The organism is Luteococcus sediminum (assembly GCF_054783495.1).
This window is the reverse complement of the sequence record NZ_BAAGQL010000004.1, coordinates 112046-167865: the sequence shown is the minus strand read 5'-3', so window position 1 is coordinate 167865 and position 55820 is coordinate 112046. Positions and strand designations below refer to the sequence as shown.

At 69.4% G+C, this 55820-nt stretch carries 52 protein-coding genes (2 of these 52 running past the window's edge); 31 read left to right on the top strand and 21 right to left on the bottom strand.

Annotated elements, in window-relative coordinates; all coding sequences use genetic code 11:
- The 6 genes from ACYVKA_RS02035 to pabB all read left to right on the top strand — a co-directional run.
- A protein-coding gene (locus ACYVKA_RS02035) for a DEAD/DEAH box helicase (RefSeq protein ID WP_460702588.1) crosses the window boundary here: on the top strand, positions 1–1872 show its 3' portion. The gene continues 501 nt to the left of window position 1, outside the view; only the last 1872 of its 2373 coding nucleotides appear in the window; its start codon lies off the left edge, out of view; it ends in the stop codon at positions 1870–1872.
- A gap of 119 nt (positions 1873–1991) precedes the next feature.
- Positions 1992–2876 carry a tRNA (adenosine(37)-N6)-threonylcarbamoyltransferase complex ATPase subunit type 1 TsaE gene (gene tsaE / locus ACYVKA_RS02030; RefSeq protein WP_460702718.1) on the top strand — a complete coding sequence of 295 codons (885 nt, stop codon included), beginning with the start codon at positions 1992–1994 and terminating at the stop codon, positions 2874–2876.
- A complete protein-coding gene (tsaB, locus tag ACYVKA_RS02025; RefSeq protein ID WP_460702586.1) occupies positions 2873–3580 on the top strand; it encodes a tRNA (adenosine(37)-N6)-threonylcarbamoyltransferase complex dimerization subunit type 1 TsaB in 708 nt (235 codons plus the stop codon). The genes tsaE and tsaB overlap by 4 nt, the downstream gene beginning before the upstream one ends.
- Positions 3577–4062, top strand: a complete 486-nt coding sequence (locus tag ACYVKA_RS02020; protein ID WP_460702584.1) for a GNAT family N-acetyltransferase — start codon at positions 3577–3579, stop codon at positions 4060–4062. The genes tsaB and ACYVKA_RS02020 overlap by 4 nt, the downstream gene beginning before the upstream one ends.
- Positions 4055–5098: a tRNA (adenosine(37)-N6)-threonylcarbamoyltransferase complex transferase subunit TsaD gene (gene tsaD / locus ACYVKA_RS02015; RefSeq protein ID WP_460702582.1), complete on the top strand. Its 1044-nt coding sequence runs from the start codon at positions 4055–4057 to the stop codon at positions 5096–5098. The genes ACYVKA_RS02020 and tsaD overlap by 8 nt, the downstream gene beginning before the upstream one ends.
- Entirely contained in the window at positions 5095–6840 is a 1746-nt protein-coding gene (gene pabB, locus ACYVKA_RS02010) for an aminodeoxychorismate synthase component I (RefSeq protein ID WP_460702580.1), read from the top strand. Before tsaD ends, pabB begins: the two co-directional genes overlap by 4 nt.
- Positions 6841–6999: 159 nt before the next feature.
- Here pabB and ACYVKA_RS02005 read toward each other — a convergent pair whose 3' ends face one another.
- The 5 genes from ACYVKA_RS02005 to ACYVKA_RS01985 are packed head-to-tail and all read right to left on the bottom strand — an operon-like array spanning position 7000 to position 10095.
- Positions 7000–7680 carry a hypothetical protein gene (locus ACYVKA_RS02005; protein WP_460702578.1) on the bottom strand — a complete coding sequence of 227 codons (681 nt, stop codon included), beginning with the start codon at positions 7678–7680 and terminating at the stop codon, positions 7000–7002.
- A 57-nt stretch (positions 7681–7737) separates the two neighbouring features.
- On the bottom strand, positions 7738–8424 hold the full coding sequence (locus ACYVKA_RS02000; RefSeq protein ID WP_460702576.1) for a hypothetical protein: 687 nt from the start codon (positions 8422–8424) through the stop codon (positions 7738–7740).
- Positions 8425–8426: 2 nt separating this feature from the next.
- Positions 8427–9116: a hypothetical protein gene (locus ACYVKA_RS01995; protein WP_460702574.1), complete on the bottom strand. Its 690-nt coding sequence runs from the start codon at positions 9114–9116 to the stop codon at positions 8427–8429.
- On the bottom strand, positions 9113–9748 hold the full coding sequence (locus ACYVKA_RS01990; RefSeq protein ID WP_460702572.1) for a hypothetical protein: 636 nt from the start codon (positions 9746–9748) through the stop codon (positions 9113–9115). The genes ACYVKA_RS01995 and ACYVKA_RS01990 overlap by 4 nt, the downstream gene beginning before the upstream one ends.
- A complete protein-coding gene (locus ACYVKA_RS01985) occupies positions 9745–10095 on the bottom strand; it encodes a PadR family transcriptional regulator (protein WP_394276636.1) in 351 nt (116 codons plus the stop codon). The genes ACYVKA_RS01990 and ACYVKA_RS01985 overlap by 4 nt, the downstream gene beginning before the upstream one ends.
- A gap of 116 nt (positions 10096–10211) precedes the next feature.
- On the opposite strand from ACYVKA_RS01985, the gene ACYVKA_RS01980 reads away from it, so the two are divergent.
- The 3 genes from ACYVKA_RS01980 (at position 10212) to ACYVKA_RS01970 (ending at position 13473) form a co-directional block, all read left to right on the top strand.
- Entirely contained in the window at positions 10212–11468 is a 1257-nt protein-coding gene (locus tag ACYVKA_RS01980) for a sensor histidine kinase (RefSeq protein ID WP_460702570.1), read from the top strand.
- Positions 11465–12103 (top strand): response regulator, encoded by a 639-nt coding sequence (locus ACYVKA_RS01975; RefSeq protein WP_394276634.1) that lies wholly within the window; start codon positions 11465–11467, stop codon positions 12101–12103. The genes ACYVKA_RS01980 and ACYVKA_RS01975 overlap by 4 nt, the downstream gene beginning before the upstream one ends.
- Positions 12104–12303: 200 nt before the next feature.
- Positions 12304–13473 carry a cobalamin-independent methionine synthase II family protein gene (locus ACYVKA_RS01970; protein WP_460702568.1) on the top strand — a complete coding sequence of 390 codons (1170 nt, stop codon included), beginning with the start codon at positions 12304–12306 and terminating at the stop codon, positions 13471–13473.
- A gap of 69 nt (positions 13474–13542) precedes the next feature.
- Here the strand turns inward: ACYVKA_RS01970 and ACYVKA_RS01965 are convergent, their stop codons facing one another.
- Both ACYVKA_RS01965 and ACYVKA_RS01960 read right to left on the bottom strand, forming a co-directional pair.
- A complete protein-coding gene (locus ACYVKA_RS01965; RefSeq protein WP_460702567.1) occupies positions 13543–14073 on the bottom strand; it encodes a hypothetical protein in 531 nt (176 codons plus the stop codon).
- A 150-nt stretch (positions 14074–14223) separates the two neighbouring features.
- A complete protein-coding gene (locus ACYVKA_RS01960) occupies positions 14224–15006 on the bottom strand; it encodes a CAMP factor family pore-forming toxin (RefSeq protein WP_460702565.1) in 783 nt (260 codons plus the stop codon).
- Positions 15007–15371: 365 nt separating this feature from the next.
- On the opposite strand from ACYVKA_RS01960, the gene ACYVKA_RS01955 reads away from it, so the two are divergent.
- The 6 genes from ACYVKA_RS01955 to ACYVKA_RS01930 all read left to right on the top strand — a co-directional run bounded on the left by ACYVKA_RS01955 (position 15372) and on the right by ACYVKA_RS01930 (position 22679).
- Positions 15372–15860: an NUDIX hydrolase gene (locus ACYVKA_RS01955; protein ID WP_460702563.1), complete on the top strand. Its 489-nt coding sequence runs from the start codon at positions 15372–15374 to the stop codon at positions 15858–15860.
- Positions 15857–17017 carry a class I SAM-dependent methyltransferase gene (locus ACYVKA_RS01950; RefSeq protein WP_460702561.1) on the top strand — a complete coding sequence of 387 codons (1161 nt, stop codon included), beginning with the start codon at positions 15857–15859 and terminating at the stop codon, positions 17015–17017. Before ACYVKA_RS01955 ends, ACYVKA_RS01950 begins: the two co-directional genes overlap by 4 nt.
- A 172-nt stretch (positions 17018–17189) precedes the next feature.
- A complete protein-coding gene (gene groES / locus ACYVKA_RS01945; RefSeq protein ID WP_460702559.1) occupies positions 17190–17486 on the top strand; it encodes a co-chaperone GroES in 297 nt (98 codons plus the stop codon).
- 186 nt (positions 17487–17672) lie between these two features.
- Entirely contained in the window at positions 17673–19277 is a 1605-nt protein-coding gene (groL, locus tag ACYVKA_RS01940; protein ID WP_460702557.1) for a chaperonin GroEL, read from the top strand.
- 235 nt (positions 19278–19512) lie between these two features.
- Positions 19513–21501, top strand: coding sequence for a PTS mannitol transporter subunit IICBA (locus ACYVKA_RS01935; RefSeq protein WP_460702555.1), 1989 nt, complete (start codon positions 19513–19515; stop codon positions 21499–21501).
- Positions 21498–22679, top strand: a complete 1182-nt coding sequence (locus ACYVKA_RS01930; RefSeq protein ID WP_460702553.1) for a mannitol-1-phosphate 5-dehydrogenase — start codon at positions 21498–21500, stop codon at positions 22677–22679. Before ACYVKA_RS01935 ends, ACYVKA_RS01930 begins: the two co-directional genes overlap by 4 nt.
- Before the next feature lie 88 nt (positions 22680–22767).
- Here the strand turns inward: ACYVKA_RS01930 and ACYVKA_RS01925 are convergent, their stop codons facing one another.
- Positions 22768–22959: a hypothetical protein gene (locus ACYVKA_RS01925; protein ID WP_394275716.1), complete on the bottom strand. Its 192-nt coding sequence runs from the start codon at positions 22957–22959 to the stop codon at positions 22768–22770.
- A gap of 112 nt (positions 22960–23071) precedes the next feature.
- On the opposite strand from ACYVKA_RS01925, the gene guaB reads away from it, so the two are divergent.
- The 3 genes from guaB (at position 23072) to ACYVKA_RS01910 (ending at position 26117) form a co-directional block, all read left to right on the top strand.
- Positions 23072–24604 (top strand): IMP dehydrogenase, encoded by a 1533-nt coding sequence (gene guaB / locus ACYVKA_RS01920; protein WP_394275717.1) that lies wholly within the window; start codon positions 23072–23074, stop codon positions 24602–24604.
- A 27-nt stretch (positions 24605–24631) separates the two neighbouring features.
- Positions 24632–25735: a GuaB3 family IMP dehydrogenase-related protein gene (locus tag ACYVKA_RS01915; RefSeq protein WP_460702551.1), complete on the top strand. Its 1104-nt coding sequence runs from the start codon at positions 24632–24634 to the stop codon at positions 25733–25735.
- A 70-nt stretch (positions 25736–25805) separates the two neighbouring features.
- Positions 25806–26117, top strand: a complete 312-nt coding sequence (locus ACYVKA_RS01910; protein WP_394275719.1) for a chorismate mutase — start codon at positions 25806–25808, stop codon at positions 26115–26117.
- A 104-nt stretch (positions 26118–26221) separates the two neighbouring features.
- Here ACYVKA_RS01910 and ACYVKA_RS01905 read toward each other — a convergent pair whose 3' ends face one another.
- Both ACYVKA_RS01905 and cysK read right to left on the bottom strand, forming a co-directional pair.
- Positions 26222–28471, bottom strand: coding sequence for a glycoside hydrolase family 3 N-terminal domain-containing protein (locus ACYVKA_RS01905; RefSeq protein ID WP_460702549.1), 2250 nt, complete (start codon positions 28469–28471; stop codon positions 26222–26224).
- Between the two features lie 173 nt (positions 28472–28644).
- A complete protein-coding gene (cysK, locus tag ACYVKA_RS01900) occupies positions 28645–29571 on the bottom strand; it encodes a cysteine synthase A (RefSeq protein ID WP_460702547.1) in 927 nt (308 codons plus the stop codon).
- A gap of 122 nt (positions 29572–29693) precedes the next feature.
- Between cysK and guaA the strand changes: the two genes are divergently transcribed.
- Complete coding sequence (guaA, locus tag ACYVKA_RS01895; protein ID WP_460702545.1) at positions 29694–31259, top strand: glutamine-hydrolyzing GMP synthase; 1566 nt, start codon at positions 29694–29696, stop codon at positions 31257–31259.
- Positions 31260–31360: 101 nt separating this feature from the next.
- Here the strand turns inward: guaA and ACYVKA_RS01890 are convergent, their stop codons facing one another.
- Complete coding sequence (locus tag ACYVKA_RS01890) at positions 31361–31699, bottom strand: PspC domain-containing protein (protein ID WP_394275723.1); 339 nt, start codon at positions 31697–31699, stop codon at positions 31361–31363.
- Between the two features lie 170 nt (positions 31700–31869).
- Here ACYVKA_RS01890 and ACYVKA_RS01885 point away from each other — a divergent pair, with 170 nt between their 5' ends.
- Together ACYVKA_RS01885 and ACYVKA_RS01880 are read left to right on the top strand one after the other, a co-directional pair.
- Complete coding sequence (locus ACYVKA_RS01885) at positions 31870–33114, top strand: PspC domain-containing protein (RefSeq protein ID WP_460702543.1); 1245 nt, start codon at positions 31870–31872, stop codon at positions 33112–33114.
- A 10-nt stretch (positions 33115–33124) separates the two neighbouring features.
- Positions 33125–33817, top strand: a complete 693-nt coding sequence (locus ACYVKA_RS01880; protein WP_460702541.1) for a response regulator — start codon at positions 33125–33127, stop codon at positions 33815–33817.
- A gap of 3 nt (positions 33818–33820) precedes the next feature.
- Here the strand turns inward: ACYVKA_RS01880 and ACYVKA_RS01875 are convergent, their stop codons facing one another.
- From ACYVKA_RS01875 to ACYVKA_RS01860, 4 genes are all read right to left on the bottom strand, one after another.
- Positions 33821–34003 carry a hypothetical protein gene (locus tag ACYVKA_RS01875; RefSeq protein WP_460702539.1) on the bottom strand — a complete coding sequence of 61 codons (183 nt, stop codon included), beginning with the start codon at positions 34001–34003 and terminating at the stop codon, positions 33821–33823.
- Entirely contained in the window at positions 33996–35216 is a 1221-nt protein-coding gene (locus tag ACYVKA_RS01870) for a PspC domain-containing protein (RefSeq protein WP_460702537.1), read from the bottom strand. The genes ACYVKA_RS01875 and ACYVKA_RS01870 overlap by 8 nt, the downstream gene beginning before the upstream one ends.
- Positions 35217–35373: 157 nt before the next feature.
- Positions 35374–35637, bottom strand: a complete 264-nt coding sequence (locus tag ACYVKA_RS01865) for a GlsB/YeaQ/YmgE family stress response membrane protein (protein WP_394275728.1) — start codon at positions 35635–35637, stop codon at positions 35374–35376.
- A 129-nt stretch (positions 35638–35766) separates the two neighbouring features.
- On the bottom strand, positions 35767–37014 hold the full coding sequence (locus ACYVKA_RS01860; protein WP_460702535.1) for a phospholipase D-like domain-containing protein: 1248 nt from the start codon (positions 37012–37014) through the stop codon (positions 35767–35769).
- A 73-nt stretch (positions 37015–37087) separates the two neighbouring features.
- On the opposite strand from ACYVKA_RS01860, the gene pcrA reads away from it, so the two are divergent.
- A complete protein-coding gene (gene pcrA, locus ACYVKA_RS01855; RefSeq protein ID WP_460702533.1) occupies positions 37088–39598 on the top strand; it encodes a DNA helicase PcrA in 2511 nt (836 codons plus the stop codon).
- Between the two features lie 83 nt (positions 39599–39681).
- Here the strand turns inward: pcrA and ACYVKA_RS01850 are convergent, their stop codons facing one another.
- Together ACYVKA_RS01850 and ACYVKA_RS01845 are read right to left on the bottom strand one after the other, a co-directional pair.
- Positions 39682–40857 (bottom strand): M23 family metallopeptidase, encoded by a 1176-nt coding sequence (locus ACYVKA_RS01850; protein WP_460702531.1) that lies wholly within the window; start codon positions 40855–40857, stop codon positions 39682–39684.
- A 139-nt stretch (positions 40858–40996) separates the two neighbouring features.
- Positions 40997–42673, bottom strand: coding sequence for a hypothetical protein (locus ACYVKA_RS01845; protein WP_460702529.1), 1677 nt, complete (start codon positions 42671–42673; stop codon positions 40997–40999).
- 126 nt (positions 42674–42799) lie between these two features.
- On the opposite strand from ACYVKA_RS01845, the gene ACYVKA_RS01840 reads away from it, so the two are divergent.
- From ACYVKA_RS01840 to ACYVKA_RS01810, 7 genes are all read left to right on the top strand, one after another.
- A complete protein-coding gene (locus ACYVKA_RS01840) occupies positions 42800–44119 on the top strand; it encodes a cell division protein PerM (protein ID WP_460702527.1) in 1320 nt (439 codons plus the stop codon).
- Between the two features lie 41 nt (positions 44120–44160).
- On the top strand, positions 44161–44508 hold the full coding sequence (locus ACYVKA_RS01835; RefSeq protein ID WP_394275734.1) for a PadR family transcriptional regulator: 348 nt from the start codon (positions 44161–44163) through the stop codon (positions 44506–44508).
- Positions 44505–45548 carry a hypothetical protein gene (locus tag ACYVKA_RS01830; protein WP_394275735.1) on the top strand — a complete coding sequence of 348 codons (1044 nt, stop codon included), beginning with the start codon at positions 44505–44507 and terminating at the stop codon, positions 45546–45548. Before ACYVKA_RS01835 ends, ACYVKA_RS01830 begins: the two co-directional genes overlap by 4 nt.
- Positions 45549–45599: 51 nt before the next feature.
- Entirely contained in the window at positions 45600–46223 is a 624-nt protein-coding gene (gene purN / locus ACYVKA_RS01825) for a phosphoribosylglycinamide formyltransferase (protein WP_394275736.1), read from the top strand.
- Positions 46220–47782, top strand: a complete 1563-nt coding sequence (gene purH / locus ACYVKA_RS01820) for a bifunctional phosphoribosylaminoimidazolecarboxamide formyltransferase/IMP cyclohydrolase (protein WP_460702525.1) — start codon at positions 46220–46222, stop codon at positions 47780–47782. The genes purN and purH overlap by 4 nt, the downstream gene beginning before the upstream one ends.
- Positions 47783–47933: 151 nt before the next feature.
- On the top strand, positions 47934–48806 hold the full coding sequence (locus ACYVKA_RS01815; protein WP_460702523.1) for a bifunctional methylenetetrahydrofolate dehydrogenase/methenyltetrahydrofolate cyclohydrolase: 873 nt from the start codon (positions 47934–47936) through the stop codon (positions 48804–48806).
- A 2-nt stretch (positions 48807–48808) separates the two neighbouring features.
- On the top strand, positions 48809–49141 hold the full coding sequence (locus tag ACYVKA_RS01810; protein WP_460702521.1) for a DUF3017 domain-containing protein: 333 nt from the start codon (positions 48809–48811) through the stop codon (positions 49139–49141).
- Between the two features lie 86 nt (positions 49142–49227).
- On the opposite strand, the gene ACYVKA_RS01805 is transcribed toward ACYVKA_RS01810, so the two are convergent.
- From ACYVKA_RS01805 to purU, 4 genes are all read right to left on the bottom strand, one after another.
- On the bottom strand, positions 49228–50214 hold the full coding sequence (locus ACYVKA_RS01805) for a malate dehydrogenase (RefSeq protein ID WP_460702519.1): 987 nt from the start codon (positions 50212–50214) through the stop codon (positions 49228–49230).
- Between the two features lie 156 nt (positions 50215–50370).
- Complete coding sequence (locus tag ACYVKA_RS01800; protein WP_460702517.1) at positions 50371–52038, bottom strand: solute symporter family protein; 1668 nt, start codon at positions 52036–52038, stop codon at positions 50371–50373.
- A complete protein-coding gene (locus tag ACYVKA_RS01795) occupies positions 52035–52454 on the bottom strand; it encodes a DUF485 domain-containing protein (RefSeq protein WP_394276106.1) in 420 nt (139 codons plus the stop codon). The genes ACYVKA_RS01800 and ACYVKA_RS01795 overlap by 4 nt, the downstream gene beginning before the upstream one ends.
- 152 nt (positions 52455–52606) lie before the next feature.
- A complete protein-coding gene (gene purU / locus ACYVKA_RS01790) occupies positions 52607–53464 on the bottom strand; it encodes a formyltetrahydrofolate deformylase (protein WP_394276109.1) in 858 nt (285 codons plus the stop codon).
- Positions 53465–53699: 235 nt separating this feature from the next.
- Here purU and ACYVKA_RS01785 point away from each other — a divergent pair, with 235 nt between their 5' ends.
- Both ACYVKA_RS01785 and ACYVKA_RS01780 read left to right on the top strand, forming a co-directional pair.
- Positions 53700–55100, top strand: coding sequence for a hemolysin family protein (locus ACYVKA_RS01785; RefSeq protein ID WP_460702716.1), 1401 nt, complete (start codon positions 53700–53702; stop codon positions 55098–55100).
- 2 nt (positions 55101–55102) lie between these two features.
- A protein-coding gene (locus ACYVKA_RS01780; protein WP_460702515.1) for an aminoglycoside phosphotransferase/kinase family protein crosses the window boundary here: on the top strand, positions 55103–55820 show its 5' portion. Its footprint extends 509 nt past the window's final position; only the first 718 of its 1227 coding nucleotides appear in the window; its start codon is at positions 55103–55105; its stop codon lies off the right edge, out of view.

Here is a 55820-nt window from a genome sequence, read left to right as displayed (position 1 = left end):
GACCGTGGCCCCCGCAAGCCTTTTGAGGATCGCGCTCCGCGCCGTGACTTCGACGACCGCGGTCCGCGCCGTGAATTCGAGGACCGCGCTCCGCGCCGTGAATTCGAGGACCGCGCTCCGCGCAGGGAGCACAAGGCCTCGCGCCCGGTGCACGACGCCCCCCGCCCCAAGTGGGAGCCCCGCGTCGACCGCAAGTCGTGGGAGAAGGGCGAGCGCCCCTCCACCCGCGCACGCTTCGACGACCGCCCCCGCCGCGACGATGTTCCGGCCGACGAGCGCACCTGGCGTGACGAGCGCCGTGATGACCGCGGCGCCCGCCGCCCGGCCTGGGGCCGTGACGAGAATCGTGGCCGCGAGGAGCGCAGCCACGGCCGCGACGACCGTCGCCGCGACTTCCCGCGCGAGGACCGTCCGATGGCCGAGAACCTGGACCAGATGAGCTGGGAGGCGACCGACCTCGGCGAGATCGACGACTCCGGCGTCGACGTGGCCGAGGGCTTCGCCGCCCTGGGCGTGCCGAAGATGCTGGTGGCTGCCCTCGACAAGCAGGGCATCACCGCCCCCTTCCCGATCCAGGCCGCCACCATCCCCGACGCCATCACCGGACGCGACGTGCTCGGCCGTGGCCAGACCGGTTCGGGCAAGACGCTGGGCTTCGGCCTGCCGATGCTGACCCGCCTCTCCCAGGCCGACCCGGCCGGTGGCGCCCCGCGCGCCCTGGTGCTGGTGCCGACCCGCGAGCTGGCCCTGCAGTGCGCCGACGTGCTGGCCCCGCTGGCCAAGACCCTGCGCCTCGACCTCACCCTGATCGCCGGCGGCATGGGCTACGGCCCGCAGCTGCGCGCCTTCGAGCGCGGCGTCGACATCGTCGTGGCCACCCCCGGCCGCCTGATCGACCTGCTCGAGCAGGGTGCCGTCGACCTCTCCCAGGTGATGGTCACCGTCCTCGACGAGGCCGACCACATGGCCGACCTGGGTTTCATGCCCGCCGTCACCACCCTGATGGACTCGGTCCCGGCCGACGGCCAGCGCCTGCTCTTCTCGGCCACCCTCGACCACGCCGTCGACCGCATCGTGAAAAAGTACCTGCACGACCCGGTCACGCATGAGGTCGACTCCGGCCAGGCCTCGGTCACCACCATGGAGCACGTGCTGCTCCAGGTGCTGCCGCACGACAAGAACGGCGTCACCGCCGCCGTCGCCAATCGTGAGGGCCGCTCGGTGCTGTTCTGCCGCACCCAGATGGGCACCAACCGCGTCGCCGAGCAGCTGCGCCAGGCCGGCGTGATGGCCGGTGCGCTGCACGGTGGCCTCACCCAGGGTGCGCGCACCCGCATCCTGGCCGCCTTCAAGGACGGCACCGTCCCGGTCCTGGTGGCCACCGACGTCGCCGCCCGCGGCATCCACGTCGACGACGTCACCCTGGTGCTCGAGATCGACCCGCCGATGAGCTCCAAGGACTACCTGCACCGTGCGGGCCGCACCGCGCGCGCCGGCCAGAAGGGCGTCGTCGCCTCCATCGTGCTGCCGCACCAGCGCAAGTCGATGGCTCGCCTCACCGGCCAGGCCGGCGTCAAGGTGCAGCCCGTGCAGGTGCGCCCCGGTGATGATCTGCTCTCCGAGCTGACCGGCGCCCGCACGCCCGACAGTGCCCCCATCGAGGAGGCCGAGTACGAGCGCCTGATCGCCCCCCGCCGACAGGCCAAGGGGCCGCGCCAGGGCGGCGGTGGCCGTGGTGGCTACCGCGGCCAGGGTGGCGGCGGACGTCGCTTCGGCGGCGACCGCGGCCAGGGCGGTGGTGGACGTCGCTTCGGCGGCGGTGACCGTGACCGTGGCGGTCGCGGTGGCGAGGGATGGCGCCGCGAGCGCTGAGCCCTGTCCGGCGGGCGCTCAAGCCCGCCGAATGACCAGCACGATGACTACAGTGGGACGACGTGAACGAATCTGAGAAGGTCGAACTGCGCGTGGCCGAGGCGTCCGACGCCCCGGCGATGCTGCAGGTCATCCACGAGGCCTTCGGTGCCCGGCCGGCGGTGGACCCGCCGGCCGCGGCATTGTCGGACACGGTCGCGGACATCGAACAGCGCCTGCGCCAGGCACCCGGCATCCTCGCCCTGCGCGACGGCCAGGTGATCGGCTGCCTGCTGACCAGCATCGACGGCCCGGTGGGGCGGCTGCACCGGGTGAGCGTGCGGCCCTCGGCCCGCACCCGCGGGGTGGCCGCGCAGATGGTGCGCGGCGCCGGGGATGTCTTCGGTGAGCTGGGCGTGCGGTGCGTCGAATTGCTGTGTCGCAAGGAATTTCCCGAGACCCGCCGCTGGTGGGTCGAGCACGGCTTCAGCCAGGTCGGCCTGACCGACCAGGGCTGGGTGATGGGCATCGAACTGCCCGCGATCATCGAGGTCTCCACCGGCGAGGCCATGCAGGACCTGGGACGACGTCTCGCGCTGCTGCTGCGCGCCGGTGACGTGGTCGTCGCCTCCGGAGACCTGGGGGCCGGCAAGACCACGCTGACCCAGGGCATCGGTGCCGGGCTGGGGGTGGAGGGGCCGGTGATCTCGCCGACCTTCGTGCTCAGCCGGGTGCACCACAACCTGGGCGAGGGCCCCGACCTGGTGCACGTCGACGCCTACCGGCTGGGATCGGAGACCGAGCTCTTCGACCTCGACCTGGACCAGACCCTGCCCGAGGCCGTCACCCTGGTGGAATGGGGCGCCGGCCTGGCCGAAGGACTGTCCAGTTCCGTGCTGCAGATCGACATCAGACGAAGCCTCGACCCCGACGACGAGACCCGGCAGGTCTTCTTGCAGGGCATGGGGGAGCGCTGGCAGGGCATCGACCTGCACCAGCTGGCCGAGCAGGAGGACGAAGGATGAGCTGGACCCTTGCGGTGGACACCTCCACCGACATCTGCATCGCCCTGGCCCACGACGGCCAAGTGGCGGCCACCGACCTGGTCGCCGACCGCCGCGGGCACGCCGAGAAGCTGATGCCGGCCATCAGCGCACTGTGTGCCGCCCAGGGCATCGCCGTCAGCGACATCACCGAGGTGGCCGTCGGACTCGGCCCGGGGCCCTTCACGGGGCTGCGCGTCGGGATCGTCACCGGCCACACCATCGCCTCGCTCGCGGGCTCGACGATGCACGGCCTGTGCAGCCTCGACGTCGTCGCCCGCCAGTGGGTCGATTCCGAGCATGCCCCCGAGGGTGAGTTCGTGATCGCCTCCGACGCCCGTCGCAAGGAGCTCTACTGGGCCCGCTACGACGCCGCTGGCACACGCCTGGACGGCCCGAACGTCGGCGGACCCGAGAGCCTCCCGGCCGGCCTTCCCGTCGCCGGGCCCGGCAGCAATGCCTTCCCCGAACTCTTCGAGGCCACCGGACCCACCACGCTGGACGCCGGCGTGATGGCCGCCCACTGGGCCGAACTGCCCGACGCCGGCAGCGACGCGATGTACCTGCGCAAGCCCGACGCGGTGGCGCCCACCACCCGAAAGTCGACCCTGATCGGCTCCCACGAGCGGCGCCTCACCCTCAAGCCGCTCGGCTCCACCCCGCACGCAGGCGAGGGCCGACCATGATCTTCGGCGCGGCCCGGGAGGCCGACGTCGACGCCCTGCTGGAACTGGAGGCCGGCGCCTTCAGCCCGTGGGAGCGTTGGGGGCGCCAGGCCTGGCTGGACGAGATCGCCGCCGACGACCGCCTGGTCATCACCGCGCGCGATGCCGACGACCGGGTGATGGCCGCCGCCACCTTCCAGTGCGTCCTCGACACCGCAGACCTGCACCGCATCATGGTGGCCAGGGAACGTCGCGGCGAGGGCACCGCCGGGCAGATGATGCGCGCCGGCATGGAATGGGCCCAGGCCGTCGGCGCCCAGCGCATGCTGCTCGAGGTGCGCGAGGACAACGAGGCCGCGCTGGCGCTCTACGAGGCCAACGGTTTCGAGCTGATCGCGCGGCGTGAGGACTACTACGGGCCCTCCGTGCACGCCCTGGTGATGGAGGCGTCACTGGGCCACGAGGACGGCACCCGGCAAGAGGACAGGTGGAGTGATGAGTGAACCGTTGATCCTGGGCATCGAGAGCTCCTGCGACGAGACCGGTGTCGGCATCGTGCGGGGCCACGAGCTGCTGGCCAATGAGGTGGCCAGCTCGGTGGAGCAGCACGTGCGCTTCGGCGGCGTGGTGCCCGAGGTGGCCTCCCGCGCCCACCTGGAGGCGATGGTGCCGGCGCTGGAACGCGCCCTGGCCACCGCCGACGTCGACCTGTCCGAGATCGACGGGATCGCCGTCACCGCCGGGCCCGGCCTGATGGGCGCCCTGGTGGTGGGTCTGGCCTCGGCCAAGGCGCTTGCCGCCTATGCCAACAAGCCGCTCTACGGCGTCAACCACCTGGCCGGCCACGTCGCCGTCGACCTGCTCGACCACGGATCGCTGCCCACCCCGGCCGGGGCGCTGCTCGTCTCGGGCGGCCACACCGAACTGCTGGTGGTCAACGACATCGCCACCGACATCGTGCAGGTGGGTGGCACCATCGACGACGCCGCCGGCGAGGCCTATGACAAGGTTGCCCGCGTGCTGGGCCTGCCCTACCCGGGCGGGCCGGTCATCGACAAGGCTGCCCAGCAGGGCGACCCGAAGGCGATCCGCTTCCCGCGCGGCCTCACCACCAGGAAGGACCTCGAGAAGCACCGCTTCGACTACTCCTTCAGCGGCCTCAAGACGGCCGTCAGCCGGTGGGTGGAGACCCGCGAACGCGACGCCCTCGACGTGCCGCTCAACGACGTGGCCGCCAGCTTCCAGGAGGCGGTGTGCGACGTGCTCACCGCCAAGGCCGTCGACCTGTGCGAGCACCACGGCCTGGAGCACTTCCTGATCGGCGGTGGCGTGGCCGCCAACTCGCGGCTGCGCACCCTGCTGGAGGAGCGGATGGCCGCAGCAGGGGTGGAGCTTCGTCGCCCCCGCCCGGCCCTGTGCACCGACAACGGCGCCATGATCGCCGTGCTGGGCGCCGAGCTGGTCACCAAGGGCGCCAAGCCGTCCAGCATGGAGATCGGCGCCAACTCCGGGCTGCCGATCTCCACGATCCTGGTGTGAGCCAGCACATTCGCCTACGCTTCGACGACCTCGTCGCAGGCACCAGCCGATCCTTCGCCGGGCAGGCCGAGGTGCTGAGGGCCGACACCCCTGACGAGGTGGAAGCCCTGCTCCAGACGGTGCGCTCCCGGCTCGCAGGCGGCAACACCCTGGCCGGCTTCCTGTCCTACGAGGCCGGACAGGTGCTCGTCGCCCAGCCCGACGGCACCCGCTGGCGCCAACGCGACGAGTCGGTGCAGCTCGGCTGGTTCGCGGTACTGCCCGACGGTCTGGTGAACCAGCCCCTCGACTGGCCGGAGCCCGCCGAGGTGATGTACCACGTCGGCGCCCCCTGGGAAGCCGCCGCGGACCAGGCGCGCCACGAGGCCGATGTCGAAGCGGTCCGCCAGCGCATCGCGGCCGGCGACTTCTACCAGGCCAACCTCACCACGCAGCTCCACAACAACTTCGCCGGTGCGCCGCTTGGCCTGTACCGAGACCTCGCCGAGGCACAGCAGTCGGCCTGGTGCTGCTTCATCGAGACCGACGAGTTCGCCGTCGCCAGCGCCAGCCCCGAGCTGATGGTGCGCCTGCAGGACGGGCGCCTGGCCTGCGAACCCATGAAGGGAACCGCGCCCACATCCGCCGATGCCACCACAGACCGCGAGGCCCGCTCGGCCCTGCTCGGCAGCGCCAAGGACGTCGCCGAGAACGTGATGATCGTCGACCTGCTGCGCAATGACCTCGCCAAGGTCTGCACCACCGGCAGCGTGGCGGTGACGGACCTGTGCCGCGCCGAGCGCTACCCGAGCGTGTGGCAGCTGGTCAGCCGGATCGAGGGAGAGCTCGGGCAGGGGCTCGGCCCGGTCGACGTGCTGACCGCACTGTTCCCGTGCGGCTCCATCACCGGCGCCCCGAAACTGGCCGCGATGCAGGCGATCGACGAGTTGGAGGCCGGCCCCAGGGGTATCTACTGCGGCAGCATCGGCATCCTCGATGCGGACTCCGCCACCCTCAATGTCGCGATCCGTACCGCCGCCATCGACAAGCGCCGGGGCACGGTGCGCTATGGGGCCGGTGGCGGCATCACGTGGAGTTCCGAGCCGTCGTCGGAGTGGCAGGAGCTGCTCGTCAAGAGCCGGGTGCTGGACTCGGTGCCCGTCGAACCTGTGCGGGTGTTGGAGACGCTCGGCCGGGTGGATGGCGACTACCCGCTGATCGACGAGCACCTGGCCCGCGGGGCCCGCACCTGCGCGGAGCTGGGCCTGCCGTGGACCGAGGATGACCTGCGGGAGGCGCTGTTGGGGGCCAGCCCGGATTCGGGGCATGGCGCGGTGCGGCTCTCCGTCGGTGCCGACGGCATCGAGGTGACCTCGCGGGCCGTTCCCGAGCTGGGGTTGGTGAGGCTGGCACTGGCTGACCGTCGGGTGCGCAGCAGCGATCCGTGGCGCCGGTGGAAGACGACCCATCGACGGGTGCTCGACCAGGCACGGCTGCGCCGTCCGGACGTGGACGATGTGGTCTTCCTCAATGAGCGTGGGCAGGTGACCGAGACGTCGATCTTCACCGTGGCGGTGCTGGTCGACGGACGGTGGCTCACCCCGCCGGTCAAGGACGGGTGCCTGCCCGGGGTGCTGCGCGCCGGGCTCCTGCGCCAGGGGAAGCTGACCGAGCACAGTCTGACCTGGGCCGATCTGTGTGGCGCCGACGGGCTCGCGGTGCTCAATTCCGTGCGCGGCTGGCTGGCCGCGAGGCTCGTCTGAGCCCTGCTCTGGGATCCCTGGGGCGGCTGTAGCCGAAGGCCCATCCAGAAACCACATCGTGGGCAGGTCTTGGTGCAGATGCTGCACCAACGCCCGCTCACAGTGTGGTTTGTGGACGCCTGCAGCGGTCGTCGGGAAGGCCGTGCCGGTCAGGGGCTGTTACAGCATCCGTGCCAGGGCCACCAGCAGCCGCAGGGCCACCAGGGTCGGTAGCAGGAGGTCCACCAGCGTGACCGACTCGTGACCGTCGACCACCTCGGCGGTGATCGGGTCACGGGGGCGATCGCGGTGCTCGGCGAGGCGGGCCAGTGATCCCGCCGCCAGCAGGAAGGCCGCAGCGCCCCAGATGGTGCCTGCGGTCACGTGGGTGATGGGTTGCTGGAGCGCGGTCATCAGCCAGTAGAGCACGGCGCCGACGGCCACTATCGCAAGCACCCACAGCCACAGGCGGCTGGTGGCTGATTCGCGACGGTCCAGCACCAGTACCGTCCCGAGGAGCAGGGCGAGCACGCTCAGACCCACCACGATCCCACCCAGAGTCACGGTGACCGGCGACGTCCATGCCACGTCCGGGCCCAGGGCATTCAGCAGCGCCAGGGCACTGACGGCACCACACCCCAGGAGCAGCCGGCCCACCCGGCGGGCACGCAGCGGCCCGGGCCGCAGCTGCCGCGCATAGGCCACGGACGAGCCGAAGGCAGTGTCGGGATGCACCCTGGCGTCGCGGCAGTGGGACCGCACCGTTTCCAGTGCCTCGCCGACTTCGCGTCCGGGGGCTCCGCGCAGGCTCAGCTCACGGGCGAACCGCGCCTCCCAGGTCTCCAGCTCTGACATCTTCATCGCCGGTCCAACTCGGTCATGGTCAGTTCCTCTCCTTGCGGCGCAGGGCCGCCGGGATCAGTGGTCAAAGATCCTCATGGCGATGCCCAGAAGTGCCAGCAGCGAGAAGAGCAGCGGCACCCACGGGGTCATCCAGAAAGTGGTCTGGCGAATCGGCCGGCCGGTCACTGGATCCTTGGGGCGGTCCAGCACCAGGCGGAGCCCGAGCACCAGTCCCAGAATGGTGAGGCTCGTGGCCACCAGCCAGAGGGACCAGGCAGGCACCGTCGCCACCGGAACCAGCCAGGCGGTGGGGGCGAAGATGAGGGCCATGAGCAGCAGGAAGTCGGCCAGGGCGAGTGCCAGCACCCAGCGACGCGGTTCGACTCGTTGCGCCAGGAGGGCGAAGGCGACGAAGACCACGACCATGCCGACCGAGGGCCAGTTGACTGTCACGGGGCTGGTCAGCGGGGATTTTGGCATCAACATGACCATGAAGTAGGCGCCGACCGTAGTCATCGTGGGGAGCAGGAGCCTGACATGCTCGCGAATCGTCAGAGGGTCGGGCCGGAGGTCTTCCGCGTAGCGTGCAGCAGGGCCGAAGGCGCTGTGAGGCAGCGTGTTCGCATCGCGGCAGTGCTCCCGGACTGTGGCGAGCGCCTCGCCGATCTCACGTCCGTTCGCGCCGCGCTGGCGCATCGCCTCGCTGAAGGCGGTCTCCCAGTCCATCGGAGTGGAGTCGGAGGTGAAGGTTAACTCGGTCATGGTCAGTTCCTCTCCGAGAGGGCGCGCATTGCGAGGACGAAGGCGGGGACGAGTAGGGGGCAGGCCGCCAAGACGCGCCAGACCCAGGTGGGTGTCATGGCCCAGGTGGTGCCGGTGACGGGGTCGATGATGCGGTCACGAATGGCACGCCGGGCGAACAGGACACCCGCTGTGGCCGTCGCAAGGCAGAGCAGCCAGAGGCTCCAGGCGGGGGCGGTGAAGACCGGGGTCAGCCAGTCGTCCAGTGCCTGGTGAATCTGGTTCCAGACCATGAAGACGGCCATCCACAGCAGAAAACCCCACCCGGGTCGTCGGTACTGCAGGCGTTGGGCCGACAGGAGCGCAGCCACGAAGAGCAGCATGCCGAAGGGCACCGCGATACTGCCCGCGCCCACCTGCACCGACTGGCTGCCCCAGCGCCATGGCAGTTCCACACACATCATGCAGGCCAGGACGGCCAGCATGATGGCCAGCATCGGTGGGGCCAGGTGCAGGGGATTGCGCGGCTCCTGCATCAGGGCTGCGGCATAGTCCACCGGGTCACCGAAGGCCTCGGTGGCGCTCTGCCCGGTCTCGGTGCAGTGGACCTCGATCGTCGCCCAGGCCTCACCCACCTCGCGTCCGCTGGCCCCGCGGCGTCGCATCTCGTCGACGAAGAGGTTCTTCCAGGACTCCGCGTAGACGAAGGTCATCGTGGCTCCTTCTGGATGGTCAGTCGTCGGGCTTCGGCGTCCTTGCGTCGTCTGCGCCGCAACCACAGGACGAGCCAGCCGGTCAGGCAGGCGCCTGCCACGGCCCAGCCGGACCAGACGGGCAGGTCAACTCGGGGCGTGTCCACCCCGTCGAGGTAGTGGGCTGCCGACAGCACCACAGCGACGACGGCGAGCGAGGCCGCGCAGCCCAGGCCATTCGCGCTGGTGCGGGGGAACAGGCGCATCAGGAGCGCCTCCGTGATGGGCGTGAGCAGCCAGAGCGCCAGCAGCAGTGGCAGCGTGAACCATGTGGGATGGACCCGGTCGGTCATCGGGCGTCCGAGCAGGTTGATGACGATCAGCCAGCCAGCCACCGAGAGCGCCAGGGGAAGGTTCTCCCGCAGGGCATGGGTGAGGGGAGCGGTGCGTCGCCCCACCAGGTCGGTGGCGGTCTCCACCGGGTCTCCCATGGCGACTTCCGGGGGTTGGCCGCTGTCGCGGCAGTGGGCCTCGGCGGTGGCCAGGGCATCTTTCACGTGCTCGTCCGTCGCTCCGCGGAAGTGCATCTCGGTGGCGAGGTGCCTGCTCCAGTCGAGTTCCTCGAAGTCGGACTGCCAGTTCGGGGTGCTCATCGCTCCTCCTCGTCGGGCTGGGTGCCGCAGATGAAGCCGTGGGTGAGCCGGCTGAAGCGGTCCCACCGGTCTGCCTCGCGGGCCAGGTGGATCTCGCCGGCCATGGTGAGGCGGAAGTACTTGCGGCCGGGTCCGCGAGAACCGACCTTCCACTCGGTCTCGACGCGTCCGGCCTCCTCGAGCCGGGCCAGCAGCGGGTAGAGGGTGCCGCCCTTGACGGTGCCCAGCCCGATCTCCTCCAGGCGGGTCGCGATGGCATAGCCGTAGGTGGGGCCCTCGGACAGGATGCGCAGCACGCAGAGCTCCAGCACTCCGCGCAACCATTCGGTCGGCCATCCCTCGTCCATGGCTAGATGGTACGACTAACTAGGTTGCGTGACAATGCAATTGCAACGAAAGTGGCAAGCCGTCTTCGTGCCCGGGGCGGATGCCAACAGAACCCGTGCAGGGACAGGATTGGCCCATGACCACTCGACGCCCCCTGCGCTCCCTGCTGTCGCCCATCGGCTGGGCCGCGGTCCTGGCCTGGCTGTGGGGGATCGTCTCCGGTCTGGCGCAGATGAGCGCAGGCCCCGACGTCGTCCGCGCGGCATGGCCCGCCCTGCCCGTCGCGGCCGGGCTGCTGGTGCTCTTCCTCGCCACAAAAGGTTGGCCGGTGGTCTGCTACCTCCTGCTGCAGGCAGTGATGGTGGGGCTCAGTTCCCGCCCCGACAGCTGGGGGATGGTCAGCGGGGCCCTGGTGACGGTGGCCGGCTACCACCTGGGACGCAGGGCTCCGGCGCGGCTGGCGCTGTCGCTCGGCGTGCTCGTGGCACTGCTCACCGCTGGCGCGCAGGTGTGGGGCTATCGCCAGATGCTCGACCAGTCCGGAGAGACCGGCGAGGTGGAGGCCACCCTCGGCAGCTGGGGACGAATGTTCCTCCAGTCCGTCCCCGGCCAGGTCACGTGGACCCTGCTGCCGATCGTCGCCGGGGCCGTCGTGCGCCACCAGCTGCGGGAGGCGGAGGAGACGGTCAGGGTCGCCGAGGCTGCCGCGGCCGAGGCCGATCGTCGCCTGGCCGAGGCGCTGCGCACCGACCGCGAGGGGCTCGCCCGGGAGCTGCACGACCTGGCCGCCCACCACACCACAGCCGCCGTGATCGGTGCCAAGGCCGCACGGAAGGCCGGTGCCCAGCGTCCCGAGGCCGTCGGGGAACTCATCGACGGCGTCGTCGAACAGACCCAGGCGGCCCAGTCCAGCCTGCGCCAGATGGTCGACGTGCTGCGCCATCCCGACGAGGACGCACCCCTGGTGCCACAACCCACGCTGGACGAGATCCCCGCCCTCGTGGAGCATGCCCGCCGGGTGAATCCCGACATCCTGCTCAGCATCGACTCGGACGAGGTGCCGCCGGCCGTGTCGCTGGCCGCCTACCGGATCGTCCAGGAGTCGCTCACCAATGCCCACCGCCACGCAACCCGGGCACCGGTCACCATCGACATCTGGCAGCAGGAGCGCAGCCTGTGGGTGCAGGTGGTCAACGGAGCATCCTCGATGCTGCCCGAGGACTTCGAGGGCAGCGGGAGGGGAATCCTCGGCATGCGGCAACGAGCCGAACTGCTCGGCGGGGGGCTGGAAGCCGGGCCGCACGGACGCGGCTGGCGGGTGCTCGCCGAGCTGGGTCTCGACGAGCCGGTCTCCCCGTCCGAGGTCGAGACCGACGGTGAGGTCGAAGGATGATCCGGGTCCTGGTGGTCGACGACCAGCCGATGGTCCGCCGAGGCCTGTCCTGGTTCCTGGCCGACGAGCACGGCATCGAGGTGGTGGGGGAGGCCGGCTCCGGACCCGAGGCCGTGCTCCGTTCGCGGGAGTTGCGGCCCGACGTGGTGCTGATGGACGTGCGGATGCCGGGCGGCGACGGGCTGGCCGCCACCCGCGAACTCACCGGCGCTCCCGACGGCCCAGCCGTGGTCGTCGTAACCACCTTCGACCTGGACGAGTACCTCTTCGGCGCCCTCGAGGCGGGAGCTGCGGGCTTCATGCTCAAGGACTGCGAGCCGTCGGAACTGGTCGAGGCCGTGCGGGTCGCGGCCCAGGGGGAGGCGCTGGTCTCGCCGCGCATGACCCGACGGGTCATCGCCGAGTTCGCCCGACGCCGGCCACCCGTGGACACGGGTGCCGTCGCGCAGCTGACCCTGCGTGAGCGGGAACTCGTGGCCGCCCTGGCCGAGGGCCTGAACAATGCCGAGCTGGCCGCGCGCCTGCACATCGAGGTGAGCACGGTGAAGAGCCACCTGGGACGCATCTGCACCCGGCTGGGGCTGCGCGACCGGGTGCAGCTGGTGGTCTGGGCGCATCGCGTCGGGCTCGCCTGAGCCGGGGTGGGTGGCCGGCGGTGACCAAGCCAGGCCGTCCACAAACCACATTCTGGGTGGCCGATGGTGCAGATGCGGCACTGAGGCCTCCTCTCAGTGTGGTTTGTGGACGGGGTTGGCCGAGCCCCGGCAGGTGGGACGCTTCCGTCCACCCCTTGGATGATCGATAGGCTGGCAATTCATCGAAAGAAAGGCCAGCCATGTCCATCCGCACCACCCACGTCGGCTCCCTGCCCCGTACCGGGGCGCTGCTGAAGGCCAATGCGATGCGCATGGACGACCCCACGGGATTTGCCGAGCAACTCACCGACGCCGTCGACGAGGTCGTGGCGAAGCAGCGCAGCATCGGCATCGACGTCGTCAATGACGGTGAGTACGGCCACGCCACCACGCAGAGCCAGGACTTCGGCAGCTGGTGGACCTACTCCTTCGACCGCACGAGTGGCCTGGAACTGCGGCCCGACAACGTCTGGGACACGCGCGTGGCCAAGTCCGGCGCCGATGGCATCGTGCTCACCGGCATGAACGACCGTCGCGACCGCCAGATCTTCCGGGCCGTCTACGACGACGCCTCGGCCGTGCACCCCACCACCCGCCAACGTCCGCAGGCCGTCGCCGAGATCGACTACATCGGCCAGCAGGCCGTGGCCGCCGACGTCAGCAACCTGCGCCACGCGATGGAGGCCGCCGGGGCCACCGACGGCTTCCTGTGCGCGATCGCCCCCGGCGCCGCCAGCCGGATCGGCTCCTCGCACCACGCCGACGACGAGGAGTTCATGGACGCCTGGGCGCGGGTGCTGCACCAGGAGTACAAGGCGATCACTGATGCCGGGCTGGTCGTGCAGGTGGACGACCCGTCGATTGCCGAGAACTTCGACCAGATCGATCCCGAGCCGAGCGTCGAGGACTACCTGGCCTTCACCGCCAAGCGCGTCGCGGCCCTGAACACGGCGTTGGAGGGGATCCCGGCCGAGCAGGTGCGCTTCCACCTGTGCTGGGGATCGTGGAATGGCCCGCACACCACCGACTTCCCGATGGCGGAGCTCGCGGAGCTGATGCTCACCATCAACGCGAAGTACTACACCTTCGAGGCGGCGGGTTCCCGGCACGAGCACGAGTGGCAGGTGTGGAAGGATGTCGCGCTGCCCGAGGGCAAGGTGCTGCTGCCCGGTGTGGTCACCCACCACACCAACATCGTCGAGCACCCGCGGCTGGTGGCGCAGCGGATCGGTCGCTTCGCAGACCTGGTGGGGGATCAGAACGTGATCGCCTCCACCGACTGTGGCCTGGGCGGGCGGATCCACCCCGACATCGCGTGGGCCAAGCTCGACGCCCTGGTCGAGGGGGCCCAGATCGCCAGCAAGGGCTGATCGCCGTCTGTAAGGACTGAGGGGGAGGCCGTCACGGCCTCCCCCTCGTCGTTGCTCGTGCTCAGGCGCTCATCGGTCGCACAGCACCGGCGACTGTGCCAGCACTGCCTTCTTGCCCACCTTGATGACGCCGGCTGCCTGCACGCAGGCGCCCTTCACATTGCTGATGCCCACCGGGCCGGCGTAGCTGACGAAGTTGCCGCTGGCCACCACCTCGACCGCAGGCTTGGCCGTGGGGCCCTTGGCCGAGACCAGCGCGACGCTCGTGGGCAGTCGCTTTCCCTTGGTGGTGCCGACGTGCTTGAAGCAGGCCACCGCGGTGGTGTTGCGGGCCGGCTGGGCGTAGACGGTCAGCTCACCGGCCGGCTTGCCCCCGTCCTTGACGACGGTCCTGCTGATGACGGTGCCCCGACAGCTCAGGAGGCTGGAGCGCACCTGCTTCATCGGCGAGGAGCCGGGGTGGTTCTTGAAGGAGACGGCCTGGGCCTGGACGCTGCCACCGTCCTTGGGGGTGACGGGAACCCAGCTGGCCTGGGCCGGGACGGTGGTGGCCAGGGCCAGGGCGGGTGCGGCCAGGACGGCCAGGGCACGAGTGCGCATGGAAGGACCTTTTTGGGACGGGGGAGCGAGGGCTGCCGGAATCCTTCGTCATCGAGGATTCCGACAGCCTTACGGTCCACCCGCGGCAGGTCGGTCGTCAGATGATGCCCCGAATTCTCAAGGAATTCTTGGCGCTCGGTGCGGCAGGGCTCAGGCCGTCAGGGCCTTGCCGTGGACGCCCTCCAGCGCGGCGATCTCGGCCTGCACCTCGGCGACGGTGGCGCCGGCGTCGAACCAGACACCCACGGCGTGGGTGAGCTGGCGGTTCACCTGGCGGTAGCCCGCGGGGTTCTTGACCAGCAGGTTGCGGTCGCGGCTGATGCGGATCTCCCAGATCTTGGTGTTGAGGGCGTTCTTGACGTAGATGGTGGCGCGGTCGGTGGGCTGCAGGTCGGGGTAGGTGGAGACGCGATCGAAGGTGGCCTGGACGTCCTGCTTGCTCTCGTTGATCATCTCCACGGTGGCGGTGGGGTTGATCAGGCGCAGCACGGCGAGGGTGATGCAGAAGCCGAGCTCGATGTGGGTGGTGTCCACCTTGGTGGTGAGCTCGGTGGTGGCGCGGTGGATCGTCCTGGAGGTGAGCAGGAAGAGCTCGACGCGGGGCTTGACGGTGGCCATGTCGAAGGCGGGCACGCGGCCGGCGACGATCGCCTTGATGGTGCCGCGCAACTCGAAGGCGGTCTTGAGCAGGTCACGGATCTCGGTGCGGTAGTCCACCTCGGGTTTTTGCACCTCGGGGATGCGGTTGTTGGTCTGCTGTAGGCCACACAGCTCGGCGATGCGGGCGTCGACCAGCGCCAGCGACTGCTCGGCCTCCTGCAGCGCGGCGCTGGTCTGGCTGGCGGGTGCCGGGGCGGGGGCGGCGACGGCGGGCAGCGCCGGGGCCAGCAGGGCGGCGCCGAGGGCCGGGACGACGAGGATGGAACGCTTCATGGATGCTTCTGGATCGAGGGAGTGGGTGAGTGCCCGTGGTGGACGATCCTGAGGCTAGCCAGAATTTCTGTCAATTCTCTTTCAGGAATACAGTTCCGGCTGCGGAGTGGTGAATTTCGTCCCCACTTTGGCCATGTGGTTCGCACGTCAACCTCTTCAGCGCCTAGTCAGGAAGCTTTTCTCAGCTCGATCCCAGGATGTCACGTGAACGGGTGACACTCATTCGTGGGACTCTTGGCGGTCCGCTCCATCGGGCATCCTCAGATCGTCGGGTGCACTGCATTCAATCCCAATTCCCGCACCGGGGAATTCGGCTTGACCATTTCCTCCGCACCTGTCAACGCGCCTCCCGGTAGGCTCGTCGCATGCCGCTGACCCCGATCCTGACGACCCTCGCCTTCGTCCTGCATCCCGACGGGGAGCGGGTGTTGATGGTGCATCGCACCGCCCGCCCCGGCGATGAGCAGTTGGGCAAGTACAACGGTCTGGGCGGCAAGGTGGAACGCGACGAGGACGTGGTGGCCTGTGTGCGACGCGAGCTGCGCGAGGAGGCCGGTATCGAGGTCGACGCCCTCAGGCTGCGCGGGACGGTCAGCTGGCCCGGCTTCGGCCGCAAGGGCGAGGACCACTTCGGATTCATCTTCGTCGTCGACTCCTTCACCGGCGAGGTTCCCGGCAACAATGAGGAAGGGAGCCTCAGCTGGGAACGGATCGACGAGCTCGACCGGCTCCCCATGTGGGAGGGGGATCGGCACTTCCTGCCGCTGGTCTTCGACCAGTCCATCACCCAGTTCCACGGCTGCCTGCCCTACCAGGACGGGCGCCCCACCGGCTGGAGCGTGAGCACCCTGTGACCCCTGCCCACAGCAGCCTGCACACCCCCGAGGGGGCCGTGGCACTGGAGGCGGCGATGCGGGAGGACGATCCGGCCTCGCTCGCCGCGGCGAGCCGGCTGCGTACCATCGCCGCCCCCGCACTGGCCGCCGAAGCCCTTGCCCAGGCCAGCCTGCGTCGTCGGGCCCGTACCAAGTTCGGCGACCAGGCCAGCACCCTCTTCCTCACCGCGGACGGGCTGGAGCAGGCGACCCGGCCCGTGGTCTCCCGCTGGCGCGCCGAGAGGTTGCGTTCGGAGGGCGTCACCCGCGTCGTCGACCTGGGTTGCGGCATCGGTGCCGACTCCCTGGCCTGCCTCGAGGTGGGCCTGGACGTGGTGGCCGTCGAGCTGGACCCCGTCACCGCCGAACATGCACGGGCGAACCTGTCGGGCGCGAGGGTCATCGAAGGCGATGCCGTCGCCTTGGCATCCGAGCTGCTGGCCGGGGCGGGGCCGGAGACCTGTGCCTTCGTCGACCCGGCAAGGCGTACCGAGCGCGGCCGTACCTGGGACGTGGCGGCCTTCACGCCGCCGTGGGCCTTCGTCATGGACCTGCTGGCGGGGCGGCACTCCACCGTAGTCAAGCTGGGGCCGGGCGTGCCACGCAACCTCGTGCCCGGCGAGGTCGAGGCGCTGTGGATGGCCGACGGCCACGACGTCGTCGAGTGCTCCCTGTGGAAGACCCCGCAGGCCAAGGCCGGGCGGGCCGCTCTGTTGCTCCCGCAGGGCTTGCGGGTGGAGGCCGCCGGCCGGGAGCTCGACGTCGCCGCCCCCGGTCGCCACCTGATCGAGGCCAATGGTGCCGTCACCCGCGCCGGTGCCCTCGATGCCCTGTCCGAGGGCACCTGGCTGCTCGACGCCGAGGTGGCCTACCTGTCCAGCGACGAACCGGTCACCCATCCCGGAGCCACCTGCTTCGAGGTGCTCGACGAGCTCCCCTTCAATCCGAAGGTGCTCAAGGCGTGGGTGCGGGAGCATCGCGTCGGCACCCTGGAGATCAAGAAGCGGGCCGTCGACGTCGACCCGGCACAGCTGCGCAAGCAGTTGCAGCCCAAGGGTCCCAACCAGGCCACGCTGGTGATCACGCCGACCGTCGACGGCACCCGCGTGCTGGCCTGTAAGCGACTCACCCCCTGAACTGCTGGCACTCGGCTTGATCGAGTGCCAGCACAGGGATAACGTGTTTCTTGGCACTCGACGGTGTTGAGTGCCAAACAGCCGTCGGCGGCACCCGCGACGACGCCCCGGCTGCCATGACCTTGAAGATCCTCGCCGAATCATCGGCGTACTAGTCAGAAAGGGGTTTGACGTGGCAACCACGATCAAGCCGCTCGAGGACCGCGTCCTCGTCCAGCCGCTGGAAGCAGAGCAGACCACCGCCTCGGGCCTGGTGATCCCCGACACCGCCAAGGAGAAGCCCCAGGAGGGCAAGGTCGTCGCCACCGGCCCCGGCCGCTTCGACGACCAGGGCAAGCGCGTCCCGCTCGACGTCGCCGAGGGTGACGTCGTCGTCTTCAGCAAGTACGGCGGCACCGAGGTCAAGTACGACGGCCAGGAGTACCTGCTCCTGAACGCCCGCGACATCCTCGCCATCGTCCAGAAGTGATCGCGAGGGGGAGCAGACCCCCTCGAGCGACTCTGGAGCGAGCTCCAGATCGAACCCCGCGCTCGGATCGCGCACCGCTCGCAGGCTCGCTGCGATCCGAGTAAGGACAACTCCTCGCGCGCGGCCAGCCACCGTGCTGGCCGCGCGCGAACCACATCAGTTCTTCCACTCCACAGGAGTATTTGAATGCCCAAGATCCTGCAGTTCGACGAGGAGGCCCGCCGCTCGCTCGAGCGTGGCGTCGACGTCCTCGCCAACACCGTCAAGGTGACCCTCGGCCCGAAGGGCCGCTATGTCGTGCTCGACAAGAAGTTCGGCGCCCCCACCATCACCAACGACGGCGTGACCGTCGCCCGCGAGGTGGAGCTCTCCGACCCCTACGAGAACCTCGGCGCCCAGCTCGCCAAGGAGGTCGCCACCAAGACCAATGACGTCGCCGGTGACGGAACCACCACCGCGACCGTGCTGGCCCAGGCCCTGGTCCACGAGGGGCTCAAGGCCGTCGCCTCCGGCTCCAACCCCGTCGGCCTCAAGCGCGGCATCGACAAGGCCGTCGCGGCCGTCGAGGCCGAGCTGAAGAAGGTCGCCAAGCCGATCGAGACCACCGAGGACATGGCGGCCGTGGCCACCATCAGCTCCCGCGACGAGGTCATCGGCAAGCTCATCGCCGACGCCTTCGACAAGGTCGGCAAGGATGGCGTCATCACCGTCGACGAGTCGCAGACCTTCGGCACCGAGCTCGACTTCACCGAGGGCATGCAGTTCGACAAGGGCTACCTGAGCCCCTACTTCGTCACCGACGCCGACCGGATGGAGGCCGTCCTCGACGACCCCTACATCCTGATCCACTCGGGCAAGATCTCCTCGATGAACGACCTGCTTCCCCTGCTGGAGAAGGTCATCGCCGCCAAGGGCACGCTGTTCATCGTGGCCGAGGACGTCGACGGCGAGGCGCTGAGCACCCTCGTGGTCAACAAGATCCGCGGCACGTTCACCAGCGTCGCCGTCAAGGCCCCGGCCTTCGGTGACCGCCGCAAGGCCATGCTGGAGGACATCGCCATCCTCACCGGCGGCCAGGTCGTCGCTCCCGAGGTGGGCCTCAAGCTCGACCAGGTGGGCCTGGAGGTGCTGGGCCGCGCCAAGCGCGTCCTGGTCACCAAGGACAACACCACCATCGTCGACGGCGCCGGCGAGGCCGACGAGGTGCAGGGCCGCGTGGCCCAGCTGCACGCCGAGATCGAGCGCTCCGACTCCGACTGGGACCGTGAGAAGCTGCAGGAGCGCGTCGCCAAGCTGGCCGGTGGCGTCTGCGTGATCCGCGTCGGTGCTGCCACCGAGGTGGAGCTCAAGGAGACCAAGCACCGCATCGAGGACGCCGTCTCCGCGACGCGCGCCGCGATCGAGGAGGGCATCGTCGCCGGCGGCGGTTCCGCCCTGGTGCACGCCTCCAAGGTCCTCGAGGGCGGTCTGGGCCTCGAGGGTGACGAGAAGGTCGGCGTCCTGACGGTGAAGAAGGCCGTCGTCGAGCCGCTGCGCTGGATCGCCGAGAACGGTGGCGAGCCCGGCTACGTCATCGTCAGCAAGGTGGCCGAGCTGGAGCCCGGCAACGGCTACAACGGCCGCACCGGCGAGTACGGCAACCTCATCGAGGCCGGCGTCATCGATCCGGTCAAGGTCACGCGCTCCGCGCTGGCCAATGCCGCCTCGATCGCCTCGCTGCTGCTCACCACCGAGACCCTCGTGGTGGACAAGCCCGAGGACGAGGACGCGCAGGGCGGTCACCAGCACTGAGCTGATGGGGGAGCGAGCTCCCCTTGAACACCCGGAGGGGTTCCCACGGCACCACGTGGGAACCCCTCCGGGCGTTTTGGCCCGCTTCTGTGGCGCCAGAGCGGTGATGGCCTACGCTTGCCAAATCTGGAACGTTCCCATGCCTTGGAAAAGTGGTGCTGCCCAGGAGCTGCAGGATGCGACGTCCAGATCGCGAAGCAACCACGGCGCACCGCGCCTCGTCGAAAGGGACGCAATGTCCACAACTGCTCCCGTCTCGCGGACGAAGTCGACCCAGGCCGGCGTCCAGCGGTTCGGCACCTTCCTCTCGGGCATGGTCATGCCCAACATCGGCGCCCTGATCGCCTGGGGTCTGATCACCGCCCTGTTCATCGAGAAGGGCTTCTTCCCGGTCGGCCAGATCGGCGGCTTTGGCACCAGCATCATTCGCGGCGTCGAGACGCCCAATGGTGGCCTGGTGGGTCCGATGATCAACTACCTGCTGCCACTCCTGATCGCCTTCCAGGGCGGCAAGATGGCCTATGACAACAACACCCGCGGCGGTGTCATCGGCGCCATCGCGACGGTCGGCGTGATCGTGGGTGTGCCCGGATACCCCATGTTCATCGGTGCGATGGTCATGGGCCCGCTGGGCGGCTGGACCATGAAGAAGCTGGACCAGCTCTGGGACGGCAAGGTGAAGGCCGGCTTCGAGATGCTGGTCAACAACTTCTCGGCCGGTATCTGGGGTGCCATCTTGGCCATCTTCGGCCTCTTCGCGGTCAGCCCCCTCGTGCACGGCCTGATGACGATCCTGACCAATGTCGTGGGTGTCCTGGTGCGCAACAACCTGCTGCCCCTGACCTCGCTCTTCATCGAGCCGGCCAAGGTCATGTTCCTCAACAACGCCATCAACCATGGCGTGCTGACACCGCTGGGTGCCTCCGAAGTGGCAACCGCGGGCAAGTCGATGCTCTTCCTGCTCGAGGCCAACCCCGGTCCGGGCCTCGGCGTGCTGCTCGCCTTCATGGTCTTCGGAAAGGGTGCCGCCAAGGCCTCGTCTCCGGGTGCCGCCCTGATCCACTTCTTCGGTGGCATCCACGAGATCTACTTCCCCTACGTGCTGATGAAGCCTGCCCTGGTGCTGGCGACCATTGCCGGCGGTGCCACCGGCGTCGCCACCAACATGCTGCTGAAGACGGGTCTGGTTTCGGCCGCCGCCCCCGGCTCGGTCCTGGCCATCGGCGCGATGTCGGCCAAGGGTGACCTGCTCAAGATCCTCCTGTCGATCCTTCTGGCCACAGTCGTCTCCTTCCTGGTGGCTGCCGCCATTCTCAAGACCGACAAGTCCGACGGCGACCTGTCCAAGGCCACCGCCGAGATGGAGTCCATGAAGGGCAAGAAGTCCTCGGTCGCCGGCAACCTGGCCGGCACCACCGCCGCGCCCAAGGGCGAGATCAAGAACATCGTCTTCGCCTGCGATGCCGGCATGGGTTCCTCCGCGATGGGCGCCTCGGTGCTGCGCAACAAGATCAAGGAGGCCGGCTACGGCGACATCAAGGTCACCAATGCCGCCATCGCCAACCTGACCGACGACTACGACATCGTCGTCACCCAGGAGACCCTGGCCACCCGCGCGGCCCCCAAGGTGCCCTCGGCCACGCTGCTGACCGTGGACAACTTCATGAACTCGCCCCGCTACGAGGAGGTCGTGGAGATGATCAGCACCCAGCGCTCCGGCACCGGCCAGGCCGCCCCGGTGGCCGCCGCGCCCGCCGCCGTCGAGGAGGCTCCGGCCCAGACCGCGCCCGGCGCCGAGATCCTGGCCCACGAGAGCATCAAGCTCGGCGCGAAGGCCCTCGACAAGGGCGACGCGATCACCCAGGCCGGGCAGCTGCTCGTGGCCCGTGGTGCCGTCGACAATGCCTATGTCGATGCGATGCACAGGCGTGAGGAGACGGTCAGCACCTACATGGGCAACTTCCTGGCCATCCCGCACGGTACCAACGATGCCAAGGAACACATCTTGAGCTCCGCGATGAGCTTCATCCGCCTCGACCAGCCGCTGGACTGGAATGGCAAGGAGGTCAAGTTCGTCGTCGGCATCGCCGGCAAGAACAAGGAGCACCTGCAGATCCTTGGCAAGCTCGCCAAGATCTTCTCCAACAATGAGTCGGTCGATGCCCTCGAGCAGGCCACCTCGGCCGACGAGGTCGTCGCGATCCTTGGAAAGGTGAATGCATGACCACCAAGAAGGCCGTGCACTTTGGTGCGGGCAACATCGGTCGCGGATTCGTCGGCCTCCTGCTCGACGAGGGCGGCTACGAGCTGACCTTCGCCGACGTCTCCCAGGCGCTGATCAACCAGCTCAAGGCCGCCGACAGCTACACGGTGCACGAGGTCGGCGAGGGAGGCCAGGACCACGTCATCACTGGCTTCAAGGCCCTCAACTCCAACACCGAGTCCGAGGCGCTGACCCAGGCGATCGCCGAGGCCGACGTCGTCACCTGCGCCGTGGGCCCGAACATCCTCAAGTTCATCGCGCCCGCGATCCGCGCCGGCATCGACGCCCGCAGCGCCGATGCCCCGAAGATCGTGGTGATGGCCTGTGAGAACGCGATCAACGCCACCGACAACCTCAAGGTCTTCATCCTGGACGACCAGCCGGGGGACGTGTCGGCCAACTCTGGAGGCCGCCAGGAGATCGAGTCCAAGGCGATCTTCGCCAACACCGCCGTCGACCGCATCGTCCCCAACCAGCCCGAGGGCATGGGACTGGACGTCAATGTGGAGCCCTACTTCGAGTGGGCGATCGAGGAGCCGGCCTTCGGCGGCAACCTGCCGACGATCCCCGGCGCCACCTTCGTCGAGTCGCTGGCGCCCTACATCGAGCGCAAGCTGTTCACGGTCAACACCGGCCATGCCGCCACCGCCTACTTCGGCACCGAGGCCGGCATCGAGAAGATCTCCGATGTCCTGGCCGATGAGGAGCTCAAGGCCAAGGTGTACGCGGTGCTGCAGGAGACCAAGGCGCTGCTGGTGGCCAAGTACGGCTTCGAGCCCGAGGTGCAGGAGGCCTACGTCACCAAGATCCTCAAGCGTTTCGCCAACAAGGACCTTCCCGACACGACCACGCGGGTGGGGCGTTCCCCGCTGCGCAAGCTCTCGCGCCACGAGCGTTTCGTGGGCCCCGCTGCCGAGCTGGCCGAGCGCGGCATGGAGTCGAAGGCCTTGCAGCAGGCCATGCTGGGCGCCATGCTCTTCGACGTCGCCGAGGATGCCGAGTCGGTGAAGGTGGGCGAGATCCTCGCCGCCAACACCCCCGAGGCTGCGGTGACCGAGCTGACCGGGCTGGATGCCTCGCACCCGCTGTTCGAGCAGCTGGTCGAGGTGGCTCGCCAGGGCAAGGCCCAGCGCGGCTGAGCCAGCCCGCCTGAGCAGAACAGAACACACGATGGCCGTCCTTCATTTGGAGGGCGGCCATCGCCCTGTGTTGGACGGTGGCGGATCACTACTGGTGCAGCTCGCCCAAGATGCCGTGGAACTCTGCCTTGCCCTCCAGGCCGATGCCGGGAAGCGCGCCGGGAGCGACCCGGCTGTGGCGGATCACCGCGTCGTCGGTGAAGCCGCCGGTGCACCGTTGGGTGTACCTGACCGCCCACAACCAGTTGATGACCGACCTGCTGGACGACCTGCGGGCCAAGTCCGACCGTTACCGTGGCCCGGGCGTGCGACTGCCCCAAGGCGACCCGGCGGAAGTGTCCGTCGGCCTGGATAGGATGGGTCCACTCCCAAGCGCGAAGAGGTGGTCTGTAGTGTCCAGTGCCGATTTCAGTGACCTGACCGGGTCCGGTGTCCCGGACAAGTTCCTTCCCCTGGGCCTGACCTATGACGACGTCCTGCTGCTGCCCGGCGAGACCGACGTCATCCCCTCCGAGGTGGACACCACCGCCCAGCTGACCCGCGGCCTGCGGATCCACCTGCCCCTGATCAGCGCCGCGATGGACACCGTCACCGAGAGCCGGATGGCGATCGCCATGGCCCGCCAGGGTGGCCTGGGCATCCTGCACCGCAACCTGTCGATCGCAGACCAGGCCTACCAGGTGGACCTGGTCAAGCGGACCCAGACCGGGCGCATCACCAATCCCGTCACCATCGGCCCCGACGCGACGCTGGAGGAGCTCGACCAGCTGTGCGGCCAGTACCGCATCTCGGGCCTGCCCGTGGTCGACGAGGAGAACCATCTGCTGGGAATCTGCACCAACCGCGACCTGCGCTTCACCCCCGTCGACCAGTGGGCCACCACCAAGGTGCGCGATGTGATGACCTCGCAGCCCCTGTTCACCGGCCGTGACGACATCACCAATGAGGAGGCCACCGCGCTGCTGCGCCAGAACAAGCGTGAGCGCCTGCCGCTGGTCGACGGCGAGAACCGCCTCACCGGCCTGATCACCGTCAAGGACTTCGTGAAGTCCGAGCAGTACCCCGACGCCTCCAAGGACTCCCATGGCCGCCTGATGGTGGGCGCCGCGGTGGGCTATTTCGGGGACTCGTGGGAGCGCGCCACCACCCTGATCGAGGCCGGTGTCGACGTGCTGGTGGTCGACACCGCCCACGGGCACGCACGACTGCTGCTCGACATGATCCGTCGCCTCAAGGGCGACCCGGCCACCCAGCACGTCCAGATCATCGGCGGCAATGTCGCCACGCGCGGTGGCGCCCAGGCGCTGGTCGATGCCGGCGTCGACGCCGTCAAGGTGGGCGTGGGGCCCGGCTCGATCTGCACCACCCGTGTGGTCGCCGGTGTCGGCGTCCCGCAGGTCACGGCCGTCTACGAGGCAGCCCAGGCCTGCCGCCCCGCCGGTGTGCCGGTGATCGCCGACGGCGGCCTGCAGTACTCGGGCGACATTGCCAAGGCCCTGGTGGCCGGCGCGTCCACCGTGATGGTGGGCTCGCTGCTGGCCGGGTGCGAGGAGAGCCCCGGCGAGACCGTCTTCATCGCCGGCAAGCAGTACAAGCAGTACCGCGGCATGGGCTCGCTGGGTGCGATGAGCAGCCGCGGGAAGAAGTCCTATTCCAAGGACCGCTACTTCCAGGCCGACGTCACCAGCGACGACCAGCTGATCCCCGAGGGCATCGAGGGCCAGGTCCTCTACCGCGGACCCGTCGGCCAGGTGGTGCACCAGCTGGTCGGTGGCCTGCACCAGTCGATGTTCTACGTCGGTGCCCGCAACCTCGACGAGCTCCATGACCGTGGCCGCTTCGTGCGGATCACCCCGGCCGGGCTCAAGGAGTCACACCCGCACGACGTGGCCAACATCGCCGACGCCCCCAACTACTCGCGCTGACGCGCCCCATCCCGACGAAGGATCAACATGTACGACTTCGGTCGCAGCAAGCGCGCCACCCGGGCCTATGGCTTCGACGACATCTCGATGGTGCCCACCCGCCGTACCCGCGGGCTGGACATGGTGGACCTCACCTGGAAGATCGACGCCCTCAGGTTCGACTTCCCGATCATCGGCGCGCCAATGGACTCGGTGATGAGCCCCGCCACCGCCATCCAGATGGGCCGCCTGGGCGGTCTCGGGGTGCTGAACCTCGAGGGCCTGTGGACCCGCTACGAGGATCCCCAGCCGCTGTTCGACGAGCTGAATGCCATCACCGACCAGGTGCAGGCCACCCGCTTCATGCAGCAGATCTACGCCGAGCCGATCAAGGCGGAGCTGATCACCGAGCGGATGCGCGAGATCCGCGAGGCCGACGTCCCCGTCGCCGGCTCGCTGAGCCCCGCGAATGCGCGTGAGTTCTCCGGCGTGGTCGAGAAGGCGGGCGTCGACTTCTTCGTCATCCGCGGCACCACCGTCTCGGCGGAGCACGTCAGCCAGGCCGAGGAGCCGCTGGACCTCAAGCGCTTCATCCGCACCCTGGAGGTGCCGGTGCTGGTGGGCGGCTGCGCCACCTACCAGGGCGCCCTGCACCTGATGCGCGCCGGTGCCGCCGGGGTGCTGGTTGGCTTCGGCGGCGGTGCCGCCCATGCCCAGCGCGACGTGTTGGGCATCGAGGTGCCGATGGCCTCCGCGATCGCCGACGTGGCCGAGGCCCGTCGCGACTACATGGACGAGTCGGGCGGACGCTATGTCAGCCTGATCGCCGACGGCTCGGTGGGCCGCTCGGGTGACATCGCCAAGGCCATCGCCTGCGGTGCCGATGCCGTGATGGTCGGCGCGCCCCTGGCCCGTGCGACGGAGGCCCCTGGCAAGGGATGGCACTGGGGTGCGGAGGCCTGGCATGCCAGCCTGCCCCGCGGTGAGCGCGTGCACTTCGAGACCGTGGGCACCTTCGAGGAGGTGCTGGTGGGGCCGTCGCACATTCCCGACGGCACCATGAACCTGGTGGGGGCGCTGCGTCGCTCGCTGGCCTCCTGCGGCTACACCGACGTCAAGCAGTTCCAGCGCATCGAGCTGGTCGTGCGCTGACCACGCCGTGTGCCTGGTGGCCCCGTCCCATGCAGTGGGACGGGGCCTTCTGTCTGGTTAGGGTTGCACCATGACTGAGGCCACCAGCACCGATGCGCCCGATCCCGAGCTCCTGCGGCTGCGCTCCAGCATCGACAACCTCGATGCCGCGCTGGTGCACCTGCTGGCCGAGCGCTTCAAGGTGACCCAGCGGGTGGGGGAGCTGAAGGCCACCAAGGGGCTTCCCCCGGCCGACCCGCAGCGCGAGAAGCGCCAGATCGAGCGCCTGCGCGCCCTGGCCGTCGACGCCCAGCTCGACCCCGAGTTCGCGGAGCAGTTCCTCACCTTCATCGTCACCGAGGTGGTCCGCCACCACGAGAAGATCGCCCGCGAGCAGGGCTGAGGGGCTGTCGAGGTCTCCAGCAGCACACTGAACCTCTTGCGGTCCTTGTGTGCGTTGGTATCAACGCACAAGGCCCACAAGGTTCGTGCGCGACGGCGCCGGGCTTACTGCACCTCGAAAGTGGCATGCAGGTCGGCCGCGGAGCTGCCACCCACCCAGACGTCGAAGGTCGACCCGTCCTGCACCCAGTCGCGGGTGACGGCGCTCCAGTGGCGCAGCTCGTCGGGGCCGAGCTCGAAGCTGAGTTCGGTGCTCTCGCCCCCGGCCAGCGTAACGCGCTGGAAGCCCTTCAACTCGCGCACGGGACGGGTCGAGGTGCCGTACCGCTGGTGGAGGTAGAGCTGGGCCACCTCGTCGGCCTCCCGGTCCGAGGTGTTGGTGATTGTGACGTGCACCGTCGCGGTCCCACCCAGGGGCACCCGGGCGGGGTCCACCCGCAGGTCGGAGTAGGCGAAGCTCGCATAGGACAGACCGTGCCCGAAGGGGTACAGCGGCGTGGACTCCTCGTCCCAGTAGCGCTCGTGCGCGAACTCGGGCTGGAAGGTCGTGTAGTGCGAGAGCGACATCGGCACCTGTCCGACGCTGCGCACCCACGTGAAGGGCAGGCGGCCGGCGGGGGAGACGTCCCCGACGAGCGCACGGGCGACGGCCTCGCCGCCACGGCTGCCCGGATACCAGGCCTGCAGGATTGCGGGCAGGTTCTCATCGGCCCAGCGCAGGTCGAGCGGGCGGCCGCTGACCAGCACCAGCACCACCGGGGTGCCGGTGGCCGCCAGGCGCTGCAGCTGTTCCAGGTGGCGACCGGGCAGCTCCAGGTGGCTCACCGAGGCCCGCTCGCCGATCTGGTTCTGGCGCTGGCCGCTCACGACCACGACCACGTCGGCCGCCTCGGCCAGGGCGACGGCACGCTCGATGGCCGCGTCGTCGTCGTAGTCGGGGCCGGTGACGGCGGGTTCGGGCTCCATCGCGTCGAACATCGACGGCTGGAGCCGGTCCGGGATGCAGGCGCCGGGCTCGTGGCGCACCTCGATCCCGTCGCCGAGCCGGGCCCGCAGCCCATCGAGGATGGTGACGGTCTCGTCGAGGTCGAAGTCGAAGATCCACGGCCCGAGGGTGTCGCGGGCACTGTCGGCCAGCTGTCCCACGACGGCCACGCTCTGGAGCGCGGACGGATCCAGTGGCAACAGCCCGTCATTGCGGAGCAGCACCAGGGACTTCTCGGCGGCGTCGCGCGCCACCTCCCGGTGCTCGGGTGCCGACAGCACCGCCTGGGTGCGGGAGGCGTCGGCGTAGGGCTGGTCGAACAGGCCCATCCGGAACTTCGCGGTCAGCACCCGGCGCACGGCCTGGTCGAGTTCGGCCTCGCTCACCCGGCCGTCGACGATCGCCTGCGGCAGGCGGGAGTAGGCGGGATCGGCCATGGTCATCTCCATGTCGAGCCCGGCATGCAGGGCTCGCGCGGCAGCGTCCTGGAGGTCCTTGGCGAAGTGCTGTGTGGCCAGGGAGCGCACCGCATGGGCGTCGGAGACGACGAAGCCCTCGAAGCCCATCTCGCCGCGCAGCACCTTGGTGAGCAGCCACCGGTTGCCGCTGGCGGGGACGCCGTTGAGGTCCATGTAGGCGCTCATCACGGTCGCCGCGCCGGCCTCGACGGCGGCCCGGAAGGGCGGCAGGTAGACATTCCACAGCTCCGCGTCGGAGATGTCGGAGTCCTCGTAGTCGCGCCCGCCGGTGGCGGCACCATAGCCGGCCAGGTGCTTGGGGCTGGCCAGCACCGACTCGGGACCGTAGCGGCCGTCCTCGACCGTGCCCTGGAAGCCGCGCACCTGCGCCGCGGCCATGGCGGCACCCAGGCAGGGGTCCTCGCCGGCGCCCTCGATGATGCGGCCCCAGCGGGGGTCGCGGGCGATGTCGACCATGGGTGCGAAGGTCCAGTGCAGGCCGACGGACCGGGCCTCGCGGGCAGCGACCCGCTGGGCGGCCTCGGCCAGCTCGGGGTTGAAGGAGGCAGCGACCGCCAGCGGGGTCGGCATCACGGTGCGGAAGCCGTGGATGACGTCGAAGCCGAAGATCAGCGGGATCCCCAGGGGTGAGCGCTCGACGGCCAGCTGCTGCAGGCGGTTGGCGGTCTCGACGTCACGCACGAAGAGCACTGACCCGGCACGTCCGTCGATGATGGCCTGCTCCACCTCGTCGACGTCATTGTCGGAATTGGCCTGTGCGGCCTCCGGGTTGCCGAAGTAGAAGAACTGGCTCACCTGCCCGGCCTTCTGTTCCAGGTCCAGGCGGGCGAGAAGGTCGTCGACCCTCTGCTCGATGGGCAGTTCCGGGTTGCGGAAGGTCTCGGTGGCCATGGTTGTCCTCCATCGGGTGCGTCGGTGCACTCGGCGTGCGGCTGTGGTTACCACAAGGTTAGTTCTTGTGCTGGCCGAGCGGAACCCGTGGACGGAGAAGGTCGAGGGCCCTCCCGCATTGGGAAGGCCCTCGACCAGGTGTGAGAGCTGCATGGCAGCTCAGCAGGTGCCGATCAGTTCATCAGGTCGGAGTACAGCACGGTCGACAGGTAGCGCTCACCGAAGTCGGGCAGCACGACGACGATGGTCTTGCCGGCCATCTCGGGGCGCTCGGCGACGGCCTTGGCAGCCACCAGGGCGGCACCGGACGAGATGCCCACCAGCAGGCCCTCCTCCTTGGCGGCGCGACGGGCCATCTCGATGGCCTCCTCGCCCTTGACATCGAGGACCTCGTCGATGATGTCGCGGTTCAGGATCTCGGGCACGAAGTTGGCGCCCAGGCCCTGGATCTTGTGCGGGCCCGCGGTGCCCTCGGTCAGCAGCGGGCTCTCGGCGGGCTCGACGGCGAAGAGCTTCACCTCGGCCTTCTGGGAGCGCAGGTACTCGCCGGCGCCCGAGATGGTGCCGCCGGTGCCGACGCCGGCGACGAAGGCGTCGACCTGGCCGTCAGTGTCGGCCCAGACCTCGGGACCGGTGGTGGTCTTGTGGATCTCGTAGTTGGCCTGGTTGGCGAACTGACGGGCCTGCACGCCTCCGCGCTCCTTGGCGATCTCCTCGGCCTTGGCGACGGCACCCTTCATGCCCTCGGCACCCGGGGTGAGCACCAGCTCGGCGCCGTAGGCGCGCAGCAGGGCGCGACGCTCGAGGCTCATCGTCTCGGGCATGCACAGCACCACCTTGTAGCCGCGGGCAGCGCCGACCATGGCCAGGGCGATGCCGGTGTTGCCACTGGTGCCCTCGACGATGGTGCCGCCCGGCTTCAGCTCACCGGAGGCCTCGGCGGCGTCGACGATGGCGACGCCGATGCGGTCCTTGACCGAGTTGGCGGGGTTGTAGAACTCGAGCTTGGCCAGGACAGTGGCGTCGCCCTCGATGAGCTTGTTGATCTTCACCAGGGGGGTCCGGCCCACGACAGCGCTCACGTCAGCAAAAGTGTTCATGCCCCTAGAACAACATGAGTCGGTGAATTCTTCCCCGTCTGTCCATCTTTTTTGGACGCCTGACCGCATCCGGTGCCGGTGCCCGGTTTCCCGCCGGGCCGCGGACTCCCTAGAATCAGCCCATGGCCCAAGCACCTGCACAACAGCACGACCTCGTCGTCGTCATCGACTTCGGCGCACAGTACGCCCAGCTCATCGCCCGACGGGTCCGTGAGGCCAAGGTCTACTCCGAGATCATGCCGCACACCGCGACGGTGGAGCAGGTGCTCGCGAAGAAGCCCGCCGCCATCATCCTGTCCGGTGGACCGCAGTCGGTCTACGCCGAGGGAGCCCCGCAGGTGGACCCGGCGCTGTTCACCGCCGGCGTCCCCGCCTTCGGCATCTGTTACGGCTTCCAGGCCATGGCCAATGCGCTGGGTGGCACCGTCGCCCGCACCGGACTGAGCGAGTTCGGCCGCACCCCGGTCGCCGTCACCGAGCCCGGCTGCCTGCTGCAGTCGATGCCCAGCACCATGCACATCTGGATGAGCCACGGCGACTCCGTCTCGCATGCCCCCGAGGGCTTCACCGCCCTCGCCCACACCGCCGGCGCCCCCGTCGCGGCCTTCGAGAACGTCGAAGCCCGCCTGGCCGGCGTCCAGTGGCATCCCGAGGTGATGCATTCCGAGCAGGGCCAGGCCGTCCTCGAGCGCTTCCTGTTCGAGATCGCCGGACTCAAGGCCGACTGGACCAGCGCCAACATCGTCGAGGAGCAGGTCGAGCTGATCCGCGAGCAGGTCGGCGACAAGCGCGTCATGTGCGCTCTGTCCGGTGGCGTCGACTCCGCCGTCGCGGCCGCCCTGGTGCAGCGCGCCATCGGCGACCAGCTCACCTGCGTCTTCGTCGACCACGGCCTGCTGCGTGAGGGCGAGGCCGAGCAGGTGAAGAAGGACTTCGTCGAGATCACCGGGGTGGACCTGGTCGTGGCCGACGAGCGCGAACGCTTCCTGGGCCATCTGGCCGGTGTCACCGACCCGGAGACCAAGCGCAAGATCATCGGGCGCGAGTTCATCCGCACCTTCGAGGCCACGGCCCGCAAGCTCAATGACGACAAGGACATCGAGTTCCTGGTGCAGGGCACCCTGTACCCCGACGTCGTGGAGTCGGGCGGCGGCGAGGGCGCCAGCAACATCAAGAGCCACCACAACGTCGGCGGCCTGCCCGACGATCTGCAGTTCAGCCTGATCGAGCCGCTGCGCACCCTGTTCAAGGACGAGGTGCGCGCCGTCGGCGCCGAGCTGGGACTGCCCGAGTCGATGGTCTGGCGCCAGCCCTTCCCCGGCCCCGGCCTGGCGATCCGCATCATCGGTGCGGTCGACGAGGAGCGCCTGGCGATCCTGCGCCGGGCCGACGCGATCGCCCGCGAGGAGCTCACCAAGGCCGGCCTGGACCGCGACATCTGGCAGTTCCCCGTCGTGCTGCTGGCCGACGTCCGCTCGGTCGGCGTGCAGGGCGACGGCCGCACCTACGGCCACCCGATCGTGCTGCGCCCCGTCACCAGCGAGGACGCGATGACCGCCGACTGGGGACGTCTGCCCTATGACCTGCTCGAACAGATGAGCACCCGGATCACCAATGAGGTGCGCGAGGTCAACCGCGTCGTGGTCGACGTGACCAGCAAGCCGCCGGGCACGATTGAATGGGAGTGAGGGGGCGACCCCCTCAGACCCCCTCAGGCATGGGCAAGGCCCCCGCGACATTCTCGCGGGGGCCTCGTTCGTGCTCGGGCCGGGTGAGCCCGTCTTTCGGATCAGTGGCGGGGCTCCTCATAGGGGTTGAAGACGGGCTGCCGGGCCGGGGGAGTCTGGCTCGCGGGTGCCTGGCCAGAACGCTTGGCATCATTGTCGGCCTTCCACTGCTTCGCCTTCTCGACGAGCACGTCGGCGCCGGCGCGGTCCGAGCCCTCCTCGGGCATCAGCACCCACAGCAGCGGGTAGAGCCACAGGCCCACCGCGCCCATCAGCACCGCGACGACCATCACCGCGCGGACCACGCTGGTGTCGATCTTGAGGTAGCGTGCGATGCCGGAGCAGACGCCGGCGACCATCCGGTCGTCGGTCGGACGCGCGAGGTTCGGGACGAGTGCCATGACGTGTTCTCCTGTGCTTCTCGGACAGTCGTTCTGTCCTGATGAGTCCATTCTCCGCCCCGCGGCCGTCCCCCGCCATCGGGAGCAACCCTGAACGGCACCCGATCACGCCCCCGTGGGCCCGTCGGGGCTGGCGTCGTGCCCGACGGCGTGTGAACCTTGGGAACACGATGAGCAGTCCTGACCTTCCGGCCCCGCGGCCGCAACCGGAGCCCCCGCGTGCCCGCCGCGACGCCGAGCATGCCGTGCTGGGTGGTGTCTGCTCCGGCATCGCGCAGCACCTGGGCTGGTCACCGCTGCTGGTGCGTGGCGGCTTCGTCCTGCTGGCGGGCATGCAGCTGGTGGGCGTGCTGGTCTACGGACTCCTGTGGGTCCTGATGCCCTCGGCGGCGCAGGGGGACAGCGTCGAGGCCCCCGGGCTGGAATCGGCCCGGCGTCAGCAGATGCGCCCCCAACGGCACAGGGAACTCGCCCGCCCCGACGGCGCCTCGGCTGCCGCCCTGGCCCTGGTCGGTGGCGGGGTGGCCCTGCTGGCCCACCGCTTCGGGACCGGCCCGTCGTCGACGATCTTCTGGCCCTTGGCCTTCGCCGCCGCCGGACTGGCGATGGTCTGGCGGCAGGCCGACGCGCAGGACCTCGCCACCGATCGCACGGCCCCGCAACGGTGGAAGGATGCCAGCCGGCTCCTGGTCGGGCTCGCCCTGGTGGGGGTCTCGGTCTCGATCGTCGCCGCCGGCTGGATAGGCATCTCCCAGCTGCCCCAGGTGCTGGGTTTCGCCGCGCTGCTGGTGCTCGGCGTGGGCATCGCCGGTGCCCCGTGGATCACCCGCTGGCGTCGCACCTCGCGAGAGGCCCACGAACGGGCCCTGCTCGAACGGGCTCGCGCGGACATGGCCGCCCACCTGCACGACTCGGTGCTGCAGACCCTGGCCCTGATCCAACGCCAGTCAGAGGACCCGAAGGCGGTGGCCCAGTTGGCGCGTCGTCAGGAGAAGGAGCTGCGCACCTGGCTCTACGGCGAGGAGCAGACCGAGAGCTCGCTGACGGTGGCGATGCGCACCGCCGTGGACGAGATCGAGGCCGAGCGCGGCATCGACATCGAGCTGGTCTGCGTCGGCGATGCCGAGGGCACATCCCGCACCGACACGGTGGTGCGCGCCGCGAGGGAGGCCATGATGAATGCTGCCAAGCACTCCGGCGCCGACCGGGTCGACGTCTACTGCGAGGTCGACGACGGCCAGGTGGAGGTCTTCGTCCGCGACCGGGGGGTCGGCTTCGACCCCGAGGCCATCGGGGATGACAGGATGGGTGTCAGGCGATCGATCCTGGACCGGATGGAACGCCACGGCGGCACCGCCCGCATTCGGTCGGCACCCGGTGAAGGCACCGAGGTGCGCCTGGTGATGGAGATCTGAGGAGTTGGACATGCAAGAGCCTGTCGAGACCGCGACCGAGAGCGCCCCGGCCCACGCGGGACCGTGGCGGATCGTGCTGGTCGACGACCACGCCATGTTCCGCGCCGGGGTCCGTCACGAACTGGGAGACTCCGACCAGGTCGAGGTGGTCGGCGAGGGTGAGGACGTCAACACCGCCGTCCAGGCCATCCTGGAGACCCAGCCCGACCTGGTGCTGCTCGACGTGCACCTGCCGGGCGGCGGAGGGGCCGAGGTGGTGCGACGGGTCCATGCCCAGCAACCCGAACGTCGTTTCCTGGCGCTGAGCGTCTCGGATGCGGCCGAGGACGTGATCGGCGTCATCCGTGCCGGCGCCCGGGGCTACGTCACCAAGTCCATCGCCACGCCGGAGCTGCTGGAGGCCATCGACCGGGTGGCCGGCGGGGATGCCGTCTTCTCCCCGCGCCTGGCTGGCTTCGTCCTGGATGCCTTCAGTGGCTCCATCGACGTGGCCGCCGTTGACGAGGAACTGGACCGGCTCAGCCCGCGCGAGCGCGAGGTGATGAAGCTGATCGCGCGCGGCTATGCCTACAAGGAGGTGGCCAAGGAATTGTTCATCTCGATCAAGACCGTCGAGACCCACGTCTCCAGCGTGCTGCGCAAGCTCCAGCTGTCCAACCGACACCAGCTCACCAAGTGGGCCACCGACCGCAAGCTGGTCTGAGCCTCACCGGCGCCGATGGGCCAGCAGTCCGCCGAGCAATCCCAGAACGATCAGCAGGACGGACCCGGCGACCATCAGTGTCGATATCGGGACGGGGTGCCCGGTGGCGCGGCCCACCAGCACACCGGTGCAGGCCAGCAAGGCCAGTCCCCACAGCAGGGAGGCGATGTCGCGCGGCTCACGCATGGTCCACCTCCGCATTGGCGCCGGTCAGGTGCAGCGTGACGACCAGCCGCGGGTCCTCGGTCTCGGTGCTGTGCCAGCTCCCGTTCTTGATGCCGGCCAGGCTTTCGCCCCCGTCGAAGGCGATGGTGGCGCCGTTGAGCCGGTAGTCGACGCGCACCGGTTCCTCGGGAAGGCGCAGGGTGAGGTCGGCTGCCGTGGCGTGGATGGCCAGCCGGCTGGCGGGGCCGGTTGCGGGCAGGCTGAGGTCGGAGAGGTCCACGCGGCTCTCCTGCGCCGTCACCTCCAGCGGATGTGTGGGCAGCTGGGCCGTGCTCGTCCAGTGCACGTCCACAGGCTCCATGGACGTGGGCGACGGCATCGGCAGCAGCGCCGATCCCAGGACCGCGAGGGCCACCGGCACCGCCATCCGGGGGCGTGGGAGGCGCAGCAGTCCGGCGAGGACCAGGCTCACCGCGATGACTCCCAAGGACAGGGCGTGCAGGGCCGTGCGCTGGTCCTGCACCGGCAGGGAGGGATCCAGGAGGAAGGGCAGCGCGGCCAGCGCCAGCACCACCAGGCCAAGGCGCCAGGAGGGTCGACGTACCCGACGTGGACGGGGCACCGCAGCCAGGGCCGGGGGCGCCGGCAAGTGGATGGTGCCGGGTCGTGGAGTGGCCGTGGGTCCGATGGTGGGTGCGGGGACGGGTGCCAAGGACGTGTGTGACGGTGACGCGAGAGGCACGGGAGCGGCCTGCTCGAGGGCTGCCAGACGACTGGTCCACGCCTCCACGGCGATGGTGAACTCGGACGAGGGTGGTGGCGCGGGGAGTGCCTCGACCGTGCCGGAGCTGTGGTGGGACTGCCTGCGTCCCAGGGTCACAAGGACGAGCAGCACCAGTCCCGGGGCGAGGGACCACGAGGTCAGGGGGGCTGTCAGCAGGCACAGCAGCAGACTGCCGACCAGACCGGTGGCAAGGAGACGCTGGCGGCTCCACTGGGCCACCTGCGGAGAGAACTGTTCGGCGAGGCTCCGACGATGCCCCTGCTGGGGCAGCACAAGCCAACCCCAAGCGTAGAGCAGCACCCCGAATCCGCCACTGAGAGCCAGCAGCAGGGCGGCGACGCGCACCAGCAGCGGATCGACCTGCCACCGGTGGGCCAGGGCCAGGCAGACGCCCGCGACCATCGCCCCGTCACGAGGACGGTGCAGGTCGGGCAAGAGGGTCTGGTCCATGCCACCATCCTGCGCCAGCCGGCCGCCGTGCACCATCGGGAACAACCCTGAGATCCACCGCGTCCGGACACGGCAACAGGGCCCCGGCAATGCCGAGGCCCTGCTCCCGCCGTGCCAGAGGCGACGGCTGATGTCCTTGAGGGGACGAGCGAGCAGGTCAGACGCGCGAGCTGCGGCCCTGGACCCAACCCCAGATGCCGAGCACGATCAGCGCACCGACGACTGCGATCAGCATGGAGCCGATGTTGAAGCCGCTGACCGACTTTCCGAGGATGGCAGAGCCGAGAAAGCCGCCGACCAGGGCGCCTACGATGCCGAGGATGGTGGTCATGATGAAGCCACCCCCCTGGGTTCCGGGCATGATGGCCTTGGCGATGGCGCCGGCAATGAGACCGAAGACGATCCATGCAATGATTCCCATGATGGTTCTCCTTGAGGAAGCTTGGGGGAAGTCCGTACGCCTTCGACGATAGGCAGCGCAGGGTCCACAAGTCACGCGGGCAGGCACGATTTCATCATCGGCAGAATCACCGATCCGTGTGTCAGCGCCTCAGAAGAGGGGGCGCCAGGGGGCCAGCAGGGCCTCGGTTCCCTTGGCCACGATGGATCGGGCGGCCCACTCGTCCCGGTCCAGTTCCACGCAGTTCTGCTCGTCGACCTCCCAGATCTCCTCCATGCGCGCCGCGACGTCACGGTCGAGAAATTCAGCGTTCACCTCATAGTTGCCTGCCAGGCTCAAACGGTCAAGGTTCGCCGTGCCGATGGTGGACCAGAAGCCGTCGATGGTGCAGGTCTTCGCGTGCACCATCGCCCCCTGGTAGAGGAACAGGCGCACGCCATAGCGCAGCAGGTCGTCGTAGAAGCCACGGGAGAGCCAGTCGGCCACCACGTGGTTCGACTGGGCCGGGACGATGATGCGCACGTCGACGCCGCGCCGCACGGCCGCGAAGAACGCTGCCATCAGGTCGTCATCGGGGATCAGGTAGGCCTGGGTCATCCAGATGTGGTCGACGGCCCGGTCGATCGCCTCCAGGTACATGTTGCGGATCGGGTAGACCGAGATCTTCGGCGTGTTGCGGTGCACGCGCACCTGCGTCGCCCAGGAACGCACCCCGGTCTGGACCAGCTCCATCGTCGAGTCGCGATGGTTGCTCAGCACCCCAACATGCCTCAGGTTCCAGTAGTCGACGAAGGCATTCTCGATCTCGGCCACCCCCGGGCCCACCAGCCGGGCATGGGTGTCACGCCAGCGGTCGGCATAGGTGTCGCCGATGTTGTAGCCGCCGATGTAGGCCACCGCATGGTCCACCACCAGCAGCTTGCGGTGGTCGCGGCCGATACTGCGCGGAGTCGGCACCAGGCTCGCCACCAGCGGGTGGCTCTGGACCAGCACATTGCTGGGAAGGTCGAAGAAGGAGCGCGGCACGACGAGGTTGGCGAACTCGTCGTAGACCACGCAGACCCGCACCCCCCGGTCGGCCGCCGCCACCAGGGCGTCCTTGAAGCGCTGGCCGGTCTCGTCGCCCTTCCAGATGTAGGTCTCGAAGTAGACGGCCTCCTCCGCCCGCTCGATGTCGGCCAACATGTCCTCGTAGAGGTCATAGCCGAAGGTGTAGATCGTCACCTCGTCCTTGCCCGCCATGACAGGTGTCGGCTCCGAAGTGGGGAAGCGGTAGGGCTGGCGTCCACGGCGCTTGACCGCGTCGACCACGGTCAGCCCCACCGCGGTGGCGACCTGCAGGCCAAGGACCGTGCCCATCGCGCGGGTGGCGAGGCGGCGGATCGCGGGAGCTGTCATGCCCACACGATAGCGGCGCCGCGCAAGCTCGTCCCACGGAGCACGCGCACGAACCGAATAGGGTGTACCTGCCATGAGTGATCTTCCCGAGGACCTGTTCAGCAGCTTCCAGCCCACCTCGCCCGCCATCGCGCAGGCCACCGCGCCCGCCATCGCGCAGGCCACCGCGCCCGCCGTCGCGCAGGCCGCGCCACGGGCTCGAGCGCACGTCGACGTCGACGCCCTGCTGGGCGGGCTCAACCCGCCGCAGCGCCAGGCCGTCCTGCACGCCGGCGGCCCGGTGCTGGTGGTGGCCGGTGCCGGCTCCGGCAAGACCCGGGTGCTCACCCGACGCATCGCCCACCTCGTGGCCGCCCGCGACGTCCACCCCGGCTCGATCCTCGCTATCACCTTCACCAACAAGGCCGCGGCCGAGATGAAGAGCCGCGTCATCGAGCTGGTGGGCAACCGCGCCAAGCTGATGTGGGTCAGCACCTTCCACTCGGCTTGCGTGCGGATGCTGCGCGCCGACATCGACAAGTTCGGGATGGACCGCAACTTCTCCATCTACGACGACACAGACGCCAAGCGCCTGATGACCCTGGTGGCTCGCGAGCTGGAGCTCGACCCCAAGCGCTACCCGGTGCGCGCCATCATGAACTGGGTCAGCAACTGCAAGAACGAGCTCATCGACCACGAGGCGGCACTGGCGCGCTTCAGCGAGGGCAACGAGAAGGTCCACGCGCAGGCCTATTCCGAGTACCAGCGACGTCTGGTCGCGGCCAATGCACTCGACTTCGACGACCTGATCATGACCACCGTGCACCTGCTGCAGGCCTTCCCCGAGGTGCGCGAGGGCTACCGCCGCCGCTTCCGCCAGGTGCTGGTCGACGAGTACCAGGACACCAACCATGCCCAGTACCAGCTGATCCGCCAGCTCTGCGGCGAGCTGGACGGGGCCACCGAGCAGGCGATGGGCAACAGCCCCCGGGTCGGCGCTCCCGAGCTGATGGTGGTGGGCGACTCCGACCAGTCCATCTACGCCTTCCGTGGCGCCACGATCCGCAACATCCTCGACTTCGAGAGCGACTTCCCCGGTGCCGACACGATCCTGCTGGAACAGAACTACCGCTCCACCCAGAACATCCTGGCGGCGGCCAATGCAGTGATCGGGCACAACCCGAACCGTCCCGAGAAGCGGCTGTGGAGCGACCAGGGCACTGGCGCACTGGTGACCGGCTACGTCGCCGACACCGAGCACGACGAGGCCCAGTTCATCGCCAACGAGATCGACAAGCTCGTCGACGAGGGCAAGGCCCGCCACGGCGAGGTGGCCGTCTTCTACCGCACCAATGCCCAGTCGCGTGCCTTCGAGGAGGTCTTCATCCGCGTCGGACTGCCCTACAAGGTGGTCGGTGGCGTGCGCTTCTACGAGCGCAAGGAGATCCGCGACGCCATCAGCTACCTGCGGGCGATCGCCAACCCGGCCGACGACGTGAGCGTGCGACGCATCCTCAACGTCCCCAAGCGGGGCATTGGCGACCGCGCCGAGGCCGCCATCGACCAGCTGGCCCAGTCCGAGCGGATTCCCTTCTCAGAAGCCCTGGACCGGGCCAGCGAGGCCCCCGGTATCGCCACCCGCAGCTTCAAGCAGATCAAGGCCTTCGCCGAGATGATGGCCGCCCACCGCCAGATGGTCGTCGACGGGGTGAGGGCCGACGAGGTGCTCACCAGCATCCTCAAGGCCTCGGGTTACCTGGCCGAGCTGGAGAACTCCAAGGACCCCCAGGACGAGACACGCCTGGAGAACCTGGTGGAGTTGGTGGCCGTCGCGGGTGAGTTCGTGGCCGCGGCCCATGCTGTCGACCTGTCCCGGGAGGAGGAGGGGGAGGGGCTCACCGAGGAAGAGGTGGCCCTGCTGCCCGAGCCGGACGACTCGCTGCCGGCCTTCCTCGAGCGCATCGCCCTGGTGGCCGACTCCGACCAGATCCCCGACGCCGATGCCGACGACCAGGGCGTGGTGACCCTGATGACCCTGCACACCGCCAAGGGACTGGAGTTCGACACCGTCTTCCTGACCGGTTTCGAGGACGGCGTCTTCCCGCACATGCGGGCGTTGATGGACCGCGACGAGCTGCAGGAGGAGCGACGGCTGGCCTATGTGGGCATCACGCGCGCCCGCCAGCAGCTCTACCTGACCCGCGCCGCGGTGCGCACCGCCTGGGGATCACCGCAGTACAACCCCGCCAGCCGTTTCCTGGAGGAGATCCCGGCTGAGCTGATGGACTGGCGACGCACGGGTGCCGCCCTGACCGGGTGGGCCAGCACGTCAGCGACGCGCACCGTGCAGGCTCGCCAGGGTGGTGGCTTCAGCAGCCGCACGCTCGGGGGACGTTCCAGTGGCCCCAGCCTGGGCAGTGGCGCCCCAAAGGTCAAGACGGTGGCGAGCGTCAGTCCGGGGGAGCGGGTGCTGCACTCCACCTTCGGTCTGGGCACGGTGGTGTCCACCTCGGGTAGTGGGGACGCGATGAAGGCCGACGTGGACTTCGGCTCGGCCGGCCTCAAGCGGCTCAGCCTGAAGCATGCCCCGATGGAGAAGCTCTGAGGCAGGCGTCGACCGGGGTGTCCCGGACGCGAAGTGGCCCCGCAGACCCAATGGTCTGCGGGGCCACTTCCGTGGTGCCGGGATCAGACGTGCACACCCATGGTCAACAGGAAGGTGACCGGGTTGCTGGTCGAGTAGACATCACCCGGGGTGGTGCCCTTGGGGTAGTACTCGAAGTGCAGGTGGGGCCCGAAGGTACGGCCCTTCATGCCCACATAGCCCACGACCTGGCCGGCCTTGACGACCTGGCCGGGCTGGACGGTGTAACGGCTCATGTGCGCGTACAGGGTGGAACCGCCGTTGCCGTGGTGCAGGACCAGGGCGGAGTCGCCGGCCCAGCCCTGGCAGCCGCCGCAGTTGGTGGCGGCCACGCCGTCGGCCACGGCATAGATCGGGGTGCCGACCGCGGCCGGGAAGTCCTGGCCGGTGTGCCAGCGTGACCAGGAGCCGTACTGGCCCCAAGAGGCGCCGACGGAGTACTTGCCGGCGGGAAGCGGGGTGGAGCCACCGCCGCCGCTGACGGCGCCGGGGATGGCGTCCATCGGGGCCTCGGTGGGGGCGTCGGCAGGGGCGTCGGCAGGGCGATCGGCCGAAGCAGTCTTGTCGGCCGCCGACTTCTTGTCCGAGGCTGCCTTGTCGGCAGCCTTCTTCAGCTTCGCCTCAGCCTTCTTCTTCTCCTCGGCGATGCGTCCGGCCTCGGCCTTCACGCGCTTGAGATCGGCCTCGATCTGGTCAGTGCGGTTCTCGGCGGCGGCGCCGGCAGCCTCCTCGACGACGGTGTCGTTGACCTCGTCCAGGGTGGCCTGGCGCTCGACGGCACCCTCGGCGGCCACGGCCTTGCTCAGCTCGGTGCGGGCGGCATTGCGCGAGATGGTCCCGCGTCCGGCGAAGGCGGCCAAGGTGCCATTGGACTGGCCCTGCACGCGGCGGGCCTGGGCCACCTGCGACTGGACCTGCTGCTCCATGGTGAGCGGATCCGGAGCCGCGACGGCACGCGTGACGTCCTTGCTGTTCTTGTCGGTGGAGACGGTGGCGGTGTCGACACGCTCCGAGTTCGCCGAGGAGGCGGCGACGACGCCGCCGACGGTGACGACGGCCAGCGCGCTCACGGCCAGCGCGGCGATGCTGCGCTTGAGCACGCCCTTCTCGGGCTCCTGCTCGGCCGTGTCGAGGACGCTGTCGAAGTCGAGCTCGTCAGGGGTCTCGTCGACCTCCAGTACGCGCTTGGCACGTACCCTCCGGAATGGAGTGTGGGACACGGTTCTCCTAGGTGCACAGACAGTGGTCTCATCCTACGGCGTGCGGCTACCCCTGACGAGGTCCTGCCCGGCACGCCCGGACGGTCTCGATCTCTCAAGACTTCGAAACCTTAGCATTTCTCAGGAAGCATAACCCAATTCAGGGTAGCTGTGTAGCGCGCTGGGCGGCCCGCACAGTGACCTGCTGGAACTTGGCCGAACCCAGGTCATAGGAGGTCGAAGGGTTGTTGACCAGGTAGATCACCTTGTTGTCGACCACGGCGACGCCCGTGCGGAAGCGTGCCGTCTCGGTTCCGCCCAAGCTCTGCTGCACCAGCAGGGTGGCCCCCGCCACCTTCTTGCGGCCCACGGAGGAGGTCACCTGAGCAGACTCCGAAACCTTGGCCGTGGCCAGGCGTGAAGGGCAGTTCTTCAGGTTCGAGGCGAGGGTGTTCGCGAACTGGGCCGCCTGACGGGCGTCCTTGAAGGTGAACAGGACCTCGTCCATGCCATAGGTGCGCGGCGCCGCATTGTCCTGGGTCATCTGGTAGGTGCGCTGCTCTCGCTGCGTGGGGCCGGCCACGGAGGCCAGCGTCATGTTCTCGCACTCGCTGCCGGGGGCCACCACGTTCGACGCGTCGGTGACGGTCCACAGGCCCGCGCGCGGCGAGACGCGGGGGATGTCGGAGATGCTGAGCCAGCCCATCGGCTCGGTGGCGGCCGGGATGGCCTCGGCCACCTTCGGTTGCGTGGCGCACCTGCCGGTCGAGCGTGCGCACTGCCGGTTCACCGCCGCGGCGGCGGAGTTGAGCACGTTCGCCGCGGGGGCGGGCTGGTTGGCCTGGGTGACGTCGAGCGCGTGGACGGTGGTGCCGGTGCGCAGCAGCAGGACGGTGTGGTACTCGGCGATGTCATCCTGGCGGGCGACGGTGACCAGCCGGGCCGCGTCCCCGGCATTTCCGACGGCAGTGTTCGAATGGATCCACAGCGGCTCGTTGTCGCAGGCGGCCAGGTTGGTGGCCCGGGCCTCGAAGGCCTTGCTGGCATCGGCGACCGAGGCGAAGTTGTCCACCTGGTGCAGGGCGGCCAGGCCCCTGGTGGAGGTGGTGGTCAGCGTCCGCTGCCGGGTGATCGTCGGATTGGGCTGTCCGGTGGTGTTGGGCTGGCAGATCACCTTCGGTGAGGTGGGCGTCAGCCGGCTCAGCGTGCTGGCCACGGTCCATCCCTGCTTGGGGGTGATGGCCTCGGCATCCTCGGCGGTCAGCAGGTCGGCTTCGGTGACCGCCGGAGGAGTGGTCGCGCTCGGCGTGGGTGTCGGCGTGATCACCACGACGGGCTTGTCGGTCAGCGAGTGGACCACGGCGAAAGCGACCAGGGCTGCGACGAGCGCGCCGGCGAGCCAGGGCAGCCAGGCCATCGGCCGCGAGCCGGGCCGGGCGGCGTGGGCACCGGAGGAGTCGGGCTCGCAGAGACGGCGCTGGGCCGCGGCGGCACCGATCGCTGCGGCGGCGTGCAGGGGGTTGGGCTCCTCGGTGGATCCATCGGCCGTCTCGGCCTCGTCCGGGGTCACCGGCGCTGTGTCCTCGAAGACGTCGATCGGCTCGTCGGGCAGGTCCTCGGTCTCAGTGGACTCCGGGGCCAGCGCGCCGACGATCTCGGAGGTGCGCCGCTCCTCGCCCACGGCGGGGCGCATCCAGGCGCTGTGGTCGCCCGATTCCTCGGCGATGCCCTCGGTTGCTGGGGTGGCTGCATCCTCTGCTGGGGTAGGGTCAGTGCCGCCCTGAGGGGTGTCCACGTCGGCATCGCTGCGGGGATGCTGGCTCTGCTCGTCGTCCACGAGGATCCTCCGGAAGTGCTCGAAGCGGGGCAGGGCCCCTTGTCATGACCTCCACGGAGCTTACCCGGCCTCGTGGCCAGCAGCGGTCATTTGCCGCGCGCACCACCGATCGGAAGGACTTGCACCATGGGATGGCGACGTCAGGCCGACAGGGCTCGTGCCCAGGGGCCGGCCAGCGGGCGGGGCTCCACCACGGCGCGGAACTGGACGATGGGCCGCATCCGCCTGGGCGGCTCGTCCCCGCGTGAGAGGGGCGACGGCTCCCAGGCGCGCTCCGGCCCATGGCTGCCCTGGCCTCTGCTAACCGCCGGTGCAGCAGTGCTCACCGCCCTCACCGGCTGGTTGCCGCCGGTCCTGCTGGCGGTCATCGGGTGGGTGCAGGCCCCGGACCTGGGTTTCTGGAGCGTGCTCGGACTGGGAACCCGTGGCTGGCTGCTCGCCCACGGCGCCGGGGCCGAGCTGGACGGACGGGCGCTGACCGTGGTCCCCCTGGGGGTCACTGCACTGGTGCTCTTCGTCGGGGCGGCCCTGAGTGGGATGGTGGCCCAGCAAGCGCGCCAGGAGGCGGCTCCGGAACTGTCCCAGCAGCAACGCCGTGACATGACACTGCGGGTGGCTGTCGCCTTTGTCATCTCCTATGTGGTGTGCGTGCTGTTCGGATGCGCCCTGGCCGACACCGCCAACCAGACCGGACGGGCCCTGCTGGGGGCGATCGTGCTCGGTGCCGCGTGCTCCCTGGTGGGAGCCGGCCGGGCGCTCGACTGGCGCCCCACGCAATGGTGGCCGAACTGGGCGCGTGCAGTGCCCCGGGCCGTCGTGGCCGGGCTCGCGGTGATGGTGGCCACGGGTGCCCTCGTGGTGGCCCTGGCCCTGCTGCTGCACCGTCAACAGGTCGTGACCCTGCACGACAGCCTGGCTGCAGGCACCGTCGGTTCCCTGGTGATCCTGGCCCTGCAACTGGCCTGGCTGCCCAACCTCGTGCTCTGGGGGGCCTCCTGGGCCCTGGGGGCCGGCTTCACCCTCGGGACCGGCACCATCGTCTCGCCGGCGCACACCCTGACCGGCATGCTGCCCGCCATTCCGGCGCTCGGGGCCGTCGGGCCCAACGGTCCCGGGCCCTGGCCACACCTGCTGTGGATGGCAAGTGGCGTGCTGGCCGGAGCCATGGCGGCCTGGGTGGTGGTGCGCCAGCTGCGCGGGGCCCGCGCCGACGTCACCAGCCTCACCGGAGGGCTGGCCGGTGTGCTCACCGGAGCCTGCCTGTGGCTGCTTGCCGCGGCCTCGAACGGGGCGCTCGGCGACCAGCGCCTGGCCGAGGTGGGGGCGCGGCTGGTGCCGCTGGCCGTCATGGCTCCCACCGTGATGGGCATCGCCGGGTTGCTGACCGGCCTGGTCCTCGGGCTCGCCGGGCCGGGGCGCCCCGCGGGGGAGAAGGAGCACGAGTGATGCTCCTTGCGGCATATCTAGGAATGAATCATACTTAGTGCATGGAGGAAGTCCCCGCCCACTGGCCGACGCCCTGGATCCGCGCCAGCCTGGAACTGGCAATCCTGTCGGTGCTCACCGGCGGTGATCTGCACGGCTATGCCATCGCCGAGCGTCTCGCCGACGCCGGCATGGGGCGACTGAAGGGCGGCTCGCTCTACCCCGTCCTCGCGCGGCTGGAAGAAGCGGCGTTGGTGGAGGCCGTCTGGCAGCCGGGGAGCTCTGGGCCCCGGCGCAAGGCCTATGCGATCACTCCATCGGGCCGGGAGGAACGACGCCGCCTGCTGGAGCAGTGGAACGGACTCACCCTCCTGCTCATTGAGACCCTGCCCCAAGGAGGTTCGTCATGACCGAGGCGCTCCCTGTCGAACGATTCGAGCAGCTGCGCGGTGAACCAGACGACGGCAGCTGGGCAGGCACGGTGCAGCTGCGGCTGCTGCAGGGCCAACTCGATCCCCGCGAGGTCGACCGCCTGATGGGCCAGGTCGAACAGGCAGTGGTCGACAGCGGCGAAGGCCCCGAGACGCTCTACGGTGACCCCTCGGCCTGGGCCGAGGAGGCGCTCGCCGAGGCCAGTCAGCAGGGGGCGACCTTCGTCGACAACGACAGCAGCCCCGCCGAGCTGGTGACCGTCGCCCTCTTCCTGGCCGCGGTCGGATCTGTGATGGCCTTCCTTGCGGCGGCAGCCAAGGCCCTACTGGGCAGGGGCAGCTGGACCGTGGACTGGCCGGTGGCACTGACCGTGCTGCCGGCGGGGATGGCCGTACTGGCCGTGGGGGCCATCACCCTGCGGGAGCGGCTCGTCCATCGCCTGGCCGCGGGGTGGGCGACAGCGGTGATGGCCGCCGCCATGGCACCTGTCGTGATGGGTGCCGGATGGCTTGCCCTGCGGGCCGGCAGCCTGGGCAGCCACTCTGCGTGGTGGTGGCTGGCCCAGGCTGCCCTGTGGGCGGCGCTGGCTGCGCTGGCCGCGCGAGTGCTCCCCGACCCCGGCGGCCGGAGGGTGCCGACGGCCGGGATGGATGACGTGCAGTGGGTGGCCGAGACCCGCACCCGGCTGCGGGAACGCGGAGACCTCACAGAGAGGCAGGTCACCCAGGCACTCGACGAGGCGCGAAGCCACGCGCAGCAGTCGGGGACAGCCCTGGCCGAGGAGTTCGGCAGTCCCATCGGCTACGCCCGCTCCCTGCCGGGCAGTGAGGTGACCCGCAGGAGGCGCGAAACCTTGCTGTGGGCCATCGCGACCGTCGTCTACGGCTGGCTGGCGCTCGACACCACGGACGGCGGTTTCTGGCGCTGGGTCGGACCGGCCCTCGCCCTGATTGCCGGGGTGCTGACGCTGCGAGCAATGTTGCGGTGGCAGCGTGCCCGCCGGCGCACTCGGCCGTGAGGCGGACCGCGCGTGGGGCAGCGGGAGTGCATCGGCCGATATGGTGGGCGAGTGACCTGTCGTGTGCTCGTCCTCGTCTCCGGTAGCGGAACCCTCCTGCAGTCCCTGATCGATGCCCGTGCCGACGGCCGGCTCGACGCCGAGCTCGTCGCTGTCGGGTCCGACGTGCCCGACTGTCGCGGCCTGGAGCGAGCCCGGACGGTCGGCATCCCCACCTTCTGCCACCCCATGCCCACCCTGCTGCGCCGCGGCAGCCAGGAGCGGCGCGACTGGGACCAGCAGCTGGCCGACCTGGTGGCCGTCCACCAGCCCGACCTGGTGGTCTCGGCCGGCTTCATGAAACTGCTCGACGAGCCCTTCATGGCCCGCTTCGGCGACCGCATCATCAACACCCACCCGGCAATGCTGCCGGCCTTCCCCGGAGCCCACGCCGTGCGCGACGCACTCGCCGCCGGCGCAACCAGCACCGGGGCTTCGATCTTCTGGGTCAGCGACGGCGTCGACGACGGCGAGCTGATCACCCAGGAAGCCGTCGATGTCCTGCCCGGCGACGACGAAGAAAGCCTCCACGAGCGAATCAAGGTCGTCGAGCGGCGCCTGCTCGTCGAGGTGGTCAACCAGCTTGCCCGCCACCCGCGGACACAACAAGAACCCACCACAGGAGAAACCGCATGAGCGAGTCCCGTCAGCCGATCCGCCGCGCCCTGGTCAGCGTCTACGACAAGACCGGCCTGGTCGACCTGGGCAAGGCCCTGGCCGAGGCCGGCGTCGAGCTGGTCAGCACCGGCGGCTCCTATTCCAAGCTGGTCGAGGCCGGCCTGCAGGTCACCGAGGTGGCCGAGCTCACCGGCTTCCCCGAGTGCCTCGACGGCCGCGTGAAGACCCTGCACCCCAAGGTGCACGCCGGGATCCTCGCCGACCGTCGCCTGGAGGGCCACCGCAGCCAGCTCGACGAGATGGGCATCGCCCCCTTCGACCTGGTCGTCAGCAACCTGTACCCCTTCGCCCAGACCGTCGCGTCGGGCGCCAGTGTCGACGAGTGCGTCGAACAGATCGACATCGGCGGACCCTCCATGGTGCGCGCGGCCGCCAAGAACCACCCGAGCGTCGCCATCGTCACCTCGCCCGCCCAGTACGCCGAACTCGTCGAGGCCCTCAAGGCCGGCGGCACCACCCTGGAGCAGCGCAAGACGCTGGCCCTGGCCGCCTTCCAGCACACCGCCGCCTATGACATGACCGTCGCCTCATGGATGGGCCAGGCGCTGGTCGACGGCACCCAGGGCACCGGCTTCCCCGACGAGCTCTTCGGCACCTACGAGCGCAAGACCGTGCTGCGCTACGGCGAGAACAGCCACCAGCAGGCCGCCCTCTACACCAAGGGATTCGGCGCCGAGGGCCTCGCCCAGGCCGAGCAGCTCGGCGGCAAGGAGATGAGCTACAACAACTACGTCGACACCTGTGCCGCACACCGCGCGGCCTACGACTTCGACGAGCCGGCCGTGGCCATCATCAAGCACGCCAACCCGTGTGGCATCGCCGTGGGCGCCGACATCGCCGAAGCCCACCGCAAGGCCCACGAGTGCGACTCATTGAGCGCCTTCGGCGGCGTCATCGCCGCCAACCAGACCGTCACCGTCGCCATGGCCGCGCAGGTCAAGCCGGTCTTCACCGAGGTGATCGTCGCGCCCGACTTCGAGCCCGAGGCGCTGGATATCCTGCAGACCAAGAAGAACCTGCGCATCCTCAAGTGTGCCGCCCCCCAGCGCGGTGGCATCGAGACCCGCGACATCGACGGTGGCCTGCTGGTGCAGCAGGTCGACGCGCTGCAGGCCGACGGCGACCTCCCCGAGAGCTGGATCCTGGCCGCCGGTGAGGCAGTCGACGAGCAGACGCTGGCCGACCTCGCCTTCGCCTGGAAGGCCTGCCGCTCGGTGAAGTCCAATGCGATCCTGCTGGCCAGCGATGGCGCCTCGGTGGGTGTCGGCATGGGCCAGGTGAACCGCGTCGACAGCTGCAAGCTGGCCGTCGAGCGGGCCGGTGAGCGCGCCGCCGGATCGGTTGCCGCCTCCGATGCCTTCTTCCCCTTCAGTGACGGACCCCAGATCCTCATCGACGGCGGCGTGAAGGCCATCGTCGAGCCGGGCGGCTCGATTCGCGACGAGGAGACCATCCAGCTGTGCAAGGACAAGGGCATCGCCCTCTACTTCACCGGTACGCGCCACTTCTTCCACTGAGCAAGGACCCAAGGACCCTCCCCGAAACAGACGAATTGCTGCATCTCGATCTGTTTTGCACCTTCACATCGTCGTGAAGCGTCTGTTTCGGGGAGGGAGGGGAGCTGAATGCGTCGGTAGGCTGGAACCACCCACCTCACGAAGGAGCCGCATGACTGCACAGAAGATCGATGGCAAGGCAGTTGCCGCCCAGACCAAGGACGAGCTCAAGACCCGCGTCGACGCGCTGCGGGCCAAGGGCATCGTGCCGGGGCTGGGTACCGTCCTGGTGGGTGCTGACCCGGCCAGCCAGATCTACGTGGGTGGCAAGCACAAGGACTGCGCACAGGTGGGTATCGAGTCCATCCGCGTCGACCTGCCGGCTGAGACAACGCAGGAGCAGCTCGAGCAGGCGCTCGTCGAGCTCAACGAGAATCCCGACTGCACCGGCTACATCGTGCAGCTGCCCCTGCCGGACCACCTGGACGAGCACCGGGCCCTGGCGATGATCGACCCGGACAAGGATGCCGACGGCCTGGCCCCGGCCAGCCTGGGCAAGCTCGTCCTGACCGAGCCCGGGCCGCTGCCCTGCACGCCGCGCGGCATCGTCGAGCTGCTGCGGCACTACCACGTGCCGCTGGCCGGTGCCGAGGTCTGCGTCGTGGGCCGTGGCACCACGGTCGGGCGGCCGCTGGGCCTGTTGCTGACCCGCAAGAGCGAGAACGCCACCGTGACGTTGTGCCACACCGGCACCAAGGACCTCGCCGCGCACACCCGTCAGGCCGACATCGTGGTGGCGGCCGTGGGCCGTCCCGGTTTCCTGACCGCCGACATGGTCAAGCCCGGCGCCGTCGTGATCGACGTGGGCGTCAGCCGCGTTGATGGCAAACCGGTCGGCGATGTCGCCCCCGATGTCTGGGAGGTGGCCAGTCTGGTGACCCCCAACCCCGGTGGCGTGGGCCCGATGACCCGGGCGATGCTGCTGAGCAATGTGGTGGACCGCGCCGAGGCGATGGCCGCCAGCCAGGACGCGCAGAAGGCCTGATCGTGACCACCAGCGCGGAGGACTCCGACACCGCCCGGGCGCGAGCCAGGGCGCTGGCCGGCGGACGCAGCCTGAACCAGTGGCCGCTCGTCGCGGTGCTGTGCTGCCTGGTCGCGTCCCTTGGTGTGGTCGCGACCGGGCACTGGCGCCGGGGATCCTTCGCGGTCGGGTGCAGCGTCCTGCTGGCCGGCCTGCTCAGGGCCCTCCTGCCGTCCCGCATTGCCGGGCTGCTGGTGGTGCGCGGACGGTGGTTCGACACGGCCTTGCTGGCCTTGGGCGGGAGCGCGATGATCGCCCTCACCTTGGTGGTGCCGCACTCACCACCGAATCGCTGAGCTGCCGGGCCCTCGAGAGCCCCCCAGGATGAGCAGTGGCCCCCACCAGGCGGTGGGGGCCACTGTCACGCTGTGTGGGGGAGCGGTCAGATCAGACCGAGTTCCTTGACGGCGTCGCGCTCCTCGGCGAGCTCCTGGGTGGAGGCGTCGATGCGGGCGCGGCTGAAATCATTGATCTCCAAGCCCTGGACGATCTCCCACTTGCCGTCGGTGATGGTGACGGGGAAGGAGGAGACCAGGCCCTCCGGCACACCGTAGGAGCCGTCGGAGACCACGGCCATGGAGACCCAGTCGTCCTGCGGGGTGCCCAGCGCCCAGTCACGCATGCAGCTCACGGTGGCGTTGGCGGCCGAGGCGCGGCTGGACAGGCCGGTGGCCTCGATGATGGCGGCACCGCGCTTGGCGACGGTGGGGATGAAGGTCTGCTCGATCCAGGCCTGGTCGTTGATCTGCTCGGCGGCGGAGCTGCCGTTCACCTCGGCGTTGAACAGGTCGGGGTACTGGGTGGCGGAGTGGTTGCCCCAGATGGTCATCTTCTTGACGTCGTTGACGCTCACGCCCAGCTTCTGCGCGGTCTGGGCCTTGGCGCGGTCCTGGTCCAGGCGGGTCAGGGCGGCGAACTGCGCCTTGGGGATGTCGGGAGCGTTGTTGTAGGCGATCAGCGCGTTGGTGTTGGCGGGGTTGCCGGTGACGAGCACCTTGACGTCGTCGGCGGCCACCTTGTTGAGGGCCTGGCCCTGGGCGGTGAAGATCTTGCCGTTGGCGCTGAGCAGGTCGCTGCGCTCCATGCCGGCCTTGCGCGGGAAGGCGCCGACCAGCATCGCCATGTTGACGCCGTCGAAGATCTTCTCGGCGTCGTCCCCGATCTCCACGTTGACCAGGTTGGGGAAGGCGCAGTCGTCGAGCTCCATGACGACACCCTCGAGGGCCTTGAGGGCCGGGGGGATCTCGAGCAGGCGCAGCTCGATGGGCGTATCACCCAGCAGTGAGCCGGAAGCGATGCGGAACAGAAGGCTGTAACAGATCTGGCCGGCAGCGCCGGTGACGGCCACCTTGACGGGGGTCTGCTTCATGTGGATCTTCCTCTCGAAGTCGTGCCGTTGCACATGACGATACAGGGCACTTGTCCGGGGCCGACGGGCAGGTGGGGCACAGAAGACGGCGATGGCCGTCCTCCCTGGTGAACCGGGAACCGGTTCGGGGCAGGACGGCCATCGCCGTCGTCCGGATCAGTGCGAGATGGCGCCCTCCGCGCCGGCACCGGTCATGGAGCGGACCTCCATCTCGGTGTACTTGGCGGCATTGTGCTCGCTGGAGGTGATCGAGCCGAGCCAGCCCAGGATGAAACCGATCGGGACGCTGACCAGGGCCGGGTTGTCCAGCGGGAACCAGGCGAAGTCGGCATGGGGGAACATGGCGGTCTTCGAGCCCGAGACGGCGGGCGAGAAGGTAATCAGCAGCAGGGCCGAGATGAGGCCGCCGTAGATCGACCAGACCGCGCCCCGGGTGTTGAAGCGACGCCAGTACAGCGAGTACAGGATCGAGGGCAGGTTGGCCGAGGCTGCGATGGCGAAGGCCAGTGCCACCAGGAAGGCGATGTTCTGGCTCTTGGCCGCGATGCCGCCGACGATGGCCAGCACGCCGATCACGATGACGGTGTTGCGGGCCACCTTCACCTCCTGGGCCGGGTCGGCGTGGCCATCCTTGAGGATGGAGTTGTAGATGTCGTGGGCGAAGGAGGCGCTGGCGGTGATGGCCAGGCCGGCGACCACGGCAAGGATGGTGGCGAAGGCGATGCCGGCGATCACGGCGAGGAAGAGCGTGCCACCCAGGCCCTTGCCGGGCAGCCAGAAGGCCAGTGCCGGTGCGGCCGCATTGGCCTTGCCGGGCAGCGAGTTGACCACGTCATAGCCCACCAGCCAGGCCACGCCGTAGCCCAGGACCATGGTGAACAGGTAGAAGGCGCCGATCAGGCCGATGGCCCAGGTGACCGAGCGACGGGCCTCCTTGGCCGTGGGCACGGTGTAGAAGCGCATCAGCACGTGCGGCAGGCCTGCGGTGCCCAGCACCAGGGCGAGGGCCAGCGAGATGAAGCCGAGCTTGTTCTTGCCGTACTTGCCCATCGGCTCGGTCAGGTTGCGCCAGTCGGCGGCCTGCGTGGGGTCGGCGGCCTTGATGCCATCGGCGTGGGCCTGGGCATTGCCGATCAGGGTTGACAGGTTGAAACCGGCATGGGCCATCACCCAGAAGGTCATGATGCCGGCGCCGGCGATCAGCAGCACGGCCTTGATCATCTGCACATAGGTGGTGCCCTTCATGCCGCCGATGAGCACGTAGACGATCATCAGGAGGCCGACCAGCAGGATCACCAGGTTCTGCATCTTGCTGTCGGTGACGCCGAGCAGCAGCGAGACAAGGCCGCCGGCACCGGCCATCTGGGCCAGCAGGTAGAAGAAGGAGACGGCCAGTGTGGACAGTGCGGCCGCCATGCGGACGGGCTTCTCCTGCGTGCGGAAGCTCAGCACGTCGGCCATCGTGTACTTGCCGGTGTTGCGCAGTGGCTCGGCCACCAGCAGCAGGGCGACGAGCCAGGCCACGAGGAAGCCGATGGAGTAGAGCAGGCCGTCATAGCCGCTCAGCGCGACGGCGCCGACGATGCCGAGGAAGGAGGCTGCCGAAAGGTAGTCGCCGGCGATGGCCAGGCCGTTCTGGCGGCCGTCGAAGGAGGCGCCGCCGGTGTAGAAGTCGCTGGCCTTCTTCTTGCCGCCGGTGGAGACGCGGATGACGATGGTCAGGGTGGCCACCACGAAGAGGGCGAAGATGGCGATGTTGGCGATCGGGTTGCCGAGCTTGATCTCCAGCAGCGTCGTCTGCAGCACGGGCAGGACGAGGTTCATCGGTGGTCCTCCAGCTCAGCGCGGATCTTGGTGGCGATGGGGTCGAGGTTCTTGTTCGCGTGACGGATGTACATGGCCGTCAGGGCGAAGGTGGTGACGAATTGCATCAGTCCGAGGAAGAGGCCGATGGTCACGTGGCCGAACAGCGGCCGGCTCATGAAGCCGATGGCATAGGTGCTCAGCAGCACATAGGCGAAGTACCAGATGAGGAAGGCGATGCTGAGGGGGAAGGCGAAGTTGCGGAAGCGCTTCTTGAGCTCCTGGAACTCTGCCGAGGCCTGGACCGCGGACAGCTCCTCGGGTGTGGCGATGCGGCGGGCAGCGGTGGCGCCACTCGGCTGGGCAGTACCTCCCGGGATGGGGGGAAGGTCTGGTTCACGTTCGGGGTGGTGCTCGGCCGCGTGTGGCGTGGGCATTGGGCTCCTTGCGTCTGCGTGTCACCGGCGCCGTCCTTGGCGCGGGTTGCCAGCAAACTAGCGGCATCTGGGAGGGCTGTCACCACTCCTCTGTTAGTTTTCTCACAAAAGTTTGCCCGCGGGGTGGCTGGAACCGCCAGGCCAGGGAGACCTCAGCTGAAGATCACGGTGCGATGCCCGTCCAGGAAGACCCGACGGTCCGCGAACAGCCGCACCGCCTCGGTGAGCGTGCGGCTCTCCTGGTCCTGTCCGATCGAGACCAGCTCGGCGACCGTGCGCGAGTGGTCCACCCGCGTCACGTTCTGCTCGATGATCGGACCCTCGTCAAGGTCGCTGGTGACGAAGTGCGCCGTCGCACCGATCAGCTTCACCCCCCGCTCATGGGCCTGCCGGTAGGGATTGGCCCCCTTGAAACCAGGCAGGAAGGAGTGGTGGATGTTGATGGCACGCCCGGCCAGTGCCTGGCACAGCTCGGGCGAGAGGATCTGCATGTAGCGGGCCAGCACCACCAGCTCCACCTGCTCGGACTCCACCACCTCCATCACCCGCTCCTCGAAGGCAGCCTTGGTCTCGGGCAACACGACATGCGACTCGAAGTCGATGCCGTAGAAGTCGGCGAGTGGACGCAGGCTCTCGTGGTTGGCCATCACCAGCGGCACGTCGATGTTCAGCCAGCCGCTGCGCTGGCGAAAGAGCAGGTCATTGAGGCAGTGCCCCGCCTTCGAGGCGAGCACCAGGGTGCGCATTGGCCGCCGGGCATCGTCCAGGGTCAGTTCCGCGTCGAAATGCTCCACCACGCTCGCCAGGGCAGCCTCCACCCCCGCCCGGGGCAGCGGCGTGTCCAGGGCCAGGCGCATGAAGAAACGGCCGGTGTCGTGCGAGGTGAACTGCTGCGCGCCCACGATGTTGCCGCCCCCGCTGATCGCGGCGCCCGAGACCGCGTGCACCACCCCCGGACGGTCAAGGCAGCTGACCGTCAGCACCCAGCGGTGCGGCGCGGGCTCGGCCATGGCGGGTCCAGACAGGGGGGAGGGGCTGCTTGTCATCCCACCACCCTAGCCATGCACGACGGCCCTGCCGGCGAACATGCCACGTGCCGGACCCGCATTGTCCCTGACCCGCGGCGGGTGCTCTGTATCCTTCCCCTGTGACCAACAGCACTTCATTGCCCCCGCCCACCAGCGACCAGGAGGGCCACCAACCCCCTTGGTGCATCCCGACGCGTGAAGGACGCGTGCTGTGAGCATCGGCGAGGTCCTCACCAATGTCGGACTGATCCTGCTGTTCATCTGCATCGGTGGCGTCTTCTCCGGCGCCGAGATGGCGCTGGTCTCCCTGCGTGACAGCCAGGTGAAGAACCTGGCCTCCCGCGGCAAGCGCGGCGAGGCCGTGGCCCGCCTGGTGGGCGACCCGAACCTCTTCCTGTCCGCGGTGCAGATCGGTGTCACCGTCTCCGGCTTCCTGTCCGCCTCCTTCGGCGGCGCAACCCTGGCGCCCGCCCTCTCCCCGCTGCTGGTGGGGCTCGGACTGCCCTCCGGCGTGGCCAACACCCTGGCCCTGGTGCTCATCACCGTGGCCATCTCCTACTTCTCCATCGTGCTGGGCGAACTGACCGCCAAGCGCATCGCGATGCAGCGCGCCGAGGGCTTCAGCCTGGCCGTCGCTCCCCTGGTGGACACCATTGCCCGCGTCGCCCGTCCGGTCATCTGGTTCCTCGGCAAGTCCACCGACGTGGCCGTCCGGCTGCTCGGCGGTGACCCGAAGGCCTCCCGCGAGGAGGTCAGTGACGAGGAGATCCGCCAGATGGTGATCGGCTCCCAGACGTTGGGCGACGAGGAGCGCCACATCGTCGACGAGGTCTTCGAGGCCGGCGATCGCAGTCTGCGCGAGGTGATGGTGCCTCGTACCGAGGTCGACTTCCTGCCCGGCGAGATGCCCGCCTACAAGGCGATCCGCGAGGTCCAGGGCGCGCCCCACTCCCGCTATCCCGTCACCGACGGTTCCCGCGACCGGGTGCTGGGCTTCCTGCACGTGCGCGACCTGATGGACCTCGACCCTGCCACTCGCTCCACCCCGATCCGCCAGCTCGTGCGGCCGGTGCTCAGCCTGCCCGAGACGGTGCGCATCCTGCGCGCCATGAGCGACATGCGCCGAGCCCACTCCCACCTTGCGATCGTCAAGGACGAGTACGGCGGCACCTCCGGCATCGTCACCCTCGAGGACCTCGTGGAGGAGCTCATCGGCGACATCACCGACGAGTACGACCAGGCGCCCGAACACGTCCACACCCGGCTCAGCGACGTCGACGGCCTGTTGACACTGGAGGAGTTCGCCGACAAGTTCGGCTACCTGCTGGATGAGGGGCCCTATGACACCGTCGCGGGCTACTTCATGGCCCAGCTCGGACGCCTCCCGGTGGTGGGAGACGAGGTGGAGGTCGTCCTCGACCGCGACCCCGACGGAGCCCACGCCGACGGGCTGCCCGAACAGGCAGCCGTCGTCCTGTCGGTGACCGAGCTCGACGGCCGCCGCGCCGCCTGGCTCAGCGCCCGTCGCGTCACGCCCGAGGGTGAGGCCGAGCCGAGCCAGGTCACCACCGACGGTGCGACGGCCGCCGACCAGTTCGTGGCCGGTGCCCAGGGATGACGATGAGCGCACCGGCACAGGGCGGCGATCCCGACGGCCAGCTGCTGCTCAGCGGCCCCGCCGTCCAACCCCTGCTGGAGCAGGCCGCCCGCCAGGCCGGGGGAGAGCTGCTCGACTGGCACCTCGACCACCTGGACCACGACCCCGGCCGCACCACCACCGCCACCTACGCCGCGCGGGTGCGGTGGGCCGCTGGCGAGCGCGAGGAGCTGATCGGGTGCAGCGTCCGGGCCCACGGACCCGATGCCCGCGACGAGGCGGCGCTGCTGCTCGACGAGGGCCAGCGGCAGGCCGCGGTGTGGCTCCACCCCTTCGACCCCGACCTGCCCGGGCTGGCCCGCGCCGCCTTCCCGGACCAGGTGGCCGAGCTGCTCGGAGAGCACCGGCTGCTGCCGCACCCGGTGCGGTCCGCCGACGTGGAGCTGCGGATGGTGGGCTACCGGCCGCGCCGCCGGGCCGTGGTGCGGGTACAGGCCGCCGGTCATGTCTTCTACATCAAGGTGTTGCGGGCCGCCCATGCCGATGCGATCGTCCGACGCCACGAGATGCTCGCCCGGGCGGGGATCTGCGCTCCCGAGGTGCTGGCCGTCACCGATGAGCACCTGCTGGTGCTGCGTGAGCTGCCCGGCCGGCCCCTCGCGCAGGCCATCTTCGACGAGCGCGAGCCGTGCGGACCCGATGCCGTGATCGGTCTGCTCGACCGGCTGCCGGCCGAGGTTC

What these genes read in the sequence shown, in the direction of transcription:
- ACYVKA_RS01970 (WP_460702568.1), top strand. Translation starts at nt 12,304, where the DNA reads ATGTCCATCCGCACCACCCACGTCGGCTCCCTGCCCCGTACCGGGGCG.
- ACYVKA_RS01865 (WP_394275728.1), bottom strand. Translation starts at nt 35,637, where the DNA reads ATGGGAATCATTGCATGGATCGTCTTCGGTCTCATTGCCGGCGCCATC.
- ACYVKA_RS01910 (WP_394275719.1), top strand. Translation starts at nt 25,806, where the DNA reads ATGACTGAGGCCACCAGCACCGATGCGCCCGATCCCGAGCTCCTGCGG.
- ACYVKA_RS01905 (WP_460702549.1), bottom strand. Translation starts at nt 28,471, where the DNA reads ATGGCCACCGAGACCTTCCGCAACCCGGAACTGCCCATCGAGCAGAGG.
- ACYVKA_RS01935 (WP_460702555.1), top strand. Translation starts at nt 19,513, where the DNA reads ATGTCCACAACTGCTCCCGTCTCGCGGACGAAGTCGACCCAGGCCGGC.
- ACYVKA_RS01835 (WP_394275734.1), top strand. Translation starts at nt 44,161, where the DNA reads ATGGAGGAAGTCCCCGCCCACTGGCCGACGCCCTGGATCCGCGCCAGC.
- ACYVKA_RS01965 (WP_460702567.1), bottom strand. Translation starts at nt 14,073, where the DNA reads ATGCGCACTCGTGCCCTGGCCGTCCTGGCCGCACCCGCCCTGGCCCTG.
- ACYVKA_RS01990 (WP_460702572.1), bottom strand. Translation starts at nt 9,748, where the DNA reads ATGAGCACCCCGAACTGGCAGTCCGACTTCGAGGAACTCGACTGGAGC.
- tsaD (WP_460702582.1), top strand. Translation starts at nt 4,055, where the DNA reads ATGAGTGAACCGTTGATCCTGGGCATCGAGAGCTCCTGCGACGAGACC.
- ACYVKA_RS01830 (WP_394275735.1), top strand. Translation starts at nt 44,505, where the DNA reads ATGACCGAGGCGCTCCCTGTCGAACGATTCGAGCAGCTGCGCGGTGAA.
- ACYVKA_RS01960 (WP_460702565.1), bottom strand. Translation starts at nt 15,006, where the DNA reads ATGAAGCGTTCCATCCTCGTCGTCCCGGCCCTCGGCGCCGCCCTGCTG.
- ACYVKA_RS01870 (WP_460702537.1), bottom strand. Translation starts at nt 35,216, where the DNA reads ATGGACCAGACCCTCTTGCCCGACCTGCACCGTCCTCGTGACGGGGCG.
- guaA (WP_460702545.1), top strand. Translation starts at nt 29,694, where the DNA reads ATGGCCCAAGCACCTGCACAACAGCACGACCTCGTCGTCGTCATCGAC.
- ACYVKA_RS01930 (WP_460702553.1), top strand. Translation starts at nt 21,498, where the DNA reads ATGACCACCAAGAAGGCCGTGCACTTTGGTGCGGGCAACATCGGTCGC.
- ACYVKA_RS01980 (WP_460702570.1), top strand. Translation starts at nt 10,212, where the DNA reads ATGACCACTCGACGCCCCCTGCGCTCCCTGCTGTCGCCCATCGGCTGG.
- purU (WP_394276109.1), bottom strand. Translation starts at nt 53,464, where the DNA reads ATGGCCGAGCCCGCGCCGCACCGCTGGGTGCTGACGGTCAGCTGCCTT.
- ACYVKA_RS01860 (WP_460702535.1), bottom strand. Translation starts at nt 37,014, where the DNA reads ATGACAGCTCCCGCGATCCGCCGCCTCGCCACCCGCGCGATGGGCACG.
- ACYVKA_RS01800 (WP_460702517.1), bottom strand. Translation starts at nt 52,038, where the DNA reads ATGAACCTCGTCCTGCCCGTGCTGCAGACGACGCTGCTGGAGATCAAG.
- ACYVKA_RS01975 (WP_394276634.1), top strand. Translation starts at nt 11,465, where the DNA reads ATGATCCGGGTCCTGGTGGTCGACGACCAGCCGATGGTCCGCCGAGGC.
- cysK (WP_460702547.1), bottom strand. Translation starts at nt 29,571, where the DNA reads ATGAACACTTTTGCTGACGTGAGCGCTGTCGTGGGCCGGACCCCCCTG.
- tsaE (WP_460702718.1), top strand. Translation starts at nt 1,992, where the DNA reads ATGCTGCAGGTCATCCACGAGGCCTTCGGTGCCCGGCCGGCGGTGGAC.
- ACYVKA_RS02020 (WP_460702584.1), top strand. Translation starts at nt 3,577, where the DNA reads ATGATCTTCGGCGCGGCCCGGGAGGCCGACGTCGACGCCCTGCTGGAA.
- ACYVKA_RS01885 (WP_460702543.1), top strand. Translation starts at nt 31,870, where the DNA reads ATGAGCAGTCCTGACCTTCCGGCCCCGCGGCCGCAACCGGAGCCCCCG.
- ACYVKA_RS01875 (WP_460702539.1), bottom strand. Translation starts at nt 34,003, where the DNA reads ATGCGTGAGCCGCGCGACATCGCCTCCCTGCTGTGGGGACTGGCCTTG.
- purH (WP_460702525.1), top strand. Translation starts at nt 46,220, where the DNA reads ATGAGCGAGTCCCGTCAGCCGATCCGCCGCGCCCTGGTCAGCGTCTAC.
- ACYVKA_RS01880 (WP_460702541.1), top strand. Translation starts at nt 33,125, where the DNA reads ATGCAAGAGCCTGTCGAGACCGCGACCGAGAGCGCCCCGGCCCACGCG.
- ACYVKA_RS01815 (WP_460702523.1), top strand. Translation starts at nt 47,934, where the DNA reads ATGACTGCACAGAAGATCGATGGCAAGGCAGTTGCCGCCCAGACCAAG.
- ACYVKA_RS01915 (WP_460702551.1), top strand. Translation starts at nt 24,632, where the DNA reads ATGTACGACTTCGGTCGCAGCAAGCGCGCCACCCGGGCCTATGGCTTC.
- ACYVKA_RS02005 (WP_460702578.1), bottom strand. Translation starts at nt 7,680, where the DNA reads ATGAAGATGTCAGAGCTGGAGACCTGGGAGGCGCGGTTCGCCCGTGAG.
- ACYVKA_RS02000 (WP_460702576.1), bottom strand. Translation starts at nt 8,424, where the DNA reads ATGACCGAGTTAACCTTCACCTCCGACTCCACTCCGATGGACTGGGAG.
- ACYVKA_RS01795 (WP_394276106.1), bottom strand. Translation starts at nt 52,454, where the DNA reads ATGCCCACGCCACACGCGGCCGAGCACCACCCCGAACGTGAACCAGAC.
- ACYVKA_RS01805 (WP_460702519.1), bottom strand. Translation starts at nt 50,214, where the DNA reads ATGAAGCAGACCCCCGTCAAGGTGGCCGTCACCGGCGCTGCCGGCCAG.
- tsaB (WP_460702586.1), top strand. Translation starts at nt 2,873, where the DNA reads ATGAGCTGGACCCTTGCGGTGGACACCTCCACCGACATCTGCATCGCC.
- ACYVKA_RS01985 (WP_394276636.1), bottom strand. Translation starts at nt 10,095, where the DNA reads ATGGACGAGGGATGGCCGACCGAATGGTTGCGCGGAGTGCTGGAGCTC.
- ACYVKA_RS01840 (WP_460702527.1), top strand. Translation starts at nt 42,800, where the DNA reads ATGGGATGGCGACGTCAGGCCGACAGGGCTCGTGCCCAGGGGCCGGCC.
- ACYVKA_RS01995 (WP_460702574.1), bottom strand. Translation starts at nt 9,116, where the DNA reads ATGACCTTCGTCTACGCGGAGTCCTGGAAGAACCTCTTCGTCGACGAG.
- pcrA (WP_460702533.1), top strand. Translation starts at nt 37,088, where the DNA reads ATGAGTGATCTTCCCGAGGACCTGTTCAGCAGCTTCCAGCCCACCTCG.
- ACYVKA_RS01890 (WP_394275723.1), bottom strand. Translation starts at nt 31,699, where the DNA reads ATGGCACTCGTCCCGAACCTCGCGCGTCCGACCGACGACCGGATGGTC.
- groL (WP_460702557.1), top strand. Translation starts at nt 17,673, where the DNA reads ATGCCCAAGATCCTGCAGTTCGACGAGGAGGCCCGCCGCTCGCTCGAG.
- ACYVKA_RS01955 (WP_460702563.1), top strand. Translation starts at nt 15,372, where the DNA reads ATGCCGCTGACCCCGATCCTGACGACCCTCGCCTTCGTCCTGCATCCC.